The sequence below is a fragment of the Thermoactinomyces sp. CICC 23799 genome (assembly GCF_016055145.1).
GTDB classification, from domain to species: Bacteria; Bacillota; Bacilli; order Thermoactinomycetales; family Thermoactinomycetaceae; genus Thermoactinomyces; species Thermoactinomyces intermedius.
Genome location: NZ_JAECVV010000012.1, coordinates 1 through 57,671, shown reverse-complemented (window position 1 = coordinate 57,671; position 57,671 = coordinate 1). Strand labels below are relative to the sequence as shown.

General features: G+C 47.1%; 62 protein-coding genes (1 of these 62 running past the window's edge). 39 read left to right on the top strand and 23 right to left on the bottom strand.

The window, feature by feature from the left end:
* The 5 genes from purM to purD form a co-directional block, all read left to right on the top strand.
* On the top strand, positions 1-937 hold the 3' portion of the coding sequence (purM, locus tag I8U21_RS14225) for a phosphoribosylformylglycinamidine cyclo-ligase (RefSeq protein WP_198054155.1). 98 nt of this gene lie to the left of the window's left edge; the window shows 937 of its 1,035 coding nt (coding positions 99-1,035); its start codon lies off the left edge, out of view; its stop codon occupies positions 935-937.
* The gene (gene purN / locus I8U21_RS14220) at positions 934-1,527 is read left to right on the top strand and encodes a phosphoribosylglycinamide formyltransferase (RefSeq protein ID WP_181732847.1); all 594 of its coding nucleotides are present in this window, start codon (positions 934-936) and stop codon (positions 1,525-1,527) included. Before purM ends, purN begins: the two co-directional genes overlap by 4 nt.
* 16 nt (positions 1,528-1,543) lie before the next feature.
* A complete protein-coding gene (gene purH, locus I8U21_RS14215; RefSeq protein WP_198054154.1) occupies positions 1,544-3,094 on the top strand; it encodes a bifunctional phosphoribosylaminoimidazolecarboxamide formyltransferase/IMP cyclohydrolase in 1,551 nt (516 codons plus the stop codon).
* A 103-nt stretch (positions 3,095-3,197) separates the two neighbouring features.
* Positions 3,198-3,470 carry a hypothetical protein gene (locus I8U21_RS14210; RefSeq protein ID WP_198054153.1) on the top strand — a complete coding sequence of 91 codons (273 nt, stop codon included), beginning with the start codon at positions 3,198-3,200 and terminating at the stop codon, positions 3,468-3,470.
* A gap of 24 nt (positions 3,471-3,494) precedes the next feature.
* The gene (gene purD, locus I8U21_RS14205) at positions 3,495-4,754 is read left to right on the top strand and encodes a phosphoribosylamine--glycine ligase (protein ID WP_198054152.1); all 1,260 of its coding nucleotides are present in this window, start codon (positions 3,495-3,497) and stop codon (positions 4,752-4,754) included.
* A 137-nt stretch (positions 4,755-4,891) separates the two neighbouring features.
* Here the strand turns inward: purD and I8U21_RS14200 are convergent, their stop codons facing one another.
* The gene (locus I8U21_RS14200) at positions 4,892-5,104 is read right to left on the bottom strand and encodes a hypothetical protein (RefSeq protein ID WP_037996188.1); all 213 of its coding nucleotides are present in this window, start codon (positions 5,102-5,104) and stop codon (positions 4,892-4,894) included.
* 708 nt (positions 5,105-5,812) lie between these two features.
* A complete protein-coding gene (locus I8U21_RS14195) occupies positions 5,813-6,013 on the bottom strand; it encodes a YgaP family membrane protein (protein ID WP_181732829.1) in 201 nt (66 codons plus the stop codon).
* Between the two features lie 122 nt (positions 6,014-6,135).
* Here I8U21_RS14195 and I8U21_RS14190 point away from each other — a divergent pair, with 122 nt between their 5' ends.
* Positions 6,136-7,917 carry an adenine deaminase C-terminal domain-containing protein gene (locus I8U21_RS14190; protein ID WP_198054151.1) on the top strand — a complete coding sequence of 594 codons (1,782 nt, stop codon included), beginning with the start codon at positions 6,136-6,138 and terminating at the stop codon, positions 7,915-7,917.
* Positions 7,918-8,026: 109 nt separating this feature from the next.
* Here I8U21_RS14190 and I8U21_RS14185 read toward each other — a convergent pair whose 3' ends face one another.
* Complete coding sequence (locus tag I8U21_RS14185) at positions 8,027-8,854, bottom strand: ABC transporter ATP-binding protein (RefSeq protein ID WP_181732827.1); 828 nt, start codon at positions 8,852-8,854, stop codon at positions 8,027-8,029.
* 354 nt (positions 8,855-9,208) lie between these two features.
* Here I8U21_RS14185 and I8U21_RS14180 point away from each other — a divergent pair, with 354 nt between their 5' ends.
* From I8U21_RS14180 to I8U21_RS14165, 4 genes are all read left to right on the top strand, one after another.
* Positions 9,209-10,558, top strand: coding sequence for an O-antigen ligase family protein (locus I8U21_RS14180; protein WP_181732826.1), 1,350 nt, complete (start codon positions 9,209-9,211; stop codon positions 10,556-10,558).
* A 125-nt stretch (positions 10,559-10,683) separates the two neighbouring features.
* Positions 10,684-11,283, top strand: a complete 600-nt coding sequence (locus I8U21_RS14175) for a 3D domain-containing protein (protein ID WP_309544820.1) — start codon at positions 10,684-10,686, stop codon at positions 11,281-11,283.
* Between the two features lie 163 nt (positions 11,284-11,446).
* Positions 11,447-12,346 (top strand): DNA-3-methyladenine glycosylase family protein, encoded by a 900-nt coding sequence (locus I8U21_RS14170; RefSeq protein ID WP_198054150.1) that lies wholly within the window; start codon positions 11,447-11,449, stop codon positions 12,344-12,346.
* A gap of 47 nt (positions 12,347-12,393) precedes the next feature.
* Positions 12,394-12,546: a hypothetical protein gene (locus tag I8U21_RS14165; RefSeq protein WP_181732824.1), complete on the top strand. Its 153-nt coding sequence runs from the start codon at positions 12,394-12,396 to the stop codon at positions 12,544-12,546.
* Positions 12,547-12,622: 76 nt separating this feature from the next.
* On the opposite strand, the gene I8U21_RS14160 is transcribed toward I8U21_RS14165, so the two are convergent.
* Both I8U21_RS14160 and I8U21_RS14155 read right to left on the bottom strand, forming a co-directional pair.
* A complete protein-coding gene (locus I8U21_RS14160; RefSeq protein ID WP_181732823.1) occupies positions 12,623-13,552 on the bottom strand; it encodes a mechanosensitive ion channel family protein in 930 nt (309 codons plus the stop codon).
* A gap of 34 nt (positions 13,553-13,586) precedes the next feature.
* Complete coding sequence (locus I8U21_RS14155; protein WP_181732822.1) at positions 13,587-14,564, bottom strand: metal-dependent hydrolase; 978 nt, start codon at positions 14,562-14,564, stop codon at positions 13,587-13,589.
* 242 nt (positions 14,565-14,806) lie between these two features.
* Here I8U21_RS14155 and mutY point away from each other — a divergent pair, with 242 nt between their 5' ends.
* The 17 genes from mutY to I8U21_RS14070 all read left to right on the top strand — a co-directional run bounded on the left by mutY (position 14,807) and on the right by I8U21_RS14070 (position 31,192).
* On the top strand, positions 14,807-15,910 hold the full coding sequence (gene mutY / locus I8U21_RS14150) for an A/G-specific adenine glycosylase (protein ID WP_220215068.1): 1,104 nt from the start codon (positions 14,807-14,809) through the stop codon (positions 15,908-15,910).
* 29 nt (positions 15,911-15,939) lie between these two features.
* The gene (locus I8U21_RS15360) at positions 15,940-17,259 is read left to right on the top strand and encodes a VanW family protein (protein WP_198054149.1); all 1,320 of its coding nucleotides are present in this window, start codon (positions 15,940-15,942) and stop codon (positions 17,257-17,259) included.
* 132 nt (positions 17,260-17,391) lie between these two features.
* The gene (locus tag I8U21_RS14140; RefSeq protein WP_198054148.1) at positions 17,392-17,535 is read left to right on the top strand and encodes a hypothetical protein; all 144 of its coding nucleotides are present in this window, start codon (positions 17,392-17,394) and stop codon (positions 17,533-17,535) included.
* 278 nt (positions 17,536-17,813) lie between these two features.
* Entirely contained in the window at positions 17,814-18,503 is a 690-nt protein-coding gene (locus I8U21_RS14135) for a hypothetical protein (protein WP_198054147.1), read from the top strand.
* Between the two features lie 64 nt (positions 18,504-18,567).
* Positions 18,568-19,011, top strand: coding sequence for a GNAT family N-acetyltransferase (locus I8U21_RS14130; protein WP_082240699.1), 444 nt, complete (start codon positions 18,568-18,570; stop codon positions 19,009-19,011).
* Positions 19,012-19,701: 690 nt separating this feature from the next.
* Positions 19,702-20,532, top strand: coding sequence for a pyrroline-5-carboxylate reductase (gene proC / locus I8U21_RS14125; protein ID WP_198054146.1), 831 nt, complete (start codon positions 19,702-19,704; stop codon positions 20,530-20,532).
* The gene (locus I8U21_RS14120) at positions 20,501-20,764 is read left to right on the top strand and encodes a hypothetical protein (protein ID WP_181732817.1); all 264 of its coding nucleotides are present in this window, start codon (positions 20,501-20,503) and stop codon (positions 20,762-20,764) included. Before proC ends, I8U21_RS14120 begins: the two co-directional genes overlap by 32 nt.
* Positions 20,765-21,033: 269 nt before the next feature.
* Positions 21,034-21,558: a signal peptidase I gene (lepB, locus tag I8U21_RS14115; RefSeq protein WP_181732816.1), complete on the top strand. Its 525-nt coding sequence runs from the start codon at positions 21,034-21,036 to the stop codon at positions 21,556-21,558.
* Between the two features lie 220 nt (positions 21,559-21,778).
* Positions 21,779-22,558, top strand: coding sequence for a GTP-sensing pleiotropic transcriptional regulator CodY (codY, locus tag I8U21_RS14110; protein ID WP_181732815.1), 780 nt, complete (start codon positions 21,779-21,781; stop codon positions 22,556-22,558).
* A 166-nt stretch (positions 22,559-22,724) separates the two neighbouring features.
* Positions 22,725-24,506 carry an ABC transporter ATP-binding protein gene (locus I8U21_RS14105; protein WP_181732814.1) on the top strand — a complete coding sequence of 594 codons (1,782 nt, stop codon included), beginning with the start codon at positions 22,725-22,727 and terminating at the stop codon, positions 24,504-24,506.
* A gap of 12 nt (positions 24,507-24,518) precedes the next feature.
* On the top strand, positions 24,519-24,929 hold the full coding sequence (locus I8U21_RS14100) for an ATP-binding protein (protein ID WP_181732813.1): 411 nt from the start codon (positions 24,519-24,521) through the stop codon (positions 24,927-24,929).
* A gap of 427 nt (positions 24,930-25,356) precedes the next feature.
* Positions 25,357-26,307 carry a heme o synthase gene (cyoE, locus tag I8U21_RS14095; protein ID WP_309544819.1) on the top strand — a complete coding sequence of 317 codons (951 nt, stop codon included), beginning with the start codon at positions 25,357-25,359 and terminating at the stop codon, positions 26,305-26,307.
* Positions 26,308-26,474: 167 nt separating this feature from the next.
* Positions 26,475-27,428 (top strand): cytochrome c oxidase subunit II, encoded by a 954-nt coding sequence (gene coxB / locus I8U21_RS14090; RefSeq protein WP_181732844.1) that lies wholly within the window; start codon positions 26,475-26,477, stop codon positions 27,426-27,428.
* Positions 27,429-27,622: 194 nt separating this feature from the next.
* Positions 27,623-29,392, top strand: a complete 1,770-nt coding sequence (ctaD, locus tag I8U21_RS14085; RefSeq protein WP_232334031.1) for a cytochrome c oxidase subunit I — start codon at positions 27,623-27,625, stop codon at positions 29,390-29,392.
* Positions 29,392-30,006, top strand: a complete 615-nt coding sequence (locus I8U21_RS14080) for a cytochrome (ubi)quinol oxidase subunit III (RefSeq protein WP_181732810.1) — start codon at positions 29,392-29,394, stop codon at positions 30,004-30,006. The genes ctaD and I8U21_RS14080 overlap by 1 nt, the downstream gene beginning before the upstream one ends.
* 3 nt (positions 30,007-30,009) lie before the next feature.
* Positions 30,010-30,318 carry a cytochrome C oxidase subunit IV family protein gene (locus tag I8U21_RS14075; protein ID WP_181732809.1) on the top strand — a complete coding sequence of 103 codons (309 nt, stop codon included), beginning with the start codon at positions 30,010-30,012 and terminating at the stop codon, positions 30,316-30,318.
* 142 nt (positions 30,319-30,460) lie between these two features.
* A complete protein-coding gene (locus I8U21_RS14070) occupies positions 30,461-31,192 on the top strand; it encodes a hypothetical protein (protein ID WP_198054145.1) in 732 nt (243 codons plus the stop codon).
* A 66-nt stretch (positions 31,193-31,258) separates the two neighbouring features.
* Here I8U21_RS14070 and I8U21_RS14065 read toward each other — a convergent pair whose 3' ends face one another.
* Positions 31,259-31,468, bottom strand: a complete 210-nt coding sequence (locus I8U21_RS14065) for a hypothetical protein (protein ID WP_131470860.1) — start codon at positions 31,466-31,468, stop codon at positions 31,259-31,261.
* Between the two features lie 247 nt (positions 31,469-31,715).
* Entirely contained in the window at positions 31,716-32,768 is a 1,053-nt protein-coding gene (locus I8U21_RS14060) for an alpha/beta fold hydrolase (RefSeq protein WP_181732807.1), read from the bottom strand.
* Positions 32,769-33,169: 401 nt separating this feature from the next.
* Between I8U21_RS14060 and I8U21_RS14055 the strand changes: the two genes are divergently transcribed.
* Positions 33,170-33,514 carry a hypothetical protein gene (locus I8U21_RS14055; RefSeq protein WP_181732806.1) on the top strand — a complete coding sequence of 115 codons (345 nt, stop codon included), beginning with the start codon at positions 33,170-33,172 and terminating at the stop codon, positions 33,512-33,514.
* 35 nt (positions 33,515-33,549) lie between these two features.
* On the opposite strand, the gene I8U21_RS14050 is transcribed toward I8U21_RS14055, so the two are convergent.
* Both I8U21_RS14050 and I8U21_RS14045 read right to left on the bottom strand, forming a co-directional pair.
* The gene (locus I8U21_RS14050; RefSeq protein ID WP_181732805.1) at positions 33,550-33,948 is read right to left on the bottom strand and encodes a globin domain-containing protein; all 399 of its coding nucleotides are present in this window, start codon (positions 33,946-33,948) and stop codon (positions 33,550-33,552) included.
* A 19-nt stretch (positions 33,949-33,967) separates the two neighbouring features.
* Positions 33,968-35,260, bottom strand: a complete 1,293-nt coding sequence (locus I8U21_RS14045) for a glutamate-1-semialdehyde 2,1-aminomutase (protein ID WP_269747562.1) — start codon at positions 35,258-35,260, stop codon at positions 33,968-33,970.
* Positions 35,261-35,512: 252 nt separating this feature from the next.
* Here I8U21_RS14045 and I8U21_RS14040 point away from each other — a divergent pair, with 252 nt between their 5' ends.
* From I8U21_RS14040 to I8U21_RS14030, 3 genes are all read left to right on the top strand, one after another.
* Positions 35,513-37,198, top strand: coding sequence for a hypothetical protein (locus I8U21_RS14040; RefSeq protein ID WP_198054144.1), 1,686 nt, complete (start codon positions 35,513-35,515; stop codon positions 37,196-37,198).
* An 80-nt stretch (positions 37,199-37,278) separates the two neighbouring features.
* Complete coding sequence (locus I8U21_RS14035) at positions 37,279-38,022, top strand: sporulation protein (RefSeq protein WP_181732802.1); 744 nt, start codon at positions 37,279-37,281, stop codon at positions 38,020-38,022.
* A 43-nt stretch (positions 38,023-38,065) separates the two neighbouring features.
* A complete protein-coding gene (locus tag I8U21_RS14030) occupies positions 38,066-38,818 on the top strand; it encodes a sporulation protein (protein ID WP_198054143.1) in 753 nt (250 codons plus the stop codon).
* 59 nt (positions 38,819-38,877) lie between these two features.
* On the opposite strand, the gene I8U21_RS14025 is transcribed toward I8U21_RS14030, so the two are convergent.
* The 6 genes from I8U21_RS14025 to gerPC all read right to left on the bottom strand — a co-directional run bounded on the left by I8U21_RS14025 (position 38,878) and on the right by gerPC (position 44,191).
* On the bottom strand, positions 38,878-39,645 hold the full coding sequence (locus tag I8U21_RS14025) for a MurR/RpiR family transcriptional regulator (RefSeq protein ID WP_181732800.1): 768 nt from the start codon (positions 39,643-39,645) through the stop codon (positions 38,878-38,880).
* A gap of 111 nt (positions 39,646-39,756) precedes the next feature.
* Entirely contained in the window at positions 39,757-41,103 is a 1,347-nt protein-coding gene (locus tag I8U21_RS14020; RefSeq protein WP_198054142.1) for a 6-phospho-alpha-glucosidase, read from the bottom strand.
* A gap of 147 nt (positions 41,104-41,250) precedes the next feature.
* Positions 41,251-42,843 (bottom strand): alpha-glucoside-specific PTS transporter subunit IIBC, encoded by a 1,593-nt coding sequence (locus tag I8U21_RS14015; RefSeq protein WP_198054141.1) that lies wholly within the window; start codon positions 42,841-42,843, stop codon positions 41,251-41,253.
* Between the two features lie 240 nt (positions 42,844-43,083).
* Complete coding sequence (crcB, locus tag I8U21_RS14010) at positions 43,084-43,455, bottom strand: fluoride efflux transporter CrcB (RefSeq protein WP_232334028.1); 372 nt, start codon at positions 43,453-43,455, stop codon at positions 43,084-43,086.
* Complete coding sequence (locus I8U21_RS14005) at positions 43,452-43,814, bottom strand: fluoride efflux transporter FluC (RefSeq protein ID WP_198054140.1); 363 nt, start codon at positions 43,812-43,814, stop codon at positions 43,452-43,454. Before I8U21_RS14005 ends, crcB begins: the two co-directional genes overlap by 4 nt.
* Before the next feature lie 59 nt (positions 43,815-43,873).
* Positions 43,874-44,191 carry a spore germination protein GerPC gene (gene gerPC, locus I8U21_RS14000; RefSeq protein ID WP_232337685.1) on the bottom strand — a complete coding sequence of 106 codons (318 nt, stop codon included), beginning with the start codon at positions 44,189-44,191 and terminating at the stop codon, positions 43,874-43,876.
* A gap of 146 nt (positions 44,192-44,337) precedes the next feature.
* On the opposite strand from gerPC, the gene I8U21_RS13995 reads away from it, so the two are divergent.
* Genes I8U21_RS13995 through I8U21_RS13985 form a run of 3 tightly spaced genes read left to right on the top strand, consistent with a single transcriptional unit; the run spans position 44,338 to position 45,156 of the window.
* On the top strand, positions 44,338-44,745 hold the full coding sequence (locus tag I8U21_RS13995) for an Hsp20/alpha crystallin family protein (protein WP_181732794.1): 408 nt from the start codon (positions 44,338-44,340) through the stop codon (positions 44,743-44,745).
* A 20-nt stretch (positions 44,746-44,765) separates the two neighbouring features.
* Positions 44,766-44,972 (top strand): spore germination protein, encoded by a 207-nt coding sequence (locus tag I8U21_RS13990; RefSeq protein ID WP_082240704.1) that lies wholly within the window; start codon positions 44,766-44,768, stop codon positions 44,970-44,972.
* The gene (locus I8U21_RS13985; protein ID WP_181732849.1) at positions 44,896-45,156 is read left to right on the top strand and encodes a hypothetical protein; all 261 of its coding nucleotides are present in this window, start codon (positions 44,896-44,898) and stop codon (positions 45,154-45,156) included. The genes I8U21_RS13990 and I8U21_RS13985 overlap by 77 nt, the downstream gene beginning before the upstream one ends.
* A gap of 120 nt (positions 45,157-45,276) precedes the next feature.
* On the opposite strand, the gene manA is transcribed toward I8U21_RS13985, so the two are convergent.
* The 4 genes from manA to I8U21_RS13965 all read right to left on the bottom strand — a co-directional run bounded on the left by manA (position 45,277) and on the right by I8U21_RS13965 (position 50,128).
* Complete coding sequence (manA, locus tag I8U21_RS13980) at positions 45,277-46,236, bottom strand: mannose-6-phosphate isomerase, class I (protein WP_198054138.1); 960 nt, start codon at positions 46,234-46,236, stop codon at positions 45,277-45,279.
* A 66-nt stretch (positions 46,237-46,302) separates the two neighbouring features.
* On the bottom strand, positions 46,303-46,758 hold the full coding sequence (locus I8U21_RS15395) for a fructose PTS transporter subunit IIA (RefSeq protein WP_181732792.1): 456 nt from the start codon (positions 46,756-46,758) through the stop codon (positions 46,303-46,305).
* 19 nt (positions 46,759-46,777) lie between these two features.
* Positions 46,778-48,220 carry a fructose-specific PTS transporter subunit EIIC gene (locus I8U21_RS13970; RefSeq protein ID WP_198054137.1) on the bottom strand — a complete coding sequence of 481 codons (1,443 nt, stop codon included), beginning with the start codon at positions 48,218-48,220 and terminating at the stop codon, positions 46,778-46,780.
* An 18-nt stretch (positions 48,221-48,238) separates the two neighbouring features.
* Positions 48,239-50,128, bottom strand: coding sequence for a BglG family transcription antiterminator (locus I8U21_RS13965; RefSeq protein ID WP_198054136.1), 1,890 nt, complete (start codon positions 50,126-50,128; stop codon positions 48,239-48,241).
* A 187-nt stretch (positions 50,129-50,315) separates the two neighbouring features.
* Between I8U21_RS13965 and bcp the strand changes: the two genes are divergently transcribed.
* From bcp to nth, 3 genes are all read left to right on the top strand, one after another.
* A complete protein-coding gene (gene bcp / locus I8U21_RS13960; protein WP_309544832.1) occupies positions 50,316-50,780 on the top strand; it encodes a thioredoxin-dependent thiol peroxidase in 465 nt (154 codons plus the stop codon).
* A 92-nt stretch (positions 50,781-50,872) separates the two neighbouring features.
* Entirely contained in the window at positions 50,873-51,643 is a 771-nt protein-coding gene (locus I8U21_RS13955; RefSeq protein WP_181732789.1) for a class I SAM-dependent methyltransferase, read from the top strand.
* A gap of 19 nt (positions 51,644-51,662) precedes the next feature.
* A complete protein-coding gene (nth, locus tag I8U21_RS13950) occupies positions 51,663-52,325 on the top strand; it encodes an endonuclease III (protein WP_181732788.1) in 663 nt (220 codons plus the stop codon).
* A 63-nt stretch (positions 52,326-52,388) separates the two neighbouring features.
* Here the strand turns inward: nth and I8U21_RS13945 are convergent, their stop codons facing one another.
* Positions 52,389-52,760 (bottom strand): DUF4383 domain-containing protein, encoded by a 372-nt coding sequence (locus tag I8U21_RS13945; RefSeq protein WP_198054135.1) that lies wholly within the window; start codon positions 52,758-52,760, stop codon positions 52,389-52,391.
* A gap of 230 nt (positions 52,761-52,990) precedes the next feature.
* Between I8U21_RS13945 and I8U21_RS13940 the strand changes: the two genes are divergently transcribed.
* Positions 52,991-53,428, top strand: a complete 438-nt coding sequence (locus I8U21_RS13940) for a Fur family transcriptional regulator (protein WP_181732786.1) — start codon at positions 52,991-52,993, stop codon at positions 53,426-53,428.
* A 31-nt stretch (positions 53,429-53,459) separates the two neighbouring features.
* Here I8U21_RS13940 and I8U21_RS13935 read toward each other — a convergent pair whose 3' ends face one another.
* From I8U21_RS13935 to I8U21_RS13925, 3 genes are all read right to left on the bottom strand, one after another.
* Positions 53,460-54,896, bottom strand: coding sequence for an AMP-binding protein (locus I8U21_RS13935; protein WP_181732785.1), 1,437 nt, complete (start codon positions 54,894-54,896; stop codon positions 53,460-53,462).
* 165 nt (positions 54,897-55,061) lie between these two features.
* Positions 55,062-55,520, bottom strand: a complete 459-nt coding sequence (locus tag I8U21_RS13930; protein ID WP_309544831.1) for a thiol-disulfide oxidoreductase DCC family protein — start codon at positions 55,518-55,520, stop codon at positions 55,062-55,064.
* Positions 55,517-55,858, bottom strand: coding sequence for a DUF2614 family zinc ribbon-containing protein (locus I8U21_RS13925; RefSeq protein WP_181732784.1), 342 nt, complete (start codon positions 55,856-55,858; stop codon positions 55,517-55,519). The genes I8U21_RS13930 and I8U21_RS13925 overlap by 4 nt, the downstream gene beginning before the upstream one ends.
* A gap of 121 nt (positions 55,859-55,979) precedes the next feature.
* Here I8U21_RS13925 and I8U21_RS13920 point away from each other — a divergent pair, with 121 nt between their 5' ends.
* A complete protein-coding gene (locus I8U21_RS13920) occupies positions 55,980-57,458 on the top strand; it encodes an MDR family MFS transporter (RefSeq protein ID WP_198054134.1) in 1,479 nt (492 codons plus the stop codon).
* Positions 57,459-57,671 lie beyond the last annotated feature (213 nt).

The window sequence follows — 57,671 nt, the reverse complement described above, 5'->3', positions numbered from 1 at the left end:
AGTGTTGGGGAACATCGGCGGATTTGGCGGATTGTTTGCCTTAAAGCCTTATGAGGAGCCGGTACTGGTCTCGGCAACCGACGGCGTCGGGACCAAACTGTTGATTGCCATGATGATGGACAAACATGATACCGTCGGCGTGGATTGTGTGGCCATGTGTGTGAATGATATCATTGTTCAAGGGGCAGAGCCCTTGTTTTTCCTGGATTATTTGGCCACCGGCCGCCTTTTTCCCGAACAGGCCGAAAAAGTGATCAAGGGAATCGCCGATGGATGCGAACTGGCAGGCTGTGCGTTGATCGGGGGAGAAACAGCGGAAATGCCCGGAATGTATTCATCGGGAGAATACGATATCGCCGGGTTTGCAGTGGGGGTTGCCGAAAGAAAGAATCTTTTGCCGCGGAAGAACATCCAAGAAGGCGATGTCCTGATCGGGCTTGCTTCCAGCGGACTCCACAGCAATGGGTTCAGCCTGGTGCGGAAAGTGCTGCTTCAGAACCAAAAACATTCACTTCACGAAGAAATTCCGGCACTGGGACAAACCCTGGGCGAAGAGTTGCTCACCCCGACCCGCATTTATGTAAAAACCATATGGACGCTTCTCCGGGAATTTACCATCAAAGGCATGGCCCACATCACCGGAGGCGGGTTTGTGGAAAATATTCCCCGCGTTTTGCCGGAGGGGGCTTGTGCCGTGATTGACCGGTCTTCATGGGAGATCCCACCGATTTTTTCCTTGATTCAAAAAGAAGGAGCCATTGGTATTGAAGAAATGTACCAAACATTCAACATGGGAATCGGCATGGTCCTGATCGTCCCTGAAGAAGAAGCCAAAGCGGTGGCTCAAGCTGCCGGGCAACTTGGGGAGAAGGCTTGGATCATCGGAAACATCGGAATCGGTACCCAACCCGTCCGGTGGACAGGAGGGGATGCATAGTGGGTGTAGCTGTTTTTGCTTCCGGTAACGGGAGCAATTTTGAAGCGCTGGTCCACCATTCCCGCAAGCACGCTTGGGCAGATGAAATCCGGCTGTTGTTTTGCGACCGGCCGGGAGCCGGTGTGATCGGGCGGGCTGAACGGTTGAAGATTCCGGCCATTCAACGGAGCCCCAAGGAATTTGCCGATAAAGCGTCTTATGAAAGATGGCTGCTCGGGGTGTTAAAGGAACATGGGATTGACCGGATCGTGCTGGCAGGATATATGCGGTTGATTGGCCCGACATTGCTGGAGGCTTATCCCGACCGGATTATCAATATCCATCCTTCATTGTTGCCGGCGTTTCCCGGAAAAGATGCCATTTTGAAAGCCTACTGCCATCCGGTTTGTGTGTCCGGCGTCACGGTTCACCTGGTTGATGAAGGAATGGATACCGGACGGATTTTGGCACAAGTCCCGGTTTCCATCGAAAAAGGGGACACTCTGGAAACCTTTGAGGAAAAAATGCATCAGGCAGAGCACCGGTTGTATCCCGAGGTTGTTCAAAAATGGATTGCCGGTGAAATCGGGATTAAAGAACAGTACAGCTGATAAGGGAGGCAGAACATTGGCAAATGCAAAGCGCGCATTGATCAGTGTGTCGGACAAAACCGGGATTGTCGATTTCGCGCAGAAACTGGCATCCCTGAATATGGAAATCATCTCAACGGGAGGAACCTGCCGGTTATTAAAAGAAGCGGGGATTCCGGTCAAAAATATCTCGGAAGTCACGGGGTTTCCGGAAATCTTGGATGGACGTGTCAAAACCTTACACCCCAAAATCCACGGCGGAATTTTGGCCAAACGGGACACCGCTTCCCACCTGGAGCAATTGAAAGAAAACGGAATCGGAACCATTGATGTGGTCATCGTCAACCTTTATCCCTTTCAAAAAACGATTGAAAATCCGGATGCAACGTTGGAAGACGCCATCGAAAACATCGATATCGGCGGCCCTTCCATGCTTCGTTCCGCGGCCAAAAATCATCAGGATGTCACAGTCGTGACCGATCCACAGGATTATGACCGCGTTTACCGGGAATTGTTGCAACAGGGAAGCACCAGCTTGGAAACCAGAAGATATCTGGCCGCGAAAGCTTTTAACCATACGGCTTATTATGATGCGCTCATTGCCGGATACTTTAATCAGTTGCTGGACAATCCGTTCCCGGATCAACTGACCATGACATTCACCAAAGCACAATCGCTCCGCTATGGGGAAAACCCGCATCAAAAAGCGGCTTTCTACAAGAAAACCTTTGGCAACCACAGCCACACGTTGGCCGGAGCCAAACAACTGAACGGAAAAGAATTGTCTTACAACAACCTTAATGATGCCAATGCCGCCTTGGAACTGGTGCGCGAATTTGACCAGCCGGCCGTCGTTGCCATCAAGCATATGAATCCGTGCGGAGTGGGACTGGGTTCCAATCTGTTGGAGGCATATCAAAAAGCGTATGAGGCCGACCCGGTGTCCATTTTTGGAGGCATTGTGGCAACCAATCAGACGGTGGATGCCCAAACGGCGGCGGAAATGAAGAAAATCTTCTTGGAAATCATCTTGGCGCCGGCCTTTACGGAGGAAGCCCTTGAGATTTTAAAAACGAAGAAAAATTTGCGTTTGTTAACCGTGGAAGAAGCGGCGAAAGGACAAGCAGGCATTCCGTTGAAACTGCAATCGATCGGCGGAGGGCTCCTTGTACAGGAAGAAGATCTGAAAAGTCTGGTGAAAGACGAATGCAAAGTGGTGACGGACCGTGCACCCAGCGAAGAAGAATGGGAGCAGTTGTTGTTTGCCTGGAAAGTCGTCAAACATGTCAAATCCAATGCCATTGTGTTGGCAAAAGATTTCCGGACGGTGGGCGTCGGCGCCGGGCAGATGAACCGGGTCGGTTCGGCGAAAATCGCCATTGAGCAGGCCCAAGAGGCTTCCAAAGGATCCGTGCTTGCTTCGGATGCTTTCTTCCCGATGAGAGACACGGTCCAAGCAGCCGCCGAAGCAGGGGTGACCGCCATCATCCAACCGGGCGGGTCGATCCGGGATGAAGAATCCATCGAAGAAGCCAACCGGCACGGCATTGCCATGGTGTTTACAGGGATTCGCCATTTTAAACATTAATCATTCATGAAAGAGAACGGGAGACGTATCAGAAGCCTTTTCTTGTGCGTATACTGGGAATAATTTTTGTGGAAAATGTAAATAGCACAAAGGAGGAATGAAGATGCGTCTCCTTTCATGGTCTCTTATGTGGATCAGCATCGCTCTGGCTTTAACCGGGTTGACGACATATTGGGCATATGATCTGGATCTTGCCGTTTGGCAAAGGCAACTGCAAACCGCAAGCGGTGTCTTTTACATGGCGGCAATGATCATCGGCGGAGTGTTTACCACCAAACGGTCTTATCGTCAGAAAAAACCTGTGGATAAAGAGCGGTCCTTTATCTGCATCATGGTGACATTGGGATTGTTTACGATCAGCCTGATGATTTCATAAGAAGAGCGGGGAGGAGACAATAAAGTGAAAGTGTTGGTTGTCGGCAACGGAGGAAGAGAACATGCCATTGTTTGGAAATTGCTAAAAAGCCCCAAGGTGGAAAAAGTGTATTGTGCACCAGGCAACGGAGGAATTCAGAAAGATGCAGAATGTGTGGATATTGCCGCCACTGACATCGAAGGGTTGGTTCACTTTGCAAAGGAAACCAAGGTGGATTTAACGGTGGTCGGCCCTGAAGTTCCCTTGTTGTCGGGAATTGTAGACCGTTTTGAAGAAGAGGGCCTTGCCATCTTTGGTCCCCGCAGGGAAGCGGCACGGATTGAAGGAAGCAAACGGTTTGCCAAAGAGTTCATGAAAAAATACGGAATTCCGACGGCAGATTTTCAATCATTCACGGAATCTTCGAAAGCAATCGAATATATCCGCGAGAAAGGTGCCCCCATTGTCATTAAGGCAGATGGTTTGGCGGCTGGAAAAGGGGTTGTGGTGGCAAGCACTTTGGAAGAAGCGGAAAAAGCCGTCATTAAGGCAATGGAAGAAAAGGTTTTCGGCGATGCCGGACAGGAGATTGTGATTGAGGAGTTTTTAAGCGGTCAGGAAATGTCGTTGATGGCGTTTATGGACGGAAAAACGGTTAAACCGATGGTGGTTGCCCAAGACCATAAGCCGGTGTTTGATCATGATCAAGGCCCCAACACCGGGGGAATGGGCGCTTATTCACCGGTTCCCCAGATTCCGGATGAAGTGGTCCGCGAAGCCGTTGAAACGATTTTGCTTCCCGTGCAAAAAGCGTTTAAAGAAGAAGGAATCGAGTACAAAGGAGTATTGTATGCGGGGTTGATGATCACCGCATCCGGACCGAAAGTGATTGAGTTCAATGCCCGCTTTGGCGATCCGGAAACCCAAGTGGTGCTGCCCAGACTGAAAACGGATTTGGTGGAAATCATGGAAGCGGTCATTGATGGCAAGCTCTCGGAACAGGACATCGTGTGGAGTGATCAAACCGCCGTTTGCGTGATTTTGGCCTCGGGCGGTTATCCGGGCTCGTATCAGAGAGGAGTGCCCATTCAAGGACTTGACAAACCGGCTGCCGATACGGTGATTTTCCATTCCGGAACGGTGTTGAGCGGTGAAGAGTGGTTAACGGCAGGAGGACGGGTTTTAGGAGTCACGGCATGGGGAGAGTCGATTCAAGAAGCACAAATGCGGGCTTATGAGCGGGTAAAACAAATTTCGTTTGACAATGTTCATTACCGGACCGATATTGCAAAGAAAGCTTTGTAAACCGCTGAACGGGACTGCTGGATGCAAACCAGCAGTTTTTTTATGTAAGGAAAATAATAAAAACGAGCCGCTGGGTCAGGCTCGTTAAATTTGGCAACCGGCACCGGTTGCGCAATAAAAGCCGTGTTCTTCATTCATTATCCAATTTGAGTCGTTTCTTTTTCCCCTTGAATGCTGATTCCGTTGACCGGGATCTTAAACCACCAACCGCCTTGTGTTTTTTTGACCGGTTGGTAACCCGCTTTTTTCAGGGAACGGGCAACCGTCCAGCTGGCGGTGTATACGGTGGCCAAATTGGTCGACTCATCAAATTGGATCACAGTTTCTTTTTCCATTTCGCTAAGAGACATATAACTCACGCTCCTAAAACGGTTTTAATTTTCAAAAAACCGATCGTTTGTTCGCATTGCTATTAACCTTATTGTACCACTTTTTTTATGGAATGCCACCTCTGAATCAAAATCAACTTGATTCTTTTTTTCGACGTCAGGTTACAAATTATCCTGCTTATTCATGATAAAAAATGACGAAATTTGTATACAATATTACCAAAGTTCGATTTTTGTCGAATGAAGAGTTGGAAAGGTCGGACAAGTGTTATGGTGATCTTAGCTTGATTCTACGCCATCTGACGCATTTAATCAACTGCCATCTTACAGCACAGGAAAGAAAAAGGCTGAAAAAAGTGTTAAAATTCTTGTCGATCAGGTGAATGAGAGATTTTTATGAAGAATTTTTCTTCATCTTTCCGCGGGCGAAAGCGTTTTCCTGCGTGTTGGCAAACACCTCGTTTGTCAGAAAACGTCAAATTTCGAAAGTGACCCGCGGAACAGATTTTCTTGAAAATCATTATACAAAAGAGTCAGAATTTAATCAAGAGATTCTCTTTTGTATTTTTATATTTTTATGTTATTTATGATTGCGTCTCCCCTTTCTTTTCTAAATCAGGAAAAAAGGGGAGAAAAAATTAAATTTTCATAGATTGCATTATGAAAATGCAATCATCCATTCCATGTTTTATTCTAATATTGTATAGTTTTAATTAAATATAACTTTTTTCATGAGAGCTTTCTGTTTTCTTTTCCGAAAATGGCGATAATTGGACAAAAACGGGTGACCCCCTCTGCAACTTTCAGAGCCGAATGAATCGCCAAACACAAAGGAAAACGACGACGTTTTGCCGATGCACAATAAGCCAGACCAACCAGTCCCAACGTAATGCGAATCAAAGCATCCAACGTACCCACATTCTTTTGCAAAGAAATCCCTCCTTTTGGCTTGTTACTGTTATTTTTGCAGGTTGTGCGCTGAAGTATGCAACCTGTGGACAGGTAAAATGTTATTCGACTGGCAAGTACAAAAATTGAAGGGGAGAGAAAGATTGTTCATCGAGATTTCAGCTGCGGAACAAAACAGGTTGATTGATGTGGCAATGGGAAGAAAAGCCCCCAGCAAGTTGATCTTGGGAGGAACGGTACTGAATGTGTACACCGGACAACTGGAAAGAGCCGATATCGCCCTGTCCGGAAAAAGAGTGGCCTATGTCGGTCCGATGGAGCAAAGCGGGCTGAAGCTGGATGAAGAGATTCCCACTCTGGATGCGACCGGACAAGTGTTAGTCCCCGGCTATATCGAGCCTCACTCCCATCCGTCACAAATTTACCATCCGCTCACACTGGCGGAAAAAGCCGGATCCTTGGGTACCACCACTTTGATTTGTGATAATGTGGTCTTTTTTGCCGAAAAAAATTTGTCACAAGTCATACATATGATGGATCAATTAAAGAAGTCACCCGTTAAATTTTTCTGGTGGGCACGGTTGGATCCCCAAGCCACTTTGCCCGATGAACGGAAAGAGCTGTTTGATCAAAAACGGGTGGAAGAAATGATCGGCTATGACCAGGTGGTGCAAACCGGCGAGCTGACCGACTGGGCGTCCTTGCTGGATGGCGATGAAAAAATGGTTTCCTGGATCACTTCGGCCAAGAATCAAGGCAAAAAAGTGGAAAGTCATGCCCCGGGGTCTTCTTATCAAACCCTGGCCAAATTGTCTGCGGCCGGCGTGACCGGCGATCATGAAAGCATCAGCTGCGATGAAGTATTCAAAAGGCTCCGTCTGGGGTATATGGTCTCCTTGCGATACAGTTCCATCCGCCCGGATCTTCCGGATATCATGAAAGAACTGGTCCGGCAAGAAAATGTGCCGTGGCACCGGTTGATGATGACAAGCGACGGGGCGACACCGTTATGTTTTAAAGACGGATTTGTTGATTATTTGATTCGCTTGGCGATCGAAAGCGGTTGTCCGCCGGTTCGTGCTTACCAAATGGCAACCATCAATCCGGCCGTGTATTATCGTATGGATGAGCATCTGGGAGGAATTGCCCCGGGACGGATTGCCGACATTAACTTTTTGTCTTCATTAAATGATCCCACGCCGGTCAAAGTGATGGCCAACGGAGAAGTGATCGCAGAAAACGGAGTATTTAAGGAAGAGAAAAAATTGTCGCGTGAGACCGTTTATGCGGGAATGAAATGGGATATGTCATCCTTTGAAGTGAAGCCGGAGGATTTGGTCATTCCGGATCCGGGGAAAAAGAGATTTCCGGTGATCCAATTGATTAACTCCGTGATCACCAAACGGTCCAAAGAAAAAGTGGAAGTAAAAGATGGAAAAGTTTATTTGCCGGAGGATGATGAACGGCTGTTTTCTTTTTTGATTGACCGGAACGGCCGGTGGATCACCCACGGATTGATCCGCGGATTTGCCGTCGGTATTGACGGATTGGCGACGACCAACACGGGATCGCGTGATATCTTGGTTTTGGGAAGGGATCCGAAAGCGATGGCGATGGCTGTCAATCAAGTGATCCGGGACCAAGGGGGATTGGTTTGGATCCAGGATGGAAAGGAAAAGTTTTATTTGCCTCTGCCTTTATTGGGTATCATGGTGGACTTATCCCTCGATGACCTGATCGAACGGTTGGAGCCATTTGTTGATGAACTGAAGCAGTATGGGTTTTCCCATTTGGATCCGCTGTTTACCATGACGTTTTTATCCTCCACGCATCTTCCTTATATCCGGCTCACCAGTGAGGGGATCATGCAAGTGAAGAAGAAGAAAGTGGAGTATCCTTCCAGCCGGCTTTTGGAGCTGGTATAGTTGTTTTGAAGACGGATCCACATGCAGGTGGGCTTCTCAGACGGAACCCACCTCTTCCCCCTAAATAAACAAAAAATTCCGATAATAAAAAAGACGGCTGCAGAGGATTTCAAGAAATCCCCGTTGCAGTGAAAGTTTGTTGAGAGATCCGGCGCCCTTTTCCGTAAGGAATGCACAAGGGGGTGCCGAAAATCGGATCGGTTGTCACCTTGGACTTCAGTTTGAAAACTTCTTCAACCATGCGTTCGTTGACCACCTTTTCCGGAGCACCCTGGGCATAGACGGTTTGGTTTTGGATGGCGACAATATGATGGGCATACCGGCAGGCCAAATTCAAATCATGCAGGACCATCACAATGGTACGCCCTTCTTTCTGGTTAAGGTCAAACAAAAGATCTAAAATTTCAATTTGATGAGTAACATCCAGATAAGTGGTCGGCTCATCCAACAAAATGACATCCGTGTCCTGGGCCAGGGTCATTGCGATCCAGGCACGTTGCCGTTGCCCTCCTGACAATGCGTCCAACGGATGATCCGCATATTCCGTCATTTGTGTCATTTTTAAAGCCCACAACACTTTTTCTTCATCTTCCTTGGACCATTGGCTGGCCCAAGTTTGATAAGGATAACGGCCTTGCTTGACCAGTTGCATCACGGTAAATCCTTCGGGAGTTTCGGGTCCTTGGGGAAGGATTGCCAACTGTTTGGCGATTTCTTTGGAAGGACATTTGTGGATTTCTTTTCCATTTAAAATGATTTGCCCTTCAACCGGTTTCAAAAGCCGCGCCAGCGAGCGCAGGAGGGTGGATTTCCCGCAACCGTTGCTTCCGACAAAAACCGTGATTTTTCCGTGCGGAACTTCCAAATTTAATTCCCGGATAATGGTGGAAGAGCCATATGCCAGTGTCAATTGGTGAGCGATGATGCCTTTTTGCAACAGGAACGCCTCCAGTCAGCCCTTGATCGGACCGCATTTGTATTTGTCTTTCATTCTATGAGAATAATTTTCAATCGTCAACGTGATTAAAATTTGTAATTCATTTTATTCTTTTAGATAAATGTTATTTTATATTTGACCCGGAGAGAGGGTTTGGATATATTAGTCTTTATGGTAGGGAAAGGGTTGCTTTTTTCTTGAAGGAATAAAGAGGAATGAACCGATGGGCGAATCGAAATATATATAAATTACGTGTACAATGTAGAGTAGGAATAAAAAAGGCGATTTTGTCCACAATAATTTTGCATGTGCTGTCGAAAATGAGCGAAACTTGATCAAAAGGAGTTTATACTCTTGAAAGTAATAAATTTCTGGGGAAATCAACGGTTGGCACAGTTTTTATTTTTATCCATTATCTTGACGCCATTGTTGCCGCCGGTTGCCCTTTTGTGCATTGCAACAGCTGTTTTGTGGCATCGGAAAAAATACCGGTTTGTAAAAGACCTCGATTGGCCGGAGAAGGCTTTCATCGGGTTCATGCTGATTTCCGCGGTCAGCTGGCTGGTTGAACCTTCCTGGTTTTACGGGATTCCCATCGGGTTGATTCCGATTGCCATGTTTGGGCTTTATTGGATGTTGGCGGTTTGGATCCGCCATTTGAACTGGTCTTGGCAAGAAGTCCAAAAGACGTACCTTGCTTTTTGGCTGAGCGGCCTTTACATTGCGGTCATTGTTTTTATTCAGCAAATGGATTGGCATGTGATCAATGACTCCTTTGTAGGTAATATTTTACAATTTTACAATGATTTTCGTTTTCAGTCGGAACGATCCGTCCGCAGCATCGGAACGTCGGGAAATTCCAATTTGACCGCCGCATTGCTCATCTGTTTTTCCCTGATGAGCATTTATGCCGCATCCGTGTTGAAGAAAAAATGGCATAAGTTGACGGCATTTTTGATTTTCGGGGTTTATGTGACGGCGATTTGGTGTACGGGTTCCCGCGGTGCCTGGGCCGGATTGCTCATCGGCTTGATTGTCCAGCTGTGGATGACGGGGCACCGAAAACGCACCGTGACGATCACGCTTGCTATTTTTTTGCTGATTTCTTGTTTTCCCGAGCTGATCCCGCGCAAAGAAACCCTGCAGGCGACCATTGAAGTCCGTTTGGAAGTGTGGACCACCGCGTTCAAGATTTTCAGGGAACATTGGTTGCTCGGAGTGCTGCCCCTTCATTTCGGCCAGCTTTTCGTCAAAGAAGCCGGATTTTATGTGTATCATGCCCATAACATTTTTTTGGGGATTGCCAGTGAGTTTGGTGTGTTGGGATTGAGCCTGTTTCTTTGGATGTTGCTGCTGACCATCCAACGGGCAAGGCGCTGGCGGAAGGTGGCCAACCAAAAAGAAGAAAAAAGGCTGGCCGGGATGCTATTGTCTTTGACCATTGCCCTTTTGGGACATGGAATGTACGACTATCCGATTATTGCTCCGCAAATCGGCCTGATGTTTATGCTTAGTGTCATTATCATTCATACTCAGTATGTTCGTCGTTGCGTCAATAAGCCGGATTGGAGCAAGCCTTCGGAACCCGAGCCGGAACTTCCCGCTTTTTCGGAGCGAAAAGTGATTTCATGGATCCTGCTTTTTATCCCATATGAAGTGATGTACTGGATCTATCGCTTTTTTGTACACCGGAAAATCGAGTAGAAGCCGGGGGAAGTGCATTTCCCCGGCTTTTTTGTATTGATCCAAGAGGAACAAGAGTGTATAAAATCTGAAAAATTCGATCAGGATGATACCATGAAGAAACTTTTTGGTTTGAGGTGGTACCCGTGAAATGGATACATATGCTTTGCTTTGTTTTGTCTTTCTCCCTGGCCGGCTGTTGGTTGGCCGGTGATGCCGGGGCCGAAAGCCTTGCGGAGGATGCGGTGGTGGTTCAAAAAGGGGATACGTTGACCCGGTTGGCGAAGAAATATGAGGTTTCCGTGGAAGACTTGGTACGGATAAACCACCTGAAGGATCCGGACAAGATCTATCCGGGACAAAAATTGTGGATCCGGAAAAAACAAGGATCCGTCCAATTGTCCTCCGCGCGTGCCATGCCGGCGATGAAAAGGGGGAAGGACCTCGGTGAATTTACGCTCACAGCCTACACGGCCGGACCGGAGTCAACCGGCAAACGTCCGGGGGATCCGGGGTACGGGATCACGGCGAGTGGAAGTCCGGTGATGGAAGGAGTGACCATTGCCGTCGATCCGGATGTGATTCCCATCGGCTCCCGTGTTTACATTGAGGGCATTGGTTACCGGATTGCCCAAGACACCGGAGGGGCGATCAACGGGCGCAGGATAGACGTTTACATGGAAGATCTCGATGAAGCCCTTCAATTCGGAGTCAAGAAAAATGTCCGTGTTGAAATGGTGGAATGAGTTTACCTCTTCCGGGGCGATGGTCCGTTTGCCGGATCATTGCCGCCTTTCAAAAAAACCAATTCATAATTGTGAATTTTTAGAACAATGGGCTTTTCTTGATGGAAAAGTCTTTTTTTTTGATTGGGGATGAGCATAAAATGAAAGGGAAAGGAGAAATACGATGGAATTTTCGCTTCCATTGAGTTATCCGTATTCATTCAAACTGACGACCAAACGTCTTCAATTCTTTGAAAAAAGCATTTACCGTTGCCAACATGGCCGTTTTCAGCGTACCATTCACGGAAAGCACGGTCCGTTATTGCTCTCGGTAAGCTGTGACGAAGAGGAGGTTGCCCTGAAGGTGGAGATCACCGGGAAGGTGGGGGAACAGGAGGAAGAAGGGCTCCGCAAAAAAGTGGCCCGCATGTTTTCCACCGAAGTGGACTTGCAACCGTTCTATGAACAAATGGAACAAGTCCCGGAGTTGGCCCCGGTGATCCTGGCGCGGAAGGGATTGCATTTTGTGCTGGATCCCGATTTGCATGAGTGCCTGATCAAAACCATCATCGGGCAACAATTGAATGTATCTTTTGCAGCTGTCCTCATTCGCCGTTTGATTGAACTGGCAGGGGATGAAGCGGAGTTTCAAGGAGAACGATGGGCCGTTTTCCCGACTCCGGAACAGATTGCCCGGCTCCGGTATGAAGATTTGCAAGCGATTCAGTTCAATCGTCGCAAAGCAGAATACATTATTGATCTGTCGAGGAGGATAGCCGGCGGCAAATTGGATCTGGAGGCACTGGACCAGTGTTCCGATGAGGAAGTTTTTGCCCGCTTGCTTCCGATCCGGGGGATTGGACGTTGGACGGCGGAATGTGTGATGCTATTTGGACTGGGGAGGCCCGATCTGCTCCCGGCCCAGGATATCGGGCTGAGAAATGCGGTCAAACAGTTTTATTCCATGGAAGAAAGGCCGGATGAATCGACTGTCCGCCAACTTGGCCGAAGTTGGTCCCCCTATGCCAGTTATGTTACTTTTTATTTATGGGATGCCCTGAGCGACCTGAAAAACGAAAAATAATGGAAATGGCAATGATCCGATCGACATTTGTAAAGGAGAAGATGAAAGTGGCAAGGAAGAGAGCTCAACAAAAGAAGAAACGTGTGGCTGAAGTCGATGCCAATGGCATCTTGATGAGGGATCTGAAAGCGATGGCATTGTGGACAGGGATTGCAATTCTTGCCATTACCGTCTTTGTGCTTGCCGGGCAATTTCTATAAAAAACCGTTGACGAAACAGCGGTCTCGGAAAACTGAAAAAGCCCCTCCTTCAAAAGGAGGGGCTGATTGTATTTCCTTACACTTCCAAGCCTTCTTTGACCAGTTTGACTTCTTGTCCGTCTTCTGCGTGATAAATCACACTGCGCGGATAAGCGAAGTCGATATTGTATCGGTGCAGAACAAGAATGGCTTCTTTTCGGATCGCCCTTTCCAGCGCCCAAAATTGATCCGGTTCGCTGAGGGCGGTCAGGGTGAATGTGACCCCGCTTGTATCCATCGTGGTGATTCCCAAGATTTCCGGCTCTTGAATCAGAGAGGAGGCAAACTTTTCTTGAATGCTTGCGCAAACCTCTTCCAATGCTTCATTCACTTTTGACAGGTCGGATTCATAAGGAACTGTCACATTGACAATGGCCCGCATCTGATCCCGGTTGTAATTTGTCACCTGGTTGATGTTTCCGTTCGCAAGATAATGCAGTCGTTGGTTAAATTCGCGAATTTTGGTGATGCGGAGGCCCACTTCTTCGACCGTTCCGCGGATTTGACCGTTGATTTCCACATAATCGCCGACTTCCAGTTGTCCCTCGAAGATCATAAAAAAGCCACTGATGACATCCCGGATCAAATTTTGTGCCCCGAAACCGACCGCCAGACCCAAAACACCGGCACCGGCCAGCACAGGCAGCGGATCAAAGCCGAGATTGATTAAAATGGTGAGCGCGGATATAAAGTAAATGGCGTAACGGGCAATCGATTTGATCAACTTGCGGAGGGTTTGCGCTTTTTTGGATTCCATCCGGCTGATGTCAAAAATTTTATCCACAATCCGGTCGACAAAGCGAAGTGCCACGATCGTCAAAACAACAATGAGTGCAATTTGGCCGACCGGAAGGACAATGTAAGACATCGGATCTTCAATCATCCGGGTCAACAGGGTTTTGGTTTGCACCGCCAGTTCCCCGGCGGCCGCAAATTGCGTATTCAATGTTTGTTCCGTTCCATTCATTCTTTTACTTCTCCTCCGGTTTCATCGTGCGAATTTATGAAATGAATTGTTTTGTTTTTTTATCTAATTGTTCTCTGCTCATCCAACCAACATAAGCGTAAAAGATTCGGTGATGATGGTCAAGTAAAGCAATGGCAAAAAAGGGATAATGCCTTTTATAATGGTACCGGACGTCCAGCCAGCGGACCTCATAACCGTAGGGACGTTCAAAGACTTTGGGATATCCGTAAGAAGTAAAAGAAAGGAATGCACGGATGGGCTCGGCCTTTTTCGATTCCTTGACAGCCGGATGAAGCAAATCTTTGCTCGGAAAACGGCCGGTCCAATGGATTCGTTTATTGCGAATTTCCCCCACCTTCGCCATTTCCGGGGTTTCAACGATCAAATTCCACACATTCCAGCGGAAAGTGGGGGTCACGGTGTATCTGCCGAGCAAATTGACTTGTTTTTGTGCCATCCGGAGCAGATTTCTCTGTTGCCAAAACCGGAGTGCAATATAACAGGCGATTGTCAAATAGATGATAAGGAATATTTTTCCACATTGTGCCGGCCATATCCACCACAGGGCAAACCCGGCCAAATGAAGGGAAAAAATGAAAGGGTCAAAGATATTCAAAACGTTAAAAGCGACCCAGTTTCTTGATAACGGGCGCAACGCCTGGGTTCCGTAAGAATTAAACAAATCAATAAAGATATGGATAAAGACGGCAAGAAAGCTCCATAAAAACGTGTGTAACACATTCATTTCCGGAAGCAGAACAAAAAGCCCAAGGGTGATGAGACCGGGCCAGATCAAAAGCATTGGCAATGAATGGCTGAATCCCCGGTGATTCCGGATATATTTGGCATTTCCTTTCAGGCGGTAAAGCGTATCGATATCCGGGATTTCCGATCCGATCACGGTTGCCAGCAGCACCGATTTCATTGTTTCGGGATCGGTTGTGACCGCTGGATCCAATTGAGCCAATCCGAAAAGTCCCACCCCCATCACAAAATGGGTTCCTGTATCCATGTTTAGACCCTCCTCCGGGACAGACTGAACAAATTTTATCAGATTTTTATAAAGAAAAGATTGACGTAATCGATAAAATTAATTTTAATAAAACAACTGCTGTCCATAGTTTAAAGGAACGTTAAAATTCATTTATACAAATCGGGGTCAGGTCGTGTATGATGTTAATAACAGGATTTTCTGTATCATCTCATTCAGATTATAACCTTTGGAACCGAATTCATGCTAAAGGAGGACACTGATTGCCAAAAAGTCGTGAGATTGATAAGCACTTATCCATCAGCGATGAAAAACGACATACTATTCAGACACAATTGCTGACCTGGTACGGACAAAACAAGAGAGATTTGCCGTGGCGAAAAAACAAAGATCCTTACCGGATCTGGGTTTCCGAAATCATGCTGCAACAAACCCGCGTCGATACGGTGATTCCTTATTTTGAACGGTTTATGGAGCTATTTCCCACGGTGGAAGATCTGGCCAATGCCCCTGAAGAACAAGTGTTGAAGGCTTGGGAAGGTTTGGGCTACTATTCGCGCGTGCGAAATTTGCACCAAGCCGCCAAGCAAATTGTTCATGAAGGCGATGGGAAAATCCCTTCAGATAAAAAATCCATTTTAAAATTAAAAGGAATCGGCGCATATACCGCCGGAGCGGTGTTGAGCATTGCTTTTGACCAAAAGATTCCGGCCGTGGACGGAAACGTGATGCGCGTTTTTTCCCGGTTGTTTGCCATCGGGGAGGATATAGCATCCGGCACCACCCGGAAGAAGATGGAGTCTCTGGTTGAGAAAGTCATGCCGGAAGAAGCCCCGGGGGATTTCAACCAGGCGTTGATGGATTTGGGGGCAACCATTTGCACCCCGGTTTCCCCCGGCTGTTTGCTCTGTCCGGTTCGTCCGGTGTGCGAAGCCTATGAAAAAGGGATGGAAGAACAACTTCCGGTCAAAAAAAAGGCAAAACCGCCGGTCCAACAAGAGATGGTGATGGCCTTTTTTCAACATCAAAACTTGTTTATCGGGGAGAAAAGGCCTGAACAAGGATTGCTTGCCGGACTTTGGGGCTTGCCGACCTTTGAAATTCCCAAAGGGGATCGCCATTTGACAATCATAGAAAAATTTTGCAAAGAAAATCGAATACCTGTTTTAAATTATATAATTAAAGGAGAGTTTCAACATGTTTTCAGCCATCGCCATTGGAAGGTGACGGTGGTGGAAGTGGAACTGAAACATACCGGCTTTGATTTGCCAACGTCATGGTCATGGCTGGAAAAAGAGAAAAGAGATGAAAAAACCTGGGCCAATGTTTACCACAAAGCGTTTGAAACCGAACGAAAAAAAGTCTGACGGATGGAAGATAAAGGGAGAGTGTGCTTGTGGAGGAAAAAGAGAAGAAACATGAGGAACATTCCTCTGAAACAAAGTCTGAGTTAATGAACAGTGTGGATGGAAAGAAGCCGGAAGGTACGGGAAGCGGGGAGCAGCAGGTGTCCGGTGATCCGGGGGCACTTTCCCCGACAGGCACTGAAGCGCATGCAAAGGTTGAACAAACCCATGCAAAACCGGAAGCCATGAGTGAGCAAAACGAACCAAATGAGAAAGCGGATAAAACCCCGGCAGGCGTGCCGCAGGAAAGAGGAATCCGGGAACGGATCAAGAGTGAAATCAAAAACACCCCCCGTCCCAAAAAGATATTGGTGAGCACCATCCTCGCATCCATGACGGTGGTGGCGATTCTGGGCTTTGGCGTTTACGGCCCGGCCGGGACGACGGAAGAAGTTTCTGCCGTTCAGACGGAGGAAGAAAAGAAAGATCCGGCCAAACTGATTTTGCAACATGAGGACAAAAAATACGAGTTGGATTTGTGGCAATTGGGTTATGACGGAAAAAATCCGGAAAGTGTGGATATGAAAAAATTAACCGAATGGTTGGACAATGTCCGGAAGGAAGTGCGTGTCGAACCAAAAAATGCCCGGTTTGAGAACAACCGTTGGGGAGGGGCCCTGATCAAGGGAGAATACGGGAAAGACATGGATGTGGAAAAAATGAAGGAATGGCTGAAAAATTGGCATGCTTCCTTGAATCAACCGTATGTGATCCCCATGGTGGAGGTGAAACCGGAGGTAACCAGCAAGGATTTGCAACAAGTGGACAAGAATTTGATCGGAAGCTACACCACCAAATTCAACCCCGGAAACGTCAACCGGACCACGAATATGAAGCTGGCCTCCAAGGAGATTCATAATTTGGTCATGTTGCCCGGCGAAAAATTTTCATTCAACCAAGTGGTGGGAGAGCGCACTGAAGCCAGAGGATATAAAACCGCTCACGTGATTGTCAAAGGAGAATATACCGAAGGCATTGGCGGAGGCATTTGCCAAGTCTCTTCCACGTTATACAACAGCACGGACCGTGCCGGATTGAAAATGCTGAGAGTGGTTCATCACAGTGCCGATGTCAATTATGTGCCCAAAGGCCGGGATGCCACGGTTTCATGGGGCGGGCCGGATTTCCGCTTCCAAAACAATCTGGATGCCCCGATTCTTTTGCGGATCTTTATCAACGGCGGGGAACTGACGGCAAATGTTTATACGGTTCCCGGTGCCAAAGTGAAAAAGCGCAATGTGGCGCCGGCACCCGAATCCTTTACGGAAGTGGTCGTTGATCAAAACGGAAAAGAAGTGCCGCAATCTTAAATGATAAACACCCTTCGACCAAGATGAACGGGTCAAAGGGTGTTTTTTATTTTTGAATTAGTATCGTGGCCGCAAAGGTTTATCATAAATTCTAAAAATCAAATTATTTCGCAAATAAAAGGAGGGAACCCTATGATGGAACAATTTGCGTATTTTCGCAACCAACGCGAAAAACATCTTGAAGAGTTGACCAAATTTGTGAGCATTCCGAGCATCAGCACACAGGCAGCATATCGCAAAGAGGGGGGGCAAGTTGTTCGGGCGGGGAGCCGGTGATGATAAAGGACAACTAATTATGCATATCAAGACGATGGAAGCTTTTTTCGCCTTGCGGAAGGAAGCAATGGGCGAGGGAGAAAAGCGAAACAAGAATCGGGGGCTTCCCCGGGTGGTCAGTCCTTTTATTATTCTGGAACAGGAATGCGTTTCATTAATCGCATCAAAAATAATAAGAAAGATCTGGAAAAAGGTGATTGAAAGAAGAAGGGGGAGGATAAAATAAAGATAAAGGAAAATTTTGTTTTTTTATAAGCGTCCGGCGGGGGGGTAAATGGATGAAACATGTGTCTGCAGGGGTTCGCAAGCATTGGTTTTTATGGGTGTTCCGCGGGTCGGCCCTTCTTCATTTCGTCACTGTTCTTTTTGTCATGTTCGTTCTTTTTCAACTGTCGCAGGGGCCCTGGCTCAAACGGTTTCGTTTTATGCAGGCGAATGAGGTCTTGGTGACGGTCTCTTGGATCAGCATTCTGATTGCTGTTTTATCCATATTGGCCGTTTTCACCATCTTGCTGTTCACCCTCGACCGGCAATATCGCGTGATTTTGCAGTGGGGTTGGTTTATCCATTTGACCGGCAGCCTTTCCTTGTTCATCCATGTCTTTATTCAAATGTTTGTCTATCCGTTGCTGATGAAAATGGCTTGGGAGACAACCAATCCGTTCTTGTTTCACCATCTGGATGACTGGGAACATTTGCTTGTCCCCGTGATCAGCGTTTTTGTTCCCTCTTGTTGGGCTGTCGGCGGATTGATTTATACCGCCGTGATGTTTCAGTCATCGGGCCCGTCCCGATGGCTTCATTGGTGGTCGCTGCTGGTTTGGGGCATGGTTTTGACCGGGGCGGTTTTGGTACGGTGGATCGGTTCTGCGGTGGTTTTCTGGCAAGGGGCGGCCATCCTCCTGTTTGTCCCGTGGCTTTGGTATGCGGCGGAAGATATGAATCTGATTGGAAATGAAATGGATTGAAATAAAATTAGTTCTTGAGGTAAAATAAATAAGCCGAGAATGGGATCTGAAGCGGGGGGAAAAAATGATACGCTTACGTTCTTTTCGATTGTCAGATGTACATGATGTATCAAACATTTGGCAAATGACAGCTTCTCGCGAGCAGGAAAAAGAAACGTTGCAAGTGTTGGCGGAACAAATCAGCTTGGACCGGGATCTGGTGATCGTGGCTGAAGAAGAAGGAACAGTGGTTGGTGCGATTGTTGGTACGATTGATCAACAAACGGGCTTTTTTTATTGTCTGGCTGTTCATCCTGACCATCAAAAGAGAAAAATTGGCACCATGTTGGTCCGTGAGTTGGAACACCGTTTTTGGAAAAAAGGAGTCAAAAGGATTTGGATCACAGTCGATGAAGGAACGAAAAAACTGCTCCCATTTTATCAACATCTCGGCTATACCAATAGTTGCTCCACTCGCTTGGAAAAAGAGTTGTATTCTGTCTTTCAAAGGCGTCAAACCGTTTCATAACACATTTTTATGCTTTGAGTTTCTGCCGAAAGGCAGAGATTTTTTTGTGTCCAAATCCTTTTTTGGACCCCAAGCCTATTTAAGGATATCTGTTTTAAGTTAAGATTACTACACTTTGAATGCGCTTTCAAATTAAAATTATTTGAACGGTTTATTTTTTTGCCTGTTCCTCTCTATTGAAAAGATGAACCGTCTTTTTTGTTTTCTTTCTTTTATGTAAATTTTAATGATTGATCAAAAAATTATTAAATGCAATTAAATGAATGCATTTGTTTTTTTGCTTTCTTTTTCTGCAAGCCTGAAAACGGTTGAAGGGATGGGGACCCGGACCGTGATCTCCGGTTGACATCCCGATCGCAATGATTCATAATAGTTAGCAGAATTTCATGATCAGTGAGAATAAAACGTTCGTATAACCGATATATGTTGAAAACGCGATGACGAGGGCCAGTAAAACATGGCAAGCCGTACAGAGAGTAAAGCCCGCGGTTGAGAGGCTTTGCCGGTGTTGTCTGTTTGAACCCACCCTTGGATGCGGATGATGATGAATCAATCCGGGTTTTCCCGTTACAGATAAAAAGCCGGGCACAATGGATGTGCCAACAAAGGTGGTACCGCGGAAGACAAACCTCTTTCGTCCTTTAGGCGAAAAGAGGTTTTTTATTTTGAAAGAAAGAGGAGGGATTTTTGATGCTTGAACAAAAGACCATCGGGTTTATCGGCGCCGGATCCATGGCGGAAGCAATTTTGGAAGGGCTGATCACAGAGAAGAAGGTGAAACCGCACCAAGTGAGCATGGTAAACCGGCAAAACCGTGCGCGCATCAAAGAAATATGCCAAAAATACGGGCTTGATGGGGAGAGACAAAACGAAGAAAATGTGACCGGGGCAGAGATTGTGATTCTTGCGGTAAAACCCAAAGATGCGGCCGGGGTGCTGAGAAAATGGGGAGAGCGTTTACAGGACGGACAAATTTTGATTTCTGTGGTGGCGGGAATCACCACGGAATTCATTGAAAATTATATACAAAATCGGGTTTCGGTGATGCGGGTGATGCCAAACACCTCATGCCGGGTGGGACGATCGGCCACGGCGATGAGCAAGGGAAGCCGGGCGACCCGGGAAGCGGTTGAGATCACAAGAGAGATTTTTTCCACCATCGGTTTGGTGGTCACGGTGGAGGAAGCTTTGATGGATGCCGTGACAGGCCTGTCGGGGAGTGGTCCGGCTTATATCTACACCCTGACGGAAGCCATGGAGTCTGCCGGGGTATCAGCCGGTTTGGATCCGGAAACCGCCCGGATGTTAACAGTTCAAACTTTGCTGGGAGCGGCACATATGCTCATGGAAAGTGGAAAAGATGCCCGGCAGTTGTGTGAAGAAGTTACGTCTCCCGGAGGCACCACCATGGCCGGTTTGCAGGCATTAAGGGACTATCGTTTTGACGAAGCGGTGAAAGCGGCCGTGCTGAAGGCGGCGAAACGAGCCGGTGAATTGGGCAAACAACATGCTTCTTTTTGAAATGTTGAGAGTCCATGAAAAGGCGGGGTCATGGGCTCTTTTTCATGCCGGCGGCCGGTTTTTGCCTGAAGTTGATTTAGTAAGGGATTTTTCTTTATTACAGAAAAAAATTAAATTCAGAGTTTTAGGTGTTTTATTTTGTGTTATTTTTGGAAATAAAAAGACTAGAAACTTCACTGAGAGGACTGAAAAAAAGCCAAAAAAGGCCGTGATGCCATGGAGGAGCGGATGATAAAACCGCGGATGGGTTTGGGGGTATTTGCCAAAAAAACGTCATTTTGTTAACAAATGATGGTTTTATACTTGCAACTGACAGGGGAAAAGTGGTAGAAAAAGATGATGTGAGTGAAAATTCCTTGGTTTGGCAATAGGTTTCTTTTTTAAAAAGATTTATGCTTTGCCTTCACCGTGTCGTCGGAAACCTTTTGCTCCGTGTCTGCTTCCTCCCGGTATCATCGGTACCTTGCATGAATTGGGAGGTAGATGATGGAGTGAATGAACATGGACTTGGTGAAACGATTGTATAAATGGGTATTTGTGCTCATCTATGCAATCTTGTTTTCCTGGGCGGTCAACCATTACGGGATTGCATTATCCGTTGTAAACGGGACATCCATGAAACCGACACTCCATGACGGGGACTATCTCCTTGTGAACAAATTTACATTCTTGTGGAATGAGCCGAAACGGGGAGATATTGTCACGTTTGAAGATCCATCCAATCCCGGACGTTATTTGGTGAAAAGGGTGGTGGGTGTCGGAGGGGACATCATTGAAGCAAAAAATGGATATTTATACCTGAACGGGGAGAAAATGGTTGAAAAGTACATTGACACCAAGATTGAAGACGGGGATTTCGGACCCGTCCGGGTAAAGCCGGGGACCGTATTCGTCATGGGGGATAACCGGCATCGGTATGCCAGCAAAGACAGCCGTTATGAAAGCGTGGGTTTTGTTCCCTGCGAATTGATCAACGGCAAAGTGGAACGGATCTTATGGCGGTCTTTGTCCGGTTCTTCCCTTTAAAGCCATAAAGGAAACAATTTGGAATAGGTATAAAAGTCGAAAATTGTTCACAGAAATGAAATTGCGTAATTGCTTAAATGTCGCATAATAGGTAAGTGTTTACTTTTACTGATTTTCCCCGAAATTCAATCCCGTTAAAAATAACTCGTCTTTTGGACGGTCAAAAGGACGGCCCATAAACATACAAGAATCAAAGAAAATGAACTTGGAGGTTATGGATATGGATCTATTAAACAAAACACGACGCATTTCCAAAATTTTGCAAAGAAATGCAGGTCACAACCTGGTGGATTTTGATGAGGTTGCAGAAGCGCTTTGTGACATTATCGGCGCCAACATCTATGTCGTCGGGCCTGAAGGAAAACTGTTGGGAATGGCGATCAACCATGACGTCGAGAATGAACGGATGAATCAGTATTTGAAAACCCGTGAGTTCCCGCCGGAATATGCGAAATTGCTCATGGAAGTTGACAAATCCATGACGAACGTGGATGTGGACAGCCCGTATACGGCTTATCCGACCGAAATGAAAGAGATGTTCAAAAACGGGTACACCACAATTGTTCCGATCATCGGCGGCGGTGACCACTTGGGAACATTGGTATTGTCCCGTCTGAATAACAAATTTGAAGAAGACGATCTGATCTTGGCAGAGTACGGGGCAACCGTCGTGGGAATGGAGATTTTGCGTGAACGTGCCGGCCAAGTCGAAGAGGAAGCACGGAGCCGTGCGGTTGTACAGCTGGCTATCAACTCCCTGTCCTTCAGCGAGTTGGAAGCGGCTGAACACATTTTCAACGAATTGGATGGCATGGAAGGGCTCCTGGTCGCAAGCAAAATTGCCGACCGCGTGGGAATCACGCGTTCCGTCATCGTCAATGCTTTGCGTAAACTGGAAAGTGCCGGGGTTGTGGAATCCCGTTCCTTGGGAATGAAAGGAACCTACATCAAAATCCTCAATCCGAAATTGTTGCCGGCTTTGGAAAAAGCCCGTCACTGATGGATAAAACACCGGTCCCTTGTTCAAGGGGCCGGTGTTTTTGTCATGTATGTTTTTGCCACGGTTGTCTGTGAAAAAGGGAAGGGGTGGTCTTCCCTTTTGATGATCCGATTCTTGTACCCTGTTATAATAGAATTCAGTTCTTAACTTACAGGGGTTGAAAGAAATGGGTAGCATGAAGCGATATCTTCAATTTGTCAAGCCATATTGGAAAGAAATCACTCTGACGATGATCATCGGGATCGTGAAGTTCGGGATTCCGTTGCTTCTTCCGCTGCTTTTGAAATATGTGGTGGATGATTTGCTTTTGTCATCGTTGCCGGTTCAGGATAAAATACAAAAATTGATGTGGGTGATGTTGGCGGCCCTGTTTGTGTTTACGGTGATCCGGATTCCGGTGGAATATTTCCGGCAATACTTTGCCCAATGGACTGCAAGCAAAGTATTATTTGACATACGCAACAAACTTTTTGATCATATTCAAAAATTATCCTTGCGGTATTATCAAAATAACAAAGTGGGGCAAATCATTTCCCGGGTCATTCACGATGTGGAACAAACCAAAGAATTTGTGATTACCGGTATGATGAATATCTGGTTGGATTTATCCACCCTGTTCATTGCCGTCGGTTTCATGCTTTGGCTGGATCCGTGGATGACACTGATTTCTTTGTCAGTCTTTCCGTTGTATGCCGTCTCCGTCAAGTACTTTTTCCAAAATATGCGAAGAACCACCAAAGAGCGTTCACAGGCTTTGGCTGAATTGCAAGGGCATTTGCATGAGCGGGTCCAAGGCATTTCGGTCATCCGTGCGTTCCATTTGGAAAATCACGAACAGAAACAGTTTGAACAGCGAAACCGGCATTTCTTGGACAAAGCCCTCAACCAAACCCGATGGGTGGCCAAAACGTTTGCAGCCATTAATACCATTACCGATCTGGCCCCCATTCTGGTGATCGGCGTGTCCGGTTACCTGGTGGTTCAAGGCCGGCTGACCATTGGTGAAATGACGGCTTTTTACGGATATATGGGATTGATTTACAACCCGATCCGGCGCTTGGTGAACTCTTCAACCACCCTGACCCAGGCTTTTGCATCGATGGACCGGGTGTTTGAGTTTGTGGATGAGCCTTATGACATCACCGATCTGCCGGATGCTGAAAATGTTGAACAGGTTAAAGGGGAAATTATCTTTGACCATGTCAGTTTCCGTTATCACGATAAACAGGATGATGTGTTGAAAGACATTGATCTGAAAATCGCTCCGGGACAAACCGTTGCATTGGTGGGGCCAAGCGGCGGAGGAAAATCATCTTTTATTTCCCTGATTCCGCGCTTCTATGATGTCACTCAGGGGCAAATCCGCATCGATGGCCGTGACGTCCGCTCTTTTACTTTAAAGAGTTTGCGGAAACACATCGGGATGGTTTTGCAGGAAAACATCTTGTTCAGCGGGACGGTCAGCGAAAATATCCGGCTGGGAAAAGTGGACGCATCCTTTGATGAAATTGTCGAGGCGGCCAAAGCGGCCAATGCCCATGACTTTATCCTGGAGCTTCCCCAAGGGTACGATACCGAAATCGGCGAACGGGGCATTAAATTGTCGGGGGGACAAAGGCAGCGGGTTGCGCTTGCCCGTGTCTTTTTGAAAAACCCGTCCATTCTGATTTTGGATGAGGCAACCTCGGCGCTGGATTTGCAAACGGAGCACTTGATCCAGGAATCTTTGGAGCGTTTGGCCAAAGACCGCACCACTTTGATCGTTGCCCACCGTTTGTCGACGATTACCCATGCCGACCAGATTTTTGTCATTGACCATGGCCGTTTGATCGAACACGGCACCCATGATGAATTGATGCGCCGAAACGGCAAATATGCCGAGCTTTACCGGGTGCAAAACTTCGACCACAGGACATCGGCGGAAGCGGACCGGAAGCTTACCACGTGATGGAGGGGAAACATGCGGAAAAGATTTGAGATCCATGCAGAAGAGGATATTGTCCACATACGGAGTGAAGTGAGGGAAATGGCAAAGGAAATCGGTTTTGACGAACTGGAACAATCGCGGATTGTCCAGTCCATGTCGGAACTGGCCCAAAATGTGGTGCAATATGCCGACAAGGGAATTTTGACCATTTCCCCGGTAAAGGATGAAGGAGGACGCAAGGGGTTGAAGATTCAAGTCCGGGACAAAGGGCCGGGATTAAACAACCTGGAAGAATTGGCAAAAGGAAAAGCCCGGCAAGCCGGGGAAACTTCCGGCCTTCAGCATGTGTATATGCTGATGGATGAGTTAAGGCAAATTCCGGTTGAATCCGGTACTTGCCTGGAAGCGGTCAAATGGCTGAAAAACAAACCCATTATTTCATAATTCACCCATTAAAAAACCTTTTTTTGGTTAAGCCGGCAATTGGCATCCGTTGCCGTTGCCGGCCGAAAAAATGTTCACAAATATGTCATCTTCCGTTTGGAACAATCGATTAGACTAATGAGTGAAAAGGTTTTTGCAGAAAAAAGGGCAGCGGGGGCAATAATAAAAATGAAGGAAACCGTTTAAGCGCACGGCAGTGCTTATTTCCTGCTCTTGCACGAAGGGGTTCTATCATCTAAAATGATGATGGTAATTAGGCAAAAAGTAGCTCTTTTTTTGCAATACGCCTGAGAAAGAGAACAAAAGAGCAGGTCAAGGAATTTGTGTTTTTTTCTTTGTTTGTATTATGTTAAATTATATCGCTTTCTTTCTTCAACAGTCATTTCCTGTTGAAGATGGTTTCTTGGTAGAAAGGAGGTTTGTACGGGTGAATCATACTGTGTCCGAGCAAACCGCATCTGAGCAGATGTTAGATTCTGTGGAGTCGAAAAATAAGGCCTCCTGGCGTGATTATATAGAAATTACGAAACCGGGGATTAATAAGAGTAATTTGATTGCCACGTTTGCAGGATATTTGGTAGCGGCGGGATTGACGGATTTGAATCCGTTAATTTTGATCCTGACTTTGCTCGGAACTGCACTTACGATTGCAGGCAGTTGCACGTTGAACAATTTTATCGACCGGGATATTGACCCGTTGATGGAACGTACCAAGAGCCGCCCGGTGGCTGACGGAAGAATCAAACCGACCACCGCTTTATGGTATGGTCTGACATTAACTCTTTCGGGACTCATGATATTGGCTGTCGGTGTAAATGTTCTAGCTGCATTTGTTGCATTTATCGGGGTAATGGTATATGTTTTGATTTATAGTTTATGGTTAAAAAGAACCAGTACTTTAAACACAGTGGTTGGAGGTATTTCAGGAGCTGTTCCGCCGATGATCGGTTGGGTTGCGGCCAATCCGGCCATCGATTTGAATGCTTGGGCACTCTTTCTCATTTTGTTTATGTGGCAACCTCCTCACTTTTTTGCCCTTGCGATGCGGCGTGTGGAAGAGTACCGTCAGGCAGGAGTTCCGATGTTGCCGGTCGTCAAAGGGTTTCAAGAGACCAAGAAACAAACCCTGTTCTTTACGATTCTTTTGCTTCCTTCTTCTTATTTGTTGTTTTACACAGGGACTTTGGGATGGTTTTATCTGATTATGTCACTTGTGCTGGGTGGGATTTATGTCGTTTTATCCATCCGCGGCTTTTCTGCAAAAGATGATATCAAGTGGGCAAATCAGATGTTTTTTTATTCTTTGATTTACTTGACGGTGATTTTGCTTTCGATGGTGATCGATGTTTTGATTCGTGATTTGATGCGCATTTTATAAATACGATACAGTGCTTATCATGAGCTTGATATAAATATATCTGATGCACTGTGAAAATAATTGGTCCGGCTTCGGTTGATCGGGGTCGGATCAACCTTACAGAAAGCGAGGTAGGAAATGTGGTGAGTCGAAAAGGCGCATGGCGAGTATTAAGTTTATTCGCACTTATGTCTCTGGCGCTCACTGGATGTTCCGGGGTAGACGGTTTCAGTGTTTTGAAACCGAAAGGGACATCGGGTGAGATGTCGCTTGATATGATTAAATTAGCCTTATTCATCATGTTGGGCGTCTTTGCGGTTGTTATTACCATCTATATCTATGTGCTGATCCGGTACAGAAAACGGAAAGGCAAAGATGTGATGCCGGAACAAGTTCACGGAAACAATGTTCTGGAAATCATCTGGACTGCTATTCCGATCATTTTGCTTACGATCTTGGCAATTCCGACAGTCAAATACACGTTTAACATGTCGGAAATAAAAGCTTCAGAAGACTCCATCACGGTGAAGGTGACGGGGTATCAATATTGGTGGGAGTTTCAGTACCCTGACCTGGGAATCAAAACAGCCCAAGAGCTACATATCCCGGTAGGGAAAAAAGTGAATTTTATCATTGAAGGGAAAGACGTTCTGCACTCCTTCTGGATTCCAGCGCTCGGCGGAAAAGTGGACGTCGTCCCCGGACGTACGAACACTTTGGTTCTGGATGCCAAAAAACCGGGTGTTTACCAAGGAAAATGTGCAGAATTGTGTGGAGCGGGCCATGCTTTAATGGACTTTAAAGTGATCGCTCAAGAAGAAAGCGACTTTAACAAATGGGTGGCACAAATGAAACAACCATCCACCGTTCAAACCGCTCAGCAAAAACAAGGGGAAGCATTGTTTAACCAAAACTGTCTGGGTTGTCATGCCGGAACCAACAAAAACATCAAAGGACCGGATTTGACCAAGTTTGGAACACGTTCCACCATTGCAGGGATTTTGCCGCATGACGAAGAGAATCTGAAAAAATGGCTGAAAGACCCGACCGCGGTGAAACCGGGTGCAAGAATGCCGAAAATTGACTATTTAGAACCGCAAGAAATGGAAGCGCTTGTGGAGTATTTGATGAGCAGAAAATAACTTTTCACATCGTATCGTAACGGATCACGTTAGAAGGAGGGAACACCATGGGTACGCTCTTGATATTGATCGTCTTTGCTCTTTTCATATGGGCGATCTTTACGGGAGGCTATAACAAAAACTTGCTCAGTCTCGTAAAGAAGAGCAAAGTTTGGGAATGGCTTACCACGGTGGACCATAAGAAAATCGGGATTATGTATTTTATTTCCGGGATTGTTTTCTTTGTCATCGGGGGAATTGAAGCCTTGTTGCTGCGGTTGCAGCTCATTGTTCCCCAAAATGACTTTATTGTTGGCGACACCTTTAACCAAGTGTTAACCATGCACGGAACCACGATGATTTTCCTTGCTGCGATGCCTTTGATTTTCGGGTTGATGAACGCGGTGGTTCCGCTTCAAATCGGTGCGCGTGATGTTGCGTTTCCGTTTTTGAACTCACTCGGGTTCTGGCTTTTTACAGCGGGGGGAATCATTTTAAACCTCAGTTGGATTTTTGGTGGGGCACCCGATGCCGGTTGGACCTCCTATGTGGGGTTGGCCCTGAATGAATACAGCCCCGGGCCGGGTGTGGACTACTATGTGATCGGTTTGCAGATTTCCGGGATCGGGACGTTGCTCAGCGGGATCAACTTCCTGGTGACCATTATCAACATGCGGGCTCCCGGAATGACATTCCTGAGATTGCCGCTGTTTACATGGACGACGTTTGCAACGTCCGCATTGATCATTTTTGCCATGCCGCCATTAACCGTCGGCTTGTTGCTGTTGATGTTTGACCGCTTGTTTGGTGCAAACTTTTTCGATTACACGATGGGCGGCAGCGCCGTGCTGTGGCAACACTTGTTCTGGATCTTCGGGCATCCGGAAGTATACATCGTGATTTTGCCGGCGTTTGGAATCATGTCCGAGGTCATCAGCACGTTCTCGAAAAAGCGTCTGTTCGGATATACATCCATGGTCTTTGCAACGGTGTTGATTTCTTTCCTCGGGTTCATGGTGTGGGTTCACCATATGTTTACCGTCGGACTGGGACCGGTTGCAAACTCCATTTTCGGGATCGCGACCATGACCATTGCGATTCCGACGGGGATCAAGGTCTTCAACTGGTTGTTTACTATGTGGGGTGGGGAAATCCGCTTTAAAACCCCCATGTTGTTTGCCCTCGGGTTCATTCCCACTTTTGTGATGGGGGGTATGACCGGGGTGATGGTGGCTTCGCCGCCTGCGGACTTCCAATACCATGATACCTATTTCGTCGTGGCACACTTCCACTATGTATTAATCGGAGGAACCGTATTTGCATTATTTGCCGGTGCCTATTATTGGTGGCCGAAAATGTTCGGGAAACTGTTAAACGAAAAATTGGGTAAAGTTCATTTCTGGACTTTCTTTATCGGTTTCCATCTCACCTTCTTCCCGCAACACTTCTTGGGACTGTACGGTATGCCGCGCCGGGTGTTTACTTACCAAGCAGAGGCCGGGTTGGAAACCTTGAACTTCATCAGTACCATTGGTGCATTCTTCATGGCAATTGGTACAATTGCATTTGCGCTTAATATTGTTCTGACTTTCAAAAAAGGCGAAAAAGCATCGGGAGATCCGTGGAATGGACGGACTTTGGAATGGTCGATTTCTTCGCCGGCTCCGGAATATAACTTTAAACAAACGCCTTTGGTGCGTGGTTATGATGCATGGTGGCTTGAAAAGCAGGCCGGAAACAAAGAAATGCAACCGGCTGAACCGTTGGGCCCCATTCATATGCCATCCCCGACCTATATTCCTCTTTTGATGGCATTAGGCTTGTTTGTAGCCGGTTTGGGATTCATTGCCCGTGGCGATTTCAGTGCGGCGATCATCGGGATCATTGTCGTCTTCGTTGCCATGTTTATACGCTCTTTTGAGCAGGATCATGGCTATCATATCGATCCGGAGGAAATTGACAAAGAAAAGGGGGTTAAGGCATAATGGCAGCCCAAACGGAAGCGGCCCAAAAACCTCAACATCTGGAAACGGCCACGCTGGAAGGGAAAAACAAAGTCTTGGGCTTCTGGCTCTTTTTGGGAGCGGAAACCGTCTTGTTCGCTTGTTTGTTTGGTTCTTATTTGGCTCTTCGCAGCCAAAACATGGGTGGACCGGACAGTAACGAGTTATTTGATTTGGAACTGGTTGCGGTCACCACGGCGATCCTTTTGACAAGCAGTTTGACCAGTGTGCTTGCGATGGTGAAAATGAACCAGCGTCATTTGAAGGGAACCCTGGCATGGCTGGGAGTCACGGTTCTGCTTGGTCTGGCTTTTTTGGTGCTGGAAATTGATGAGTTCATTCATTATGTCAGCTTGGGGCATACTTTTATGAGCAGTGCTTTTGGTTCCGCTTTTTATGCCCTGGTCGGTACCCATGGTGCGCACGTCACGTTTGGGATTTTCTGGATTTCGGGGTTGATGATTCAGGCGGCCAAACGTGGGATCACAAAAGAAACGGCGCCAAAATTATTCCTTTCCAGTTTGTATTGGCACTTTATTGACGTGGTTTGGGTGTTTATCTTTACCCTGGTTTATCTTTTGGGAAAGGTGGGCTAAACGGTGGCACAACAAGTCAGTCAGTCTTCAAACGGACAGTCTGCCAATAAATCAGAGCGCGTGACGAAGCATCTCATTTCGTTTGCCGTGATGATCGTGTTGACAGCGGCTGCTTTTTACCTGGTCGCCACCGATGTGGCACCGGAACACCTGGTCTTGCCGGTTCTTTTGATCCTGGGTGCTTTGCAGGTGTTTCTGCAGCTGTTTACGTTTATGCATCTGGATCAAAAAGGAACGGCTTTCTACAGGATATTTATTGTGGCAGGCATTTTCTTCGCAGTCGTTTGTGTTGTAGGAATCTTTTTGATGTAAAGGTCATTGCAAAAGCCTCTTGTTGGATAGCAAGAGGCTTTTGTTTTTGTATATAATGGCTCTGGAGATATAAAAGAATTATAGATTAATAATCAATTATTTTATGTTAAATTGATCACGTTTTAAAAAAACAGGAGGAAACATGAATAATCTGTTAAAAGATCAACTCCTAAACAATCCAAAGACTTTTCTGCACTCCATTCCGTTTATGAAAGTGTCTGAGGGAATTGCCATCGGGGTGGTCACCGGACTGGGGTATTTTTCGGCTTATTTGTCCGATGTGAGTTACAAGGCTTACTTTGGATTGCCTGCCCTTTATGCAGGCGTGGGGTTAAATGCCATCATTCTCTCCATTTTTGCGTTTGTGATCGTTTCGCTTGTGCTTTTGGCCTATTTGCAATACCCGATCGTGGCCCGGTATGGAAAATGGGTTTTACCTGTTTTTTTGCCCGGGTCGGTGGCATTTATGCTCGGGCTGCGGTTGGGTTTTGAGTTCCATTATTCGGTGGAAGTGCTTCTGTTTTTCTTTGTGTTGTATGTTGCTTTTACCTATGCGTTGATCCGGATGGTTTCCAAGCGAAAATGGTTCATTGCCGGGCTGATTTTCATGGTGCTGGTGATTTCCATTTCCAGGGCTTGCGGCTATTTGATTGCTATGAACCAAAAGGAATATCTGGTGTACATGGAGGAACCAAAGCCTTATGCTGTGGTGGATGTCAACGGGGAAGCCATGATCATGATGCCTGTCGATTTAAAGAAAAAAACACTCTTGCCGGAATACCGGTTTGTGGATCAAAAAGCGGAATTGGAGAATTCGATTCCTTTGAAAAAAATGAATATTGGTCCTCTTCATGTGCAGGAAACCCGGCCGTGAAGGACAGAAATTAAAAAAACACCGATAGCTTGGACTATGCGGTGTTTTTTCATCGTTTATGCTTATTCATAAAAAATCACTGAACGTTTTGTATTTCCTGGATACTTGTGTGTCCACATATTCTTTCCACATCTGCTTTGCACATTCTTTTGAACAGATGGGGGATTCAAAGCTGATTTCAACATAGTATGCTTCTTTCCCACAGATTGAACAAGGAGCCGTTTTATTAGCGGGCAAAAGAATGTCTTCACCATGCAAATCATCTTTATAATTCAACTGAATCATCCTCTCCTTATTCGGTTTTGTGGTGTCCCACTTCCGCTAAGGAGGAATTGATTGAAGCAATCAATTTCTCTTAAGCTTATTTTCTCATATTTTCCATGAGATCTAAAGCCTTTTTTTGTAGAGTCACAAGAGATTTCAGATGATTACAAAGCAATAGCCGGCCATGATGGAAAAGAACGCAAAATTTTGATGTGTTAACCGTAAAAGATGAGAAATTCGAGATCCGGGCCAAACCGGTTTAGGGCGCGTGCTTGACGGCCGGCTCCGCGTTTTTGCCGTTCGTTGGATGAGATTGATTTTGAAGTTTTTTTTGTTGGAATAACAAGCTTTCTTCTTTAACCCGCAAAAGCAAAACGAGGAACGAAGATGATTCTTCAAGATGAGGCGCATGCGCCGAATTTTCAAACCAAATCATGTCTTTCACGGGGGCATCCAGCTGCTCGTAAAATTGTTCCTGCAGCTCAAAAGGGGAGTAAAAATCATAGCGGCCCACACAGAAATAAGCCGGAACCTTCAGTTCGTGAATCTCCTCAAAAAGATTGACTTGCATCAGTTGGGGCATGAGCCGTTTGAAAGAAGTCCGGTAGCCCCGGATCCACTTAATCCAGTCCAAAAGGGTATACTCCGAAGAAAAAAAACCTTTGGACAAATATTGAAAAAGGTTTCCCTTCCGAATCAATCCCCCGAAACGAGTCAGCCACTTGCGCTGTACCAGCACACGGCGCAAATCTTTATATGGTGGATAGCCGATGCGTTTCAAAGCCCGCATCGCCAGAAATTTCCGGTTTTGCCTTGCATGAATCAATACAAACTGATACGAGAGCAGTACGCTTTTTTGCACATCCGTCATTTGGCCGATGCCGATATAGGCGTGGAGCAAAGACGGATATTTTTTGGCAAAGCGTGCTCCGATGATACTGCCCCAAGAGTGAGCAGCCAAATAGATTTTTTTCTGTTTAAAACGTTCCAAGAGGATTTGAACCAATTCATGCGTATCTGAGACGAACTGGTCAAGGTTGATGGTTTTCGGATCCATTTTGGCGGAAAAAGATTTTCCGGCTCCCCGTTGATCCCAATGAACCACGATAAAGTGCTTTTCCAGTTCTTCTTGATAATGCCTGATAAACCCGATTGGCGCAAATCCAGGACCCCCGTGCAAAAACAAGAGAATCGGATGGCTGGTGTCTTGGCCCCGTATCATAATGGTTTGCTTTGCGATTCCCAGTTGAATCGTTTCAATGGTTGCCGTTCCATTCTCCGGCGTTTTGTTGGGGGTTTGACTCTTAAACATTTGTTTCCCTGCCTTTTCATCATAATCAATGGATAAATATGTCGGGATAAAATAATTCTGCATTTTTCCGGGGTTTCCTTCAAAAAAACGGGATTTTCATCTAAATTACAGAACGAAAAGACCGAATTCACACGAAAAAACGGGAGAGTTTTGCGAACGGCAAAGGGGCGGAAACGGAATAATTTTAATCAAATTCCTTCTTTTTTCATGTTTTGCGGGATGTTTACCAAGCGGCTTAAAAGGGGTAAATCTTGTTTGAGTGCCTGTCAACAAAATGAATTTTTGCGGACAGATGGCAAACTTTGTTATTGGAAAAAATTATCTAAAGAGTATAAATGGGATGAGGCGACTGTTGAGGTGAACGGGATGTGACCGGAGATTTCGGAAAGGGGGAAAGATGGTTGCGAAGATGGGTGGTATGCGGATGGATTCTTTTGGTTTCCTTTTGGTTGTCAAGCGGTGAAACCTGGGCCAATGAGATGGGCTGTCATTCGTTTGAGAACTGGAGCGGGTCGCAGAAGTATTTCGAAGAAAAAGGCGGGTCCAAATATCTGAATATCGATGGTTTGGACAGTGACCGGGATGGATTGGCTTGTGAAGAGTTGATCGGTTTTGATCCAAAACACATCAATCCGAATAATGTTCAGCGACCGGACGTCCATAAGGACAAAGATCCCGCGGAAAAAGGTGTGTGGGAGGAGATTTTGTCGGTATTGAAAAAATGGTGGCGCCAGTGGTTGGATTAAAAAAAGCCCCGGATCCGTTTCCGGAGCTTTTTTGTTTACAGTTGCCGGTTGGAAGGTTGGTTCACCATGTGGTGGGCCGTCAAGACCAAACGGCTCCAGATCACTTCTCTGATTTTTCCTTGGATCTCCACTTCATCCAATGCCTGGCTCATGCATTCCAGCCAGGCTTCGGCCCTTTCCGGGGTGATGGGAAAAGGCATGTGGCGTGCCCGAAGCATGGGGTGGCCGTATTTTTCGCTGTAAAGCGGGGGTCCCCCGAAAAATTGCGTGAGGAATAAGTATTGTTTCTCCATCACGGGGCGGATGTCTTCCGGAAAGATCGGCTTCAAAAGCGGATGTTTGATGACGCGCGGGTAAAAAGCTTCGACCAATTGCCGGACTTTCTTTGCTCCCCCGATTTTTTCGTAGATCGTGACTGGTTCGTTTCGGTCCATCAAATCACCTTTTCCTCAATTACGGTTTCATTTTTTTGAAAGCCCGTTCGACGGCACGCAAAGTGAATTGGATGTCTTCTTCCGAATGCTGGGTTGTCAAAAACCAGGCTTCGTATTTGGATGGCGCCAGGTAAACCCCTTCTTCCAGCATCAGCCGGAAAAACTGTCCGAATTGTTCGCTGTCGGCCGCTTGGGCTCCTTCGTAGTCGGTCACTTCCTGGTCGGTGAAGTAGACGGTCAATGCTCCACCCACCTGATTGATTGTGATGCTCAAGCCATATTTGTCAGCCAAACGGGAAATCTCATTGTTTAAGGTTTTGCCCATTTTTTCAAGCCGTTCGTAGGTGTTGGGTTGCTTCAAGGTTGCAATGCATGCCATGCCTGCGGAGATCGACAGCGGATTTCCGGCCATCGTTCCCGCTTGGTACATCGGCCCCATCGGGGAGACTTTTTCCATGATTTCTCTTTTTCCACCATAAGCCCCGATGGGAAGTCCGCCGCCAATGATTTTGCCCAAGGCGGTCAGATCCGGCTCCACATGATAGTAATCCTGGATTCCGCCGTAATGAAAGCGGAACGCGGTGATCACTTCATCGTAAATGACCAAGGCGCCTGCTTGATGGGCCAATTGGTTGATGGTTTCCAGGAAATTCGGTTTGGGCGGGACGATCCCGAAGTTTCCGACCAACGGCTCGACCAAAATGGCGGCAATTTCGTCTCCCCATTTTTCCATGGTCTCTTCCAGGATTTCGATGTTGTTGTAAGGGATGGTGATCACTTCATTGGCGATGCTGACGGGCACACCGGCGCTGTCGGGAGTGCCGAGGGTGGAAGGACCTGAGCCGGCAGCCACCAGAACCAGGTCAGAGTGACCGTGGTAACAGCCTGCAAATTTCAGGATTTTGGTGCGGTTGGTGTAAGCGCGGGCCAAACGGATGGTTGTCATAACCGCTTCGGTTCCGCTGTTGACGAAGCGGATTTGTTCCATGGACGGGATGGCTTCCCGCAACATTTGTGCAAAACGCACTTCTTTTTCCGTCGGTGTTCCGTATAACACCCCGTTGGTGGCCTGTTCAACAATCGCCGCCGTCACCACCGGATGGGCATGCCCCAAAATAATCGGGCCGAAGGCCGCGAGATAATCGATATACCGGTTTCCATCTTCATCCCAGAAATAAGCACCTTGTGCTTTTTTCATAAAGATGGGCGTGCCGTTTCCCACTGCACGAAAAGACCGTGACGGGCTGTTGACACCGCCGACAATGACATCCAATGCTTCCTGATAAAGTTTTTCCGATTGCTGTATATTCAAGAATATCCCCCATTTCGTCTCCATTGTGACATTTCATGACGATTTGAGAAAACAACGTCATGTGCAGGAACCATGCATCATATTTTTCTACTGACGAAACAAGTCCCTTTTTCAATTGTAACGTGATGCACAGAAAATGCCTAGGGAGGATTGTCTCTGTGAATCATCCTGTGATATGCTGAAATTGGGTATATATGCCGATTTTTCGGAGTTTATATATATTTTGGGAACGGAAGATGGAGGCGAAGTATCTTGTCATTCAGATTTCAAGTCGGTGAGCGTTATAGAGATTTATACCAAATCGAATATGTCGTCCGGTTTTTTGACGGTGAACTGGCAGTTGCCCGGAAAGGTTCGCAACGCTACTACCTGCAGTCATCCCGTTTGGAAAAACAAGCGCCGATCTCCCGTGCGATTGCGCACTACCGCTCCTTTGAACATCCGTTGGTGATTCCTTATGAAGATGTGTATGCCGAAGACCGTTCAATCGTATTTGTCCGCCCTTATGTCCCCATCCTTCCTTTGCGGGAGGTTTTTGCCAATCAAGAAGTGGAAGAGGCGAAATTGGTTGAATGGGGAAAACAGCTGCTTCTGTTGGAAAAAGATTTGAGAGCGCATCCGATGCGGATGTATTTGCTTTTGGATCCCGGAAATATCGGGGTGACAGAAGATGATGAGGAGCTGAAGGTGTTATTTTGCGGTACGGAAACCATCACGGCACAAAAAAACATACTTGATTGGGGAACCTTTTTTTATTCCCTTTTATCCGGCGAGCCCGTGGATAAGCCGATTCAAAAATTGCCGAATGATTTCAAGGCATCGAAAAAGATGATGCGGTTGATTCAACGGAGCTTGCAAAACGACTCGCCTGATTCGGTCTTGTCCCATATCAAGCAATATGAAAAAGTGGGTCTGTTGGACCGTTTGTTTGGCAGCGGCGGGGAGAAAAAGAAGGACCCCAAATCCGGAAAATCTCCCGCGAAACGTCAGCCCTCCGCAACCCCGGTTTCTTCCGCGTCTGAAACCCGGGAACCGGCAGAACCCAAAAAGGCGGAGGCGGCAAAAGTCACCTCCGAAGCGACTGAAACAAAACAGAAGTTACCGGAAGAAGATTATATCGCAAGTTTGAAAGCCGAATTTGAAAAAAGACAAAAAGAAGCCTTGGAAAAACAGCGCAAAGAATTGGAAAAGCGCCAGCAAGAGTTGCTGGAGCGGCAGCGGCTGGAATTTGAAAAACGGGAACAAGAGCTGTTGCAAAAGCAGAAAGAAGAGTTTAAACAACAAATTGAAGAGCCGGAACAACGGGAGAACTGGGAACGGGAGATTGCGGAAAGAGAACGCATGCTTGAAGAACAAAAGCGGAAAGAAGAAGAAGAAAAAGCCCGCCTGGAAGAAGAGCGCTTGAAACAAGAGCGGCTCGAGCAGGAACGCATCGCATTGGAACAAGAAGAGCGGCTGCAACAAGAATTGGCCAAAGTGGAAGAAGAACGGATCAAGTGGGAACAGAAGCAAAAAGATTTGGAGAAAAAAGAAGAAGAATTGCGGGAGAAGCTGCAAAAAGAATTTGAAGAAATGGCGAAGTCATTGCTACAAAAACAAGAGGAAGAATTTAAAAGACGCCAAGAGGAGTTGTTGCAGCAACAACGGGATCTTTTGGAAAGCCAGACCAAAAAACGCTTGGAACGGCATCGCGAAGAGTTGGAGCAAACATCCAGGCACTACTTGATCACCCCTGACACCAAACCGCGTGCCAGCTTGTTGGATTTGGAAAAAGAAAACAAAGCGAAAAATGAAAGCGGGCAACCGAAAGAAAACACCCAATCGCAGCAAGACGACCGCGAACGCTTGCGGAAGGAGAAACTGGCCAAGGAGAACAAAGATCACGATGAATTGGTGAAACAGTTCGAGGAATATATGAACCAAATGTATCCCAAATAAGATGGACAAGAGAGAGAGCGGGTTTCCTGTTCTCTCCTTCTTAAACGGTTTTTATTTTGAAGCTGGAAAGGATTGAAAATATGGTTCTTTATAAATCATTGGCCTGTTTGGGTATTGGCGGAACCACCGTGGATGCGCAGATCGAGGACGAACCATTCCGGCCGGGGGATGTCATTAAGGGAGAAATCAAAATTCGGGGGGGACAAGCCGAACAGCAAATCGATGGCATTTACATGAACCTGCTGGTGACGGTGTCCAAAAACGGGAGGAAAGCTTCCCATCTCATGCAACAATATCCTTTGTCCCATTCCATGATCATTCAAAAAGACGAGATCAAAAAGATTCCGTTTCAAATTAAACTTCCCATGGAAACGCCCATGTCGACGGGAAGCTTTCCTGTTTATCTGAAGACGGGATTGGACATAAAAATGAGCCTGGATCCCACCGATCTGGATAAAATCGAAGTTTTGCCCGCAAATTTGGTGCAAAAAATCTTGAAAAAAATTGAAGATGCTGATTTCATTTTGTATCGGATACATAACGAATATGATCCACAACAGAAACCTTATCCTTTTTTCCAGATGTTTCAGTTCCGCCCGACCGGCCGTTATCACGGATATGTGGATGAATTGAACGTATTCTTCCAAGTGACGGATATGTCGATCCGGATGGATATCGAGCTGATCCGTTCCGACCGGGTCTTAAACAGTCAATTTTCCTGGGAATACCATGATCCGAAAGGAACCCTCATGATCAATAACGAGCGGGTGATGCAAGATCCGCTTGAAAAAATTGATGAAATGTTAAACCGCAAAATGCATTAAGGGAAAAAGGACGGATGCTTATTTGGGATTGGAGTGAGAAAGCATGTTTAACAAAGTGTTAGCCGGCTTGGGTGTCGGAGCCGCCAAGGTGGATACCCGGCTTGAAAAATCAACGTACCGCCAAGGAGAGATGATTAAAGGGGAAATATTTATTCAAGGCGGGCAAACGGAACAGCGAATTGATGAAATCTATTTATACTTGATTGTCCGGTATCATCATGAAGGAAAAGATCAAAAGCATGTTATCAGCCAGTTTCGGATCACGGACACATTTGAAATCGGGGAAAGGGAGAGCAAAGTGATTCCGTTTGAAATTGAAATGCCGTTGGATGCCCCGATTTCAACCGGGGGGTGCCCCATCTATTTAAAAACCGGACTGGACATCAAAATGGCGATCGATCCGAAAGATACCGACGGCATCGAAGTTCTCCCCCATCCGTTGGTGGACAAAGTGCTGCATGCGGTGGAAAATGTCGGATTTCGGTTGACCAGTGTCGATTATGCGTTTGATAAATTTTATTCCCGCCATCCTTTTGTGCAGGAATACCGCATGACGCCGACGGGCAAGTATGAAGAGTATTTTGATGATATCAGCATGGTTTTTTATCCCAATCATGATTCGTTGGATGTCATCATGACTTTGGACCGCAAAGCCATTGACTTGATGAGTTCGATGGAAGAAGCGCTGAATTTGGATGAACGGCTGATGAGATTTACGGTGACAAGAAAAGAGCTGGAAGCTAAAAAGAACCCGTTTGAGAAAAGATTCACCGAAATCGTGGAGCAGTATATTTAACGGGCAAATCCCCGGATCCCTGTGGATAAGGCGTTCCACCATGAAGTGGAATGCCTTTTTCAGTTGGTTTTTTCTTTTTTCTGATTGATGAAATCCACATAATGGCTGAATATCGCTTCCACGATCATGAAGAAGGAAGCAAAGGTATCCAGGTGAATCCCGTTATGGATGGAAACGGTCGAGCTTCTGGCATACAAATGATACGGAGTCATTTTGGCCAGACGGTTGTTGACCAGATTCGTGACGGAAACAAAAGGAACGCCTTTGGCCACCAAAGTTTGTACGGCGGGAAAGATGGACGGGGTGTCTCCGGATAAAGAAAAAATAAAGACCAAGTCGTTTTTTGTCATATCCTTGACAACGATTTCAAATTCAGAGTGAGAGGGAATCACATTCATATACTTTTGAAGAGGCAGAAACATCCGATGCAATTCCAATGCACAATTCCGCTGGGCATTTCCCGTGCCAAAAACGAACAATTTCTGTGCTTCATCGATTAATCTGCAAATGTCCGAAAAATCCTTGGTCTGTATATATTTCATGGTCTCACGGAAATCTTCTTCCAAGATTTCGATGCTGCTCTTATCTTTTACCGGTTTTTCCTGGTGCTGCCATTTCAAAAAAATGCGAAATTCACTGTAACCGGTGAACCCGAGTTTTTGCGCCAGACGCAAGATGGAAGATCGGGAAACATTGCACCGGTCGGCCAGATGATTAATCCCCAACTGATAACACGTGTCTTTGTGATTCATGATGTATCTCAAAATGTGTAAATCGGTTTCATTGAGCTTGTTGTAATGTTCATTGATAAGTTCTTCTAATGTCAAATGATTCTCCTCCCTGCACAAAGAGAATTCCTTTATAAAAATTAAAACAAAAAGTGCAAAGAGGCACAAGCTCTTTGCACTTTCCGTCCGTAAGGTGTATGGATCTTTTATTTATAAATCTTCACGTACGACGACATCCTCTTTGTGCAGTTTTGGCCAATAATCTTTGTTGGCCTCGATCAAGTCATCCAGGATGGCTTTGGCCACCTTGGCGCTGGGAACGGTTTTGGACAAGGTGAGGGCTTGCCACAATTTTTGATAAGAGCGGGTGATCCAGGCTTCGACCACGAGTTTTTCCACGGAAACTTGCTGTTCCATCAGTCCTTTTTGGAATTGCGGGATTTCTCCGATGGCGATGCGTTCGGGCCCGTTGCTTCCCACGATACAGGGAATTTCCACCATGGCGGTCGGGTCGAAATTGGAGATGGCTCCTTGGTTTTCGACAATCAACAACATCCTCTCTTGTGTGTTGTATGCGATGGCGCGTGCCAGGTCCACAATATAGGATGCGTGTTCGTCAACATGCAGTTTGGTACCTTCGGTCGATTGGTTTTCAATGATTTTTTGACATTCACCGAACACGAATTTTTCACGGCCGTCCATGACTTCATTAGCACGCGTGTATTCCGGGTTGGAATGTTCATACACATAATCCGGGTAAAAATAATATTTCAAATACGTATTCGGCAGGGTGTCAGGATCCAGTGCATAGACATCGCGGGCTTTTAAAAAGGTGTCGCTCCAGCTTGCATCGGCATCATCTTTGGGAACAGTGTAGCCGTGTTTCCGGACATGCTCTTTCAATTTGGGCATCAAATCATTCCCGTTTTGGTCACGGATATCCGTCCACCAGCCGAAATGATTCAATCCGTAATAACGGACCTTCATTTCCTTGCGGCTTTTGAGTCCCAGAATTTGAGCCATGCGGTTTTCAATGCCGATGGGCATGTCGCAGATGTTGAGCACTTTGGAATCGGGTCTCAGGCGCCGGGTGGCCTCGGCGACAATGGCGGCCGGATTGGAGTAGTTTAACATCCATGCGTCGGGAGCGTATTTTTCCATGTAGTCGATCAATTCCAAGACCCCCCCGATGGAGCGCATGCCGTAGGCGATTCCTCCGGGTCCGCATGTTTCTTGACCAAACACGCCGTGTTTCAACGGGATTTTTTCGTCCAGTTCCCGCATGGCATATTTCCCGACCCGAATGTGTGCCATGACGAAGTCGACGTCGGTGAATGCTTCTTCCGGATCGGTGGTGGCCAAAAACTCGATTTCCGGCGCTTTTTCATTCAGGATGATTTTGCAGGCTTCGGCAATCGTCGACTGGCGGGCAGCGTCATTATCGTAAAGTTTTATTTTCCGGATCGGAAATTGATTCAAATTTTCAAGAAGCATCAGGACAATTCCCGGTGTAAAGGTGCTGCCTCCTCCGGCGATGACAATGGAGAATTTTTTCATTTTGCTGATTCCTCCTTATTTTCGTGACCGCTTACAACTCAGTTATAACAACCTGGTGACGAGAGAACAATAGATCGGGCGGATGCTGTTCATAATCACATATCTTGTTATTTTTCACAGGAGCCTGGAAATTTTCCCGCCACCATTTTATGCATTCTCCCGGTTTGGATGATCCAGCAGGTTTTCAAACTGTTCCCGGATCTGCGGTGAAGACAAACCGACGATAACTTGGATGGCTTTTCCGTTTTTAACGATCCCGTGGGCCCCGGCGGAGAGAAATTGCTTCTCTGGTGCCGTTTTGGTTTCATCATGAACGGTGACGCGCAATCTGGTGGCGCAGTTGGTCACTTCCGCGATGTTGTCCGGCCCGCCCAATGCTTCCAAAAACCGGGCGGCTTTTTCTGCGTAATCATTTTTCTTTTGCTTGGCCGCTTGTTTTTCTTGGAAATCTTTTTTGGTGTACAGCTTGGTTTCCTGTTCTTCGTCATCTTCACGGCCCGGCGTTTTCACATCCAGTTTTAAAATCAAATAGCGGAACAGGAAGAAATAGATGGCCGTAAAGATCAAGCCGACTACGATTTGCGTCAAATAAGTGGTGCTGTGGTATTTAAACAGCGGAATCCAGTTTTGGATGGCCACTTCCAGCAATCCACCCCCCATATTTCCGGAAACCCCGAGGGAGTACATGATGGTGGACATGGTGGCCGCCAGGAGGGCATGAATCAGAAAGAGAACCGGCGCCACGAACAAAAAGGTGAATTCGATCGGTTCTGTGATTCCTGCGATCACGGAGGTGAGTGTCGCCGCGATCAACATTCCGGAGATGATTTTTTTCTTGGAGGATTTGGCCGTGACATACATGGCCAGTGCAATACCCGGAATTCCGAATATTTTTGAAAGCCCGTGTAAAGCAAAACCGCCTTCCGGGAACATTTCTTTTAATGATTGCGAATTATTGGTAAATTCATTCAAATGTTCCACCCAATATTTGACGATTCCGCCGTCCACCACGGCCGGACCGAAGATGAAAGGACCGTAGATAAAGTGATGCAACCCGGTCGGGATCAAAATTCGCTCAAGGAATGTGTATAACCAAACGCCCAATGCCCCGGATGAAGCAAGAAACCCTTGCATGGAAGCGATGCCTTTTTGAATGACCGGCCAACCCCAGGAAGTGAGGAGTGCCAGAGGCAGCATGACAAAAAAGCTGAGGATGACGATATAGGAGGTCCCTTGGAAAATCCCCAAAAAATCAGGCAACTTTTTATCGAAATAACGGTTATGAAGATAAACGACGATGGCAGAAATCAGGATGGCTCCAATGATACTGGTGTCTAACGTTTTAATGCCGGCAATTTCCGTCAGTCCGCTCACTCCGCCCGCTTCTTGTTCAAAATCAACACCAAATTGGGGCCCCCAAATGGTTAAAATGGCATTGATAAAATAGTTAAAGGTCAGATATGAGATCAAAGAAGCCAAAACGGCTCTGGCTTGGGCCTTTTTGGCCAGGCCGATCGGGATGCCGACCGCAAACAGCAAAGGCATTTGTTTGAATACCGCCCAACCGCCTGCTTCGATCACGGTCCAAAATTTGTACCAAAAGCTGTCGGGGTGTGCGAGAGAATTCATAATATCCTGATTTTTCAGCAGGGTGGTCAGCCCGACAACGATCCCTGCAAAGGGAAATAACAGAACGGGTACAAACATGGCTGCCCCAAAGCGCTGGAACTTTTGCAGCACGGAAATCACTCCTTGTTGTATAATTTTTTGTAACATGTTTTTTTGGGATTTTTGTTAACTTATAATTGAACTATGAATAATTTGTTAACGCTTACAAATAAAATATCTTATAATTCATGTTCCAACAATTGTTTTTGTTCATCTTGAAACAGAATCACTTTTTTTGAACATTTTCACACTGCATAAAAACTTTCCCATAAAAAATTCCATGGCCGGCTTATGCCTGTGCCATGGAATTTTTTACGAAATCATGCCGGAGGAAAGGTGAAAACCGGCCCAAACCAAAAACAAACCGAAGAAAAGGCTGGAGAGAAGATAAGCCCAAAATTTTCCCTTTCGCCTTTGTTGCCGGAGCCTTTCAGCTTCATAAGAAAAAGTGGAAAAGGTGGTGTAACCGCCGAGAAAACCCGTTGCAAACGGCCGGTTTGCCATCATCCAGGCGACCGGCAACCGGTCATGAATCCATCCCAAATAAAGCCCCATGATCAAACAGCCGGTCATATTGACAAGAAAGGTTCCAAGCGGAAATTTCCCGTCCCGGGCGGGAAACACCTCCGTGACCAGCCAGCGGCACATGGCTCCGATTCCCCCTCCCAATGCAATCCACATCATTTCCAACCGGCTTTCCCCCTTTGGGCCAGCCAAACCCCCAAGCGGGCAAAAAGCAGGCCGCCCGTGGTGGTGGCGACGATATAAAAAAGGGATAAAAGCGGAGGCAAGAGATGGGCTTCCACGCATAGCGTCGAGAAAGTGGTGTATGCCCCCAAAAGTCCGGTTCCCAATCCTTTTTGCCAAACCGGAGAAAAGGAGATTTTTCTTTGTTCATTCAACCAGGCCAACCCGAGACAGCCTGTCCAATTGGCCATCAGGGTTCCGAACGGAAAAACGGGGTCATTGAAATCCTGCGCCACTCCAAAGCGGAGCAAGGTTCCGACGGCACCGCCGATCCCGACGGCAATGATCATTCTCATACCGGCAGCTCCTTGTCTTTTTGGTTTAAGATTAGATCAAATTTTAACGGCCGGCAACATTACGAAGAAGATTCCGCCGATTCTTGTTTATCTTCTTCGTCTTCCACCACGATTTGGGAAGAGTGGTTGTCTACCATTTTTTCAATGATTTCCCCCACCCCGACATCTTCCCCGTTGGCGGTCAGTCCGATATTTAAAGTCCCGCTTAACGTTTCGACATGCAATTCGTGGATTTTATATTCGATTTTTTCGATGTGCACGGGTTTCAGTTGTTCTATGGCCTCTTTCAGTTGGCGGTTTTCTTGTTGCAGGCGCCGGATTTCTTGTTCCAAATATTTTAGCCGTTGATCCATCCAATCAAGAGGATGCTGGTACATGCAAACCATTCCCCCGGATTCTTTTTATCCTGGTTCCATTATATGATGAGGGTCTATGGATTCATGCCCTCCTTGTGACAAGACGGGCCCGCATCGAATAAAATATGGGCATCATACCAATGTACCGGCAAAAGGAGAGATGATGGTTGAAAAATACTTTCCGTAAAATGCCCTGGCATGAGCTGGCCCGTCAATTTTTGGGGGAGGACTTTTTTGAAGACATGCAAACGGCGGCCCGTCAAGATGAACCGGCAGCCGATGTTTATCACGGGGAAAATGAAGTGATTGTGGTGGTCAATTTGCCCGGACTGGAAAACGTTCGTGCTTTAGATTTGAAATTAGAAGGAAACAATTTGATTATTAAAGGGGATTATCCGTCTCCGTATGAGGGGTATCAAACCATCTTCTCGGAAAGAAAAAAAGGCATGTTTCAAAAGGTGATTCCTTTACAGGCATCGGTATCCAAAAGATATACGCATGCCAGATACCGCCGGGGGGTTTTGGAAATCCGTTTTCCGAAGAAGCCAAGGCAAAACCGATCCCTGCAAATATGACACCATGAGGAGGGGAAAGCGTGGGGACCATCAATAACATTCTGAACATCAAAATCAACAATATAAGTAACTCAGGTTCAGTCAATTTTGGAAACACGATCAATGTGGGGAATGACAGTTTGACCAAATCGTTGGGAGGATCTTCACCGATTGGCGATTTTCCCAAGAATTTGGATTTTGAGCGGAATGTATATTTTGATCCCGATCAATTTGATCAAAACGATTGAGGTGGTTTTCTTGTTGAAAGTGTGTATTCAATCCATTCGGATTTATACGGTGGGAGATGCCGGATCGTTTAACGTGGGAACAACGTTAAATATCATTTCAAAAAAGGGTGGAGGGGAAGAAGCTCCGCAACAGGTAGAAACGCCCACACCGGAGCCGACACCTCCGACCACCATGTCTGCTTGAAACACGGTTTGGCATTTGTCCCGTTTACGGGCCGTCGGGATGAAAAGCATTCTTTCGGGGGGCTGGAACCACCGGACGAATCCCGGTCGGACAAGCAAGAGGGAACCGGTCCATTTTTCCTCAGGCAGAAGGGGGTTGGGACACCATCAGCGTGAATTTTCCGGATAATTGGAATTCTCCTGTCAAAAAGGGCAGGATGAAATGGTCTCCTTTTTGAAAGGAGGCGGTTTGCCGGTTGATTCGGATTTGTCCCCGACCGCCGATGACACTCACCAGAAGGAAATTTTCAATGGTCGGGATCCGAACTGTTCCGTCGATTTCCCATTTTTCCACCGTAAACCACGGGCACTTAAGAAAGGTGGTAAACACAGCATTTTTTTGTTGGATGATTTGCGGCACAACCGGTTCCGGACGGTGAGGAACCCGGATGACATCCAAGGCTTTGTCAAGATGCAGTTCCCGCTTTTGCCCGTTTGGGTCCACCCGGTCGTAATCATAAAGCCGATAGGTGACATCAGAACTTTGTTGGGTTTCCAAAACAAGAATGCCGGCCCCCAAAGCATGGACGGTTCCGCTGGGGATATAGAAAAAATCGCCCGGTTTGACCGGAATGCGCTGCAAAAGATCTTCCCACCGGTTTTCCCTGATCATGGTTTGTAATTCATCTTTGCTCTTGGCTTGATGCCCCAGGATGATTTCGGCTCCCGGCTCGCAATCGAGGATGTACCAACACTCGGTTTTCCCGTGTTCTTCGTCTTCATGGACGCGGGCATAGGTTTCATCCGGATGCACTTGCACCGACAGATCGGAAGAAGCATCGATCAATTTGGTCAATAAAGGAAACGTTTTTTCCTTGCGGTCCCCAAAAAGCTCTTGGTGATTTTCCCACAGTTCCTGAAGGTTTTTGCCTTGATAAGGTCCGTTTTTTACAAGGCACCGGCCATGAGGATGGGCGGAAATGGCCCAGCATTCCCCGGTTTTTTCAAAAGGGACCGGATAATGAAATTGTTCTTGCAAACGGCGGCCGCCCCAAAGGCGTTCCTGAAAGACGGGTTTTAAAAACAGGGGTTCCAAAGACATCGGTGATGCTCCTTTCAACACAAAATCGGGGTTTTCCGGGAAACCGGCCGTTTCCCGGAAGAAAAATCAGTTTGGTTGGGTCAGCAGTTGAAAAACTTCGGCCGCGCTCCGGGAGTTTGCAAGCTGTTCGCGGAATGCGGAATCGATGAAACGCGCAGCCAGCATTTGCAGGATTTTTAAGTGTTCGTTGCCTGCCTGGTTTTCCGGAACGGCAATCATAAAAATCCATTGCACCGGTTCGTTGCCTTCCTCATCCCAGTTCATGCCGGAAGCTGTTTTCCCGCACGCAATGGAAGGCGTCCGGACCGCGGATGATTTTCCGTGCGGGATGGCGATGCCAAAACCGATTCCGGTGTGATGTTGTTTTTCCCGTTGGATGATTTCGTGGTAGAAAGCTTGACGGTCCAGGAGGACACCGTTTTCGTCGAGCAAATGCACCATTTCACGGATCACTTCATCTTTGGTCGCACCTTGAAGGTTCAGGTTGATGTGTTCGGGTTTGATCAAATCGCGGATGTCCACTAAAAGATTCCTCCTTTTCTCACGAATCGTTTTGGACCGGTTTTTTCAAAAAGTTTACGCTGAAGGCGGTGACGAGCGTTCCGCAAAGGATCGCCAGCAAAAAGACGGGAACGTTGCCGATGGCTTGAAAGAGAATCATGACCGGGCCGCCGTGCGGGACATTGTCACTGACTTGTCCGAGCATCGCGATGGCGGAAGCCACCATGGATCCGGCCATGATGCATGGAATCACCCGTAAAGGATCACGCGAGGCAAAAGGAATGGCTCCTTCGGTAATCCCCACCAATCCCATGGCGATGGCGGCTTTTCCGGCATCCAGTTCTTCCGGCTCATACTTCTTCTGATTGATCAACGTGGCCAACCCCATTCCGAGCGGAGGGGTGCAAATGCCTGCGGCCAGCGAGCCCATGATATACGGGTTTCCTTCGCCGATCATGGCGGCGCCGAACAAAAAGGCGACTTTGTTGACGGCCCCTCCCATGTCAAAGGCCACCATGGCTCCCAAGATCAACCCCAGAATCAATTTGCTGGTTCCTTCCATTTCGCTTAAGAAATGAGTCAGGCTTTCCATCAACATGGAGATCGGAGTTCCGACGACATAAATAAAAATCAGTGCAACGAGTAAAGAAGTAAAAAGCGGGATCACCAGAATCGGCATAATGGGCTGAAGTATTTTGGGAACCGGCAGTTGTTTGATCCCTTTGGCGATGTAACCGGCCAAAAATCCGGCAAGAATCCCCCCGATAAAACCGGCTCCGGCTTCACTGTTGTAAAAATGGCCGTTGGCCGCGATGTAACCGCCGATCATTCCGGGTGCAAGTCCGGGTCTGTCTGCAATACTCATGGCAATGAAACCGGCCAATATGGGGACCATGAACATAAAACCGGTCGTACCGACTTCATTGACCTTTTTCCAAATCGAATATTCAGGGATCACAAACCCGTCCGGTGTGGGAACCCCTCCCAATCCGAGGGAAAGAGCGATCAACAATCCCCCTATCACGACAAACGGAATCATGTAAGAAACGCCGTTCATCAAATCGCGGTAAACGTACTTTTTAATTTTGGATTCGCTCGCGGCGGCCCCGCTTTTGGTGGTTTGGTTTTCGGAATCATCCGCCTTTTCCGGTTGTTTTTGTGCCTTGCTTTCGTAGACGGGAACCTCTCCGTCCAGAAAGCGTTGGAAAAGTTCATCCGTTTTGTGGATGGCATCCTGAACGGAAACCATCAAAACCCGCTTTCCGTGAAATCTTCCTGGTTCGACATCTTTGTCGGCCGCGATGATAATCCCGTCGGCGGCCTCAATCTCTGCTTGGGTCAATGCATTTTCAACCCCGATTGATCCCCTGGTTTCCACTTTGATGTCAATTCCTTTTTCGGCCGCCGCTTGTTTTAATTTTTCAGCTGCGATATATGTATGGGCAATGCCCGTCGGACAAGCGGTGACGGCAAGCAATTTCATCGCAAGAAACCCCCTTTTTCATCCGGATTTCATGATCAATTCATATAAATCCGCCGGATGGTCGGTCAGTTCGACCAGCTCTTTGTAAAAGTGCTCGGCCATTTCTTTGTCCGTCCATTTGATCGCCGGGATGATCACAAAAGATACCGGGTTTCCATCCCATGAAACCGGAGTCGGCAAATGGGCGACAGCAACCGCCGATTTCACGATTTGATCCATCAACCCGTGCGGTGTGGCGATGCCCCCGCCAATATAGGTACCGGCTAACGCTTCACGCCGGATGGCGCTGGAAACATAGCCGGGTTCGACATACCCCTGCCGCACCAATTGTTGCCCCAGCTGTTGGATGACTTCTTCTTTGCCGGAGGCTTTCAGATCCCGGAACACAAGCGAAGATCCAAGCCATGATTTGATCACCGGAAAAGCTTCTTTCCCGTCAAAGGGAAGCCTCTTCCTTTTGATAAAATCCGCAAGCTTTTCCCGGTCTTGTTCCGAAAATAACGGGGAGATGCAAATGGACGGAACGGTTGGATGTTCCAAGGGAACGGTACTGACCAACAGATCCGGACGGCAAGCGGCGATGCCCTGATCCAGTTTGGATTCCGGCAGGGTGGCTGCCAACTGCAACTCGGGAAAAGTACGTGTGATTTTGGCGGCGAGCAATTGGGATGTCCCCATGCCCGTGGTACAAACCAAAAGGATTTTAACCGGGCGGGATTGATTTTTCCGCCGTTCCAAAGACGCTTGAAAATGAAGGGTGAGATAACCAATCTCATCTTCCGGGAAGGAAAAAGGCATGTCCATTTTTTCTTTCAACCAAGTGCAGGCAAAAACCAAGGTTTCAAATGTATAACGATAGAGCCGTTTGATTTCCTGCAGCATGGGATTGGGTGAATGCAATTGATGTTTCAGCCGGATCACGGCGGTGTGAAAATGGATTGCCAAACCCGTGAACAGTTCTTCATCCCGGGTGAACGGGAAATGGGTGATGGCTTCCATTTTTTTGATCAGCTGCCGGGCCCAGGTGACGGCTTCCCGGTCCAATGGAGAAACCGTGTTGTAAAACGGGGAGCGGTAATGGATATTGGCGCTCAGCAAATACAGCGTGATGTATGCGATTTCATGTTCCGGCAGCTGAAAGGCCAATTTTTGCCCGAGTTCGGCAGCATATTGCCCGATCCAAACGTACTCTTTCCTTTTTTTCAATGAAGAATGCTCCCGGTCGTCCAAACGGACCACATGGCCTGCTTTGCAACGCTTGATTGCAATGACAAGATGAATGATCAGGCGGGACAATGATTCGTCTGAAAAGGAATACCCCATGGCTTCTTCAAAGCGGCGGATCATATCGGAAACAATCAAGGTTTCCTGTTGAAAACGCCGGTCCCGGGAGAGAGGAAACTTGCTTATTACACGGGCCAACAATTCCCGGCATTTTTTCTCCTCCCCCCGGATGCTAAAACGGGAAGGGGAGATTCGGACCAGACGGAGTTGAAAGGATTGCAAATGTTTGCTGATTTCAGCCAGATCGTGATGAATGGTTGCTTTGCTGACATAAAATCGCCGGGCCCATTCCGCGGGGGTGGGAGACTTCTTGCTGAAAAAGAGGTCCAACAACATTTCATTTCTTCTAACCGCCGGTTCCGTTCCGGTTGGAAAACGGGCGGAACGGACAGCCAGATGTTCCAGTTTTTCTTTCTCTTTTTCGCTGGCATATAGGAAGATCCCGACCCCCGGCCGGCGGCAAATCTCGGCGTCGGACCGGGATGACAGCCAGCCATCCAGTTGTTTCAAGTCATTGCGGATGGTTTTTTCAGAGACCTTCAGCTCCCGGGCCAGTTCTTTGGTTGTAACCGGTTTCTTTTCTCGGAGCAATTGCAGCAAAAGCTGTTTTCTTCGCTTGATCATCCGTGGTCACCACCGTGATCGTTGTGAAGCGATACAAGTTATATTTTTATTATAAATGTAATCTTGTTTGGGTATGATAAAATCATTTCCGCAACCTTATGGTAAGGGCTGAACGTTTCATCTCCTTTTGAGAAGTGTTAAAATATGTTTACCGTTTTCGGAAGCATTCAGGAGGTGGATTCCTTTGATCAAAGAAGGAGATCAAGCCATTGACTTTACGCTTGAAGCCACAAACGGGGAAACCGTGTCTTTATCTGATTTCAAAGGCAAAAATGTGGTTCTGTTTTTTTACCCCAAGGATCAGACACCGGGCTGTACCAGAGAAGCTTGCGACTTTCGGGATGCCTATCAGGAATTTTCGGACCTCAACACCGTGATTTTGGGAATCAGCAAAGATTCCATTGCTTCCCACCAAAAGTTCATTGAAAAGCAGAATCTGCCTTTCCTTTTGCTGAGTGACCCGGAGGGAGAGGTTTGTGAAAAATACGGAGTGATCAAAGATAAAAACATGTTTGGAAGAAAGTACAAGGGGATTGAACGTTCCACATTTGTGATCGATAAAGATGGGAAGATTGCCAAAGCTTACCGGAAAGTGAAAGTTGCGGATCATGTGCAGGAAGTTCTGCAGTTTGTCAAAGAAAACTTACAGTAGGACGGGAAGAAGGGTTTCCCGGCGAAACCCTTCGGACTGCTCCTGTCAAATGGTTTCACTGATTTTTGCCGTTTTACGGACGGAGGTGGAACATGGATTTTTATACATATGATTTGCCGGACTATTATGACTGGACCTCAACGGGGCTGGATCATGACATCACTTATTACACGGAACTGGCCAAACAACAGGGTGGTCCGGTTTTGGAATTGGGCTGCGGAACCGGCCGGTGCACCCTTGCGATTGCGAGGGAAGGCATCCCTGTCGTCGGATTGGATTTGAGCGAACCGATGTTAAAAAGGGCCGAAAAAAAGGCCAAAGAGATGAATTTGGACGGGAACATCGAGTGGGTTCACGGCAATATGGCGGACTTCCGTCTGGACCGGAAGTTTCCCCTGATCATCATTCCTTACCGGTCTTTTTTGCATCTGTTGACGGTGCGGGATCAGGTCAATACGTTGAAATGCATTCGGCAGCATTTGACGGATGACGGGGTTTTGGCCTTTAATGTTTTTGTCCCGTTCATTAAACATTTATATGAAATGGACAATCAGTATGCCTACAGAGGAACGTTTCCTGTCCCGGGGACGGAAGAAACGGTTGAGCTTTATGACTTTACCGAATTTGATCATTTTTCCCAGCTGGCTCATGTCATTCGCTATTTTGAACACTACAGCCCGTCCGGCCGGCTCAAGGAGCGGATCCGGACCACCTTTCGCTTAAGGTACATTTATCCATCGGAACTGAATCATTTGCTCACTTTCTGCGGATTTAAAGTGATCCGTCGGTACGGGAACTTTCGTTATCAGCCTTTTGACAACCGGAGCCGGGAATTGATCATCGAAGCAGTCAAACGCAAATAGACAAGAAAGAGGGAGTGTTTTGAAACCGAAACCCAAACGAGTCCAAACAGGGAAGATTCTGGAGCTTTTGGAGCAGATGTATCCGGACGCTCATTGTGAACTTCATTTCAAGAATCCGTTCGAACTTTTGATTGCCACGATTTTGTCTGCACAATCCACGGACAAACAAGTGAATAAAATCACCAAACCCCTGTTTGCCAAGTTTCCGACCCCGCAAGATTTTTTAACATTGACCGAGGAAGAGTTGGCTGAACACATTCGCGGGATCGGGCTGTTCCGGAATAAAAGCAAAAATATCCTGCAAACTTGCAGGATTTTGGTTGAAGAATATGAAGGGGAAGTCCCGCAACAGAGAGAGAAGCTGGAAGCTTTGCCGGGGGTTGGCCGCAAAACGGCCAATGTGGTGCTTTCCAATGCTTTTGGGGTCCCGGCCTTGGCTGTGGACACTCATGTGCACCGGGTGGCCAATCGCTTGGCTTTGGCAGACAGCAAGACCCCGCTTGAAACCGAGCGCCAATTAACGCGGAAAATTCCCCGCAACCTGTGGAGTGATACCCATCACCGCCTGATCTGGCACGGTCGTCGTTGTTGCACGGCCCGGAATCCGAAATGTGATCTCTGTGATTTGCTTCCTTATTGCTGGTATGGAAAAAACCGCGGGGATATTTCGGAAAAGAAATGACCCTGATATAAAAAAACAGGCATGAATTGCCACCGGCCGGGCATCATGCCTTTGGTGAAAGGTTCAAGTGTTTGCTTGTTCCTTTTTTTCTTGTTTTTGGCTGATCCGCTCGTGGACAAAGCCCAGGTAAAGAGCTCCACAAGCGACGATGAAATTAAAGATTTCGGTGGTAAGAGTGATGTTTACAAGGCCGAAGAGCTGGTTGCTGAATAAACCGTAAACGGCCAGCAAACCATAAAGGATACCAAAGACTCTCATGGCAAGCCGGTTCCAATTTTCTTTCAGGCTCGCCCCCAAATAGATCAGACCGCTCACCAAGTGAATGAGATTGTGCGTGAGCGTCAATTGGAGGGACTCATTGGATGACAGGAAGAAACCGGCAATCCCGATCAGTGTGAGAACTCCTCCGTAAATTTGCGACCACAATTTCAACATGGAATTCACTCACTTTCTTTTTTTGTTTTTTGATGGATATATATGATCTTTTTTTCCGGAACATGCCCGTTTGGGGGGGAGAATGTGAACCGGCGGGGGATGCAAGGGAAAGTGCGGGGCGCTGAAACCGCATTGACAAGAAGGCAAAACAAGAAGTAGACTAATTATATATATTATTAAATTAGAATCGTTCCTTTTTTGCTGCGAACATATTAGAGAGGTGGAAATAGATGAGTAACAGCCGACTAGAAAAGGCTGTTGAAACCCTGAAAGAGAATGGTGTGCGCATGACGCCGCAACGGCATGCGATTCTCAATTACCTTTATTCAACCATGGGACATCCAACAGCTGATGAGATTTACAAGTCATTGGAAGGCACTTTTCCCAATATGAGTGTTGCCACGGTTTATAATAATTTGCGGTTGTTTAAAGATGCCGGCTTGGTTCGTGAATTGACGTACGGAGATTCTTCCAGCCGTTTTGATGCCAATATGGTGGATCATTATCATGTGATTTGCCGGAAATGCGGGAAAATCACGGATTTTGACCACATGCCTCTGCTTGAGATTGAAAAAAAAGCGGCGGAAATCACGAACTATCAGGTTCATACCCACCGCTTGGAAATATACGGAATTTGTCCGGATTGCCAAGTGAAATCGAAACAGTAAAAAACCCTGCCCCGTATGGAAGCAGGGTTTTTTAGGGGCTGAAACCGGCCATTGGCTCTTTGTGGACGGCAGTCGGCAGAACGGCTTTTTGGGGGTCCAGTTCCACCTTGCGGCGAAGGTTGTGCAACGTGCCGTCGGCATCCATTTCCGCGTGATCCCCGGTGCTGATCCAGCCGTTGGTATATACGTTGGTGTCTGATAAGGGGATCTTGTAATAGCCCGAGATGACTTGCGGGATTTTAATCATCAACTCCCCGTCGGCTTGAATGCGGAGTTCGATTCCCGGAAGCGGTTTCCCCGCCGTTTTCGGTTGCGGGCAGGACAGGTTGGTTGCGGAAATGACCGAAGCGCATTCGGTCAGGTAATACGATTCCACCACCGGCAGATTGATGCACCAAAAAAAGCGATGGACTTTTTCATTCAAGGGTGCCCCTCCGGAGAGAATAAACCGGACCCGTCCGCCCAATTGCTTTTGAAGGGGCGCAAACAAGAGGGTTTGCGACAGGGATTGATGCAGTTGCAAAGAGGATGGGACAGACCAGTTGTATCCTTTTCTTTTCAATCCGTATATTTTCTCTGCTTGACGAAGGGCGTGTTGAAATAAAAATTTTTTGGCCGGGGACGATTGGATTTGTTTATTCAAATACTCATAGATGGTATGCACCAAAACCGGCGACAAAGAGAACAGCGTCGGTTTGATCCGTTTGCTGGCTTTCACCCAGTTGGCATCCCTGGCAATGTAAGTGATCTCCGCCCCTGTCGCCAGCGGGGCCAGGTAGCCGGCAATCCGCTCAAAAGGATGGGACAGGTTTAACACCGACAGCAGACGGTCGTGTTTTGTATAAGGAATCACGTACAGAAAGCTCTGGAGATTGTTCAGAATATTCCCGTGTGAAAGCAGAACCCCTTTTTCGGTTTTCGTCTTGTCATTCGGGTAATAAATGACCGCGACATCCAAAGGCTGGATGGAGGGATAGGCCCATTCCTGCTCTTCGTTTGCAATCGACTGGCCGATCTGGATGATGGTTTCAAATTGCAAAGCCCCGAGAGATCCATCGGCTTTTCCGTTTAACAAGATGGAATGTTGCAGCAGGTCGGATGCACCTTTTACCTTTTCCAGCAATTCATACCGATCCGTAATGATCCCTGTCACATCGGCGTGTCTCAAAATCTTGCGGATCTGATCAGGATGCCGGTTGGGGTGAATCGGCACGCTTGTGGCTCCCAGGCTTAAAACGGCAAATTCACTGATCACCCAGCGGGGGTGATTTTCTGCAATGACGGCAATCTTTGCGCCGGGTCGGATTCCGATTTTCTCCAAACCGAATGCAAAATCCCGGATCATGTTCCAAAGGCGTTGATAACTCAATTTATGTAACTCATCATTTTCTTCCCAAGAGAGTGCCGTTCGTTCCGGAAACCGTTTGACGGTTCGCGACAGCATTTCCAGAAGATTGTGTGATTTCACGCGTTTTGCCTCCTTTTCTTTCCATACATAGTCCGGATCGGATGCATATCATCGGAGGACTTCACGCATAGTTGTTCGAGAAAACTCGGGAGAATCCTTTTTTTGTAAGAAAAAAGAAAAAAAACCAACCGGTCATTGGTTGGGATGGGCATAAAATATGGCGGTTCAGAAAGAATCTTCTTTTTTTAAAAGGTGTTTCAACCACCTTTTTTGTTGTTCCGGGGTGGGGACCGGACAAGTTTGCTTTCTCCGGTTCCAGCGGTGGCGGTTTTTTGCCGCGAACCGGTAGACCGCATCGCGCAAGGGGCGTGGAATGAGGAAAAACAGTCTGGTGAAGACTGAAAAACGGGTCAATCTCTGCAATATGCGGAGAACCGCCGTGGACCGGGTGAAATAACGCCCTTGTTCAATGAGAATGACCGAGTCAAGCGTAGAAAAAGGGACTCCAAAGCGTTGGGAAAGCCATTCGCTTTCTTCGGATTTCAAGGAGGCAAACCGAAAATAACCTTGGGAATCCCGTTGGATGATCCACCGCACCCATCCGTTACAGAGGGAGCAGTCCCCGTCAAACAAAATGATCCCGTGATGCCTCAGGGAGGACGGAAGAAGGTTTTTATGGTTCACTTTTCCATGCTCCCGTCGGGGGATCCGGAAAGTGCTTCCACCGGAGCATCTTTCGGATCGAGGGACAAGATGGCTTTACAGTGCATGCATTCGTCTTTTTTGCCCAAAATTTTGGTCGGTTTGTTGCAGGAAGGGCAAACGACCTGCACCGAGTGTGTGGAAAGAATGCCGACCCAAAAGTAGATCCCCACACTGGCCAAAACGAAAATCATACCGAGGACAAAAAACAAAACCATCAAGCTTTGAAAGAAGAAACCCAGGTACATGACCCCGACTCCGGCAAAGATCAAGAGCATGGCAAAAGTGCGGATTTTATTCAGTTTCCCGGACAGCAGCATGATGCTCCTCCTTCAAGTTGAAATCAGCTCGATTTTATCATGAACCGATTTTTAGTACAATGGAACAGCGGTTGATGGGACCGGCGGAACAATGATTGCATGAAATGTGAGGGTGACGGATATGTCAGACAGAAAAAAAGTGACCGTGGCCATGTTGATTGCCACGTTTTTGTCAGCGATTGAAGTGACGGTTGTCAGTACGGCGATCCCACGGATTGCCAGCGATTTGGGGGGACTTCAATATATCAGCTGGGTGTTTGCCGCCTATTTGCTGGCATCCACGGTGACCATCCCGATCTTCGGGAAGCTCGCAGATCTGTTCGGGCGCAAACGGATTTTTATGTTCGGGGGAATTGTGTTTTTGATCGGTTCCATGCTGTCGGGGATCGCCGGCTCCATGACCGGGTTGATCTGGTTTAGGGCGGTGCAGGGTATCGGGGCCGGTGCACTGAACCCGACCACGTTTACCATTATCGGGGACCTTTACCCGTACGAGCAGCGGGCCCGAGTGCAAGGCTTATTCAGTTCGGTTTGGGGATTGGCCGGGTTGGTCGGCCCTTTGATCGGCGGCTTTTTGGTTGATTATATTTCCTGGCGGTGGATTTTTTACATCAATTTGCCTTTCGGATTGCTTGCCATGTTGATGGTGATGCTGTTTTTAAAGGAAGAAGGGGAAATCAAGGAAAAGCCGGAAGTGGATTATCCGGGCGCTTTTACTTTTTTCATTGCCGTCACTTCTTTGTTGTTTGTGCTCTCGGTCGGAGGAACGGAAGTCTCTTGGAACACACCTTATTTGCAGGGGCTTGCGGCTTTGGGGGTCGTCGGTTTCATCCTGTTTTTTTGGATTGAAACCAAGGCTCGCGAACCGATGCTTCCGCTCCGCTTGTTTCAAATCCCGTCCATTCTGGTGGCGAATGTTATTTCCTTTTTGGCCAGTTCGATTTTGATTGCTTTAAATGTATATACGCCTTTATGGGTGCAAGGGGTGATCGGTTACGGAGCCGCCGGATCGGGAATGGTGTTGTTGCCCATGTCGCTTGCCTGGATGTCGGGGGCGTTTGTCGGCGGGCGGTTGATGTTGAAAACGGGCCCGCGCCTGACCGCGTTTTTCGGCATGATGTTTATATTGGCGGGATGTCTGGCTTTGGGCAACATTGATATTCACACCCCGGGTTGGATCTTGCCGGTTGTCATGTTGGCAAACGGATTCGGCTTCGGCTTTGTGATGACCGTTTGCACGGTGATTGTCCAATCCTCTGTAAAATGGAACCTGCGGGCAACGGCCACCGCCTCCAACACTTTTTTGCGCTCCCTTGGACAAACAGTGGGGGTCACGGTGTTTGGAGCGCTGTTTAACCTGTCATTGCAAAATCAAAAAATGCAGATCCCGGCTTCAGAAATCAACCGCCTGCTGGATGCACACCGTTTGTCCGCGGTCCCGGAAGGGCTTTTGTCGGGGTTGCGCGAAACCTTGGCACTGGGCATGCACCATATTTTTTTAATTTTAATTGGAATTGCGGTGATCAATCTGGGATTGACGCTTGCTTTGCCGGCCAGAAAGCCGGATGTTCAAGCAAGGACGGTGAGCGATCAGGCATAGGAGGAGGCGACGGCCTCCTTCTTCTGTTAATCAGGAATAAAATTTTTAAAAAAAGGTGTTGACTTGTGTTGGGGAAGATGATAATATCATATTTGTCGCCGCGAGAGAGCGGCAAAACAAAACGAAATGAAGTGTTCCTTGAAAACTGAAGAGTGAAGACATGACTCGTTAATTCTTGAGAGTACACATCAAACTTTTTTGGAGAGTTTGATC

Bases quoted from the DNA above. Each gene is read 5' to 3' on its own strand.
- I8U21_RS14210 (WP_198054153.1), top strand. From the start codon at position 3,198: ATGCGTCTCCTTTCATGGTCTCTTATGTGGATCAGCATCGCTCTGGCT.
- I8U21_RS14200 (WP_037996188.1), bottom strand. From the start codon at position 5,104: ATGTCTCTTAGCGAAATGGAAAAAGAAACTGTGATCCAATTTGATGAG.
- I8U21_RS14170 (WP_198054150.1), top strand. From the start codon at position 11,447: ATGGAATTTTCGCTTCCATTGAGTTATCCGTATTCATTCAAACTGACG.
- I8U21_RS14160 (WP_181732823.1), bottom strand. From the start codon at position 13,552: ATGAATGGAACGGAACAAACATTGAATACGCAATTTGCGGCCGCCGGG.
- I8U21_RS14155 (WP_181732822.1), bottom strand. From the start codon at position 14,564: ATGGATACAGGAACCCATTTTGTGATGGGGGTGGGACTTTTCGGATTG.
- I8U21_RS14140 (WP_198054148.1), top strand. From the start codon at position 17,392: ATGATGGAACAATTTGCGTATTTTCGCAACCAACGCGAAAAACATCTT.
- I8U21_RS14135 (WP_198054147.1), top strand. From the start codon at position 17,814: ATGAAACATGTGTCTGCAGGGGTTCGCAAGCATTGGTTTTTATGGGTG.
- I8U21_RS14130 (WP_082240699.1), top strand. From the start codon at position 18,568: ATGATACGCTTACGTTCTTTTCGATTGTCAGATGTACATGATGTATCA.
- proC (WP_198054146.1), top strand. From the start codon at position 19,702: ATGCTTGAACAAAAGACCATCGGGTTTATCGGCGCCGGATCCATGGCG.
- lepB (WP_181732816.1), top strand. From the start codon at position 21,034: ATGGACTTGGTGAAACGATTGTATAAATGGGTATTTGTGCTCATCTAT.
- codY (WP_181732815.1), top strand. From the start codon at position 21,779: ATGGATCTATTAAACAAAACACGACGCATTTCCAAAATTTTGCAAAGA.
- I8U21_RS14105 (WP_181732814.1), top strand. From the start codon at position 22,725: ATGGGTAGCATGAAGCGATATCTTCAATTTGTCAAGCCATATTGGAAA.
- I8U21_RS14100 (WP_181732813.1), top strand. From the start codon at position 24,519: ATGCGGAAAAGATTTGAGATCCATGCAGAAGAGGATATTGTCCACATA.
- coxB (WP_181732844.1), top strand. From the start codon at position 26,475: ATGTCTCTGGCGCTCACTGGATGTTCCGGGGTAGACGGTTTCAGTGTT.
- ctaD (WP_232334031.1), top strand. From the start codon at position 27,623: ATGTATTTTATTTCCGGGATTGTTTTCTTTGTCATCGGGGGAATTGAA.
- I8U21_RS14080 (WP_181732810.1), top strand. From the start codon at position 29,392: ATGGCAGCCCAAACGGAAGCGGCCCAAAAACCTCAACATCTGGAAACG.
- I8U21_RS14070 (WP_198054145.1), top strand. From the start codon at position 30,461: ATGAATAATCTGTTAAAAGATCAACTCCTAAACAATCCAAAGACTTTT.
- I8U21_RS14060 (WP_181732807.1), bottom strand. From the start codon at position 32,768: ATGTTTAAGAGTCAAACCCCCAACAAAACGCCGGAGAATGGAACGGCA.
- I8U21_RS14050 (WP_181732805.1), bottom strand. From the start codon at position 33,948: ATGGACCGAAACGAACCAGTCACGATCTACGAAAAAATCGGGGGAGCA.
- I8U21_RS14035 (WP_181732802.1), top strand. From the start codon at position 37,279: ATGGTTCTTTATAAATCATTGGCCTGTTTGGGTATTGGCGGAACCACC.
- I8U21_RS14030 (WP_198054143.1), top strand. From the start codon at position 38,066: ATGTTTAACAAAGTGTTAGCCGGCTTGGGTGTCGGAGCCGCCAAGGTG.
- I8U21_RS14020 (WP_198054142.1), bottom strand. From the start codon at position 41,103: ATGAAAAAATTCTCCATTGTCATCGCCGGAGGAGGCAGCACCTTTACA.
- crcB (WP_232334028.1), bottom strand. From the start codon at position 43,455: ATGATGTGGATTGCATTGGGAGGGGGAATCGGAGCCATGTGCCGCTGG.
- I8U21_RS14005 (WP_198054140.1), bottom strand. From the start codon at position 43,814: ATGAGAATGATCATTGCCGTCGGGATCGGCGGTGCCGTCGGAACCTTG.
- gerPC (WP_232337685.1), bottom strand. From the start codon at position 44,191: ATGTACCAGCATCCTCTTGATTGGATGGATCAACGGCTAAAATATTTG.
- manA (WP_198054138.1), bottom strand. From the start codon at position 46,236: ATGTCTTTGGAACCCCTGTTTTTAAAACCCGTCTTTCAGGAACGCCTT.
- I8U21_RS13970 (WP_198054137.1), bottom strand. From the start codon at position 48,220: ATGAAATTGCTTGCCGTCACCGCTTGTCCGACGGGCATTGCCCATACA.
- I8U21_RS13965 (WP_198054136.1), bottom strand. From the start codon at position 50,128: ATGATCAAGCGAAGAAAACAGCTTTTGCTGCAATTGCTCCGAGAAAAG.
- I8U21_RS13955 (WP_181732789.1), top strand. From the start codon at position 50,873: ATGGATTTTTATACATATGATTTGCCGGACTATTATGACTGGACCTCA.
- I8U21_RS13945 (WP_198054135.1), bottom strand. From the start codon at position 52,760: ATGTTGAAATTGTGGTCGCAAATTTACGGAGGAGTTCTCACACTGATC.
- I8U21_RS13940 (WP_181732786.1), top strand. From the start codon at position 52,991: ATGAGTAACAGCCGACTAGAAAAGGCTGTTGAAACCCTGAAAGAGAAT.
- I8U21_RS13925 (WP_181732784.1), bottom strand. From the start codon at position 55,858: ATGCTGCTGTCCGGGAAACTGAATAAAATCCGCACTTTTGCCATGCTC.
- I8U21_RS13920 (WP_198054134.1), top strand. From the start codon at position 55,980: ATGTCAGACAGAAAAAAAGTGACCGTGGCCATGTTGATTGCCACGTTT.